Raw genomic sequence first — 57,671 nt, forward strand, 5'->3', positions numbered from 1 at the left:
AGGCATTTTGCCAGGCATAAAGCGTTAGACGATTCTATCAATAATTTAGCTGCGAGGCAAAAAATATCTGAATTAAATATCAAGTATGAGGCAGACAAAAAGTCGAAGGATATCAAATTGCTTGAGAATAAGCAGAAACTCCAGGAAGCAGTAATAGAACGCTCCAATACAATCCGCGATGTGATGATTGGGGGCGTTGTGGTGCTGTTGTTGCTGGCAACCCTGGCGTTTTGGGGCTTTAAAAGCAAGCAGAAAATTAACAGAAGACTGGAGTCTCAACAGGAAGCTATCAATACGCAGAATATCATTTTACAAAGGTTATTATACGAGAAGGATGGCCTGCTTGCAGATAAAGACGGGCTTTTGAAGGAGAAGGACTGGTTGTTGCGAGAAGTACACCACCGGGTAAAGAATAACCTCCAGATTATCATGAGCCTTTTAAGAGCGCAGGCCGGTTTTCTTCAAAACGCAGATGCTAAAGAGGCGATAGCCGAAAGCGAAAACAGGGTTAACGCTATCGCCCTTATTCATCAGAAACTTTATAACAATGACCAGATTGCCACTATCAATATGCCTGCATATGTATCAGATTTGGTTAATAATCTCTCTAATGGCCTTGGTGTTAAAAAATTAAATTTATACAGGCAATTGATTCGCTGCATATAGAGCTTTCCCAGGCGGTTCCAGTAGGGCTGATCTTGAATGAAGCTATTACTAATGCAGTTAAATATGCCTTTAATGGCGAAGCCGGGCAAATTACTATATCATTTGCTAAAGGTGAGCATGATCTTGTAAAACTTACTGTTGCCGATAACGGGCGGGGATTACCGGAAAACTTTGATGCTATGCAAAATAAATCACTTGGTTTGCAGATGATGAATGGGCTTACGCGACAGCTGAGAGGAGTTTTTGAAATATCGGGATTGGGAGGGGTAACTGTATCGCTACGCTTTAAACTACACGTTAATTAAAAATCAATTGCCTTTCAATTGATGAATCAACATAAAACTTTTTTTGGTTAAGTGAGGTAGGTGGATATTCCTGATTAGTAGACCAATACGTTTCGAAAATGGGTTCACGACGTTTCGTTAAACTTTTATCGTGTCATCTCCCTGAATCCGATATTTGTAATTTGATCTTCGTCGACGCGATTCGCAAGGCTAATAGGTACGCAACAACATGGTCAATAATGCCGAAAAATCCAAATGTTTTTAGTTAGACAATTTTAGATTGCTTAAAATGGTTCAAGCCCATTTGGGTGCACAAAACGACCATTAATATATTGCGAAGGTCGTTTTTAGTTTTACCATTTTGAAAGGTAATATTAGGAGTCCGAAGGAATTTGATCGACTCTTAAGTAGTTCATTATCAAAATAGATGATGTATGCTTTCGCTTTGCTCACTCAATGCTCACCAAGCTGTTATTATAAAGATTAGCTTAGGTGTTAAATAAGCAGATATATAAAATGTTGATTTATATAAGGATGGAGTAGGAAAGAGCGGGAATTGAACTCCGGTATTATTAGCTTTAAAATCAATGTTTTATGACGATGCGCTTTTCCTACTCAATGAATAGCTCACTATTAAATAAAACTGGCTTTAAAAATAATTTTGAGAAATAAAAACGTTGACACTGTATTTGCCTATTACCTTTCTAACATAATCGTCTAATAAACGATGTGATTTCGTCACTGGTTTACTCGTTTTGAGGGTATCGGCGCCGATTAGTTGGATGTGCATTCCTGCTGTTTTGCATGTGGCGTGGGCCAGACATTTGTAAGACGATATAGGGCACTTGCGTACAGAACATGATTACGGAATGCCATGCTTTTGCGTGTGGCGGTCTTTGTCAGCTTTAATATCACAGCGCTCTGCTTGGCATAATTGATAAATCGCTTAAGGATTTACCAAACAGCCGACAGTCTAAAGACCGAGGTGAAGTTTAAACTTGACCGTACCATGCTGAGGCATGAACATCTGTAACGACCCATCAAAACCACTTTACGTTACCCTGATGTGCTTATCAGCTTGTACATCCTGGCAGCTAGATCAAAATAAGATGCCAGGGTTAGAAACGGGCAGCTTTACAACGCAACAAATTCAAAAGCATTTGTAACATATACGAAAGTAATTTTTGGATGAGCTACGTTTCTTTGTGAAGAAATTGTACCGGCCTTACAATCTGTAGTGATCATATTGGCTGGTTTCAAAACAACATTCTTAACTTCAATGAAAAACCTAAAAACAACCTTAGCGATACCTCTTCTCATGCTATTAAGTTGTATGATATTTGTCGGATGCAACTATAGTAAAGGCGCAAAAAAGGACTTCCGCACCGGTTTATCTTTCAGCTACAATGGCTTTATCGTGCGCGATGTTTTATTGATTGACCCGGCCAATAAACGAATGACCGATAATAAAGTACAATTGAACACCCGAATAGCTATTGTAGCGCTTGGCCTAAACAATTATGGGCTTAAAGAAGGAAAGGTTTTCCCGGGGATGATGCTCTTGGTAACTGATAAAAAGGGAACCACGGTACTTAATGCTGCCGACCTGTTTGCAGGTGCTCAGGGCTATCCGCCGGCAAGCGCTACCGAACTGCGCGGTGATATCACCATTGCAAGACCGATGGAAGCAGGGGAGACCTATCACGTAAAAGTACACATTTGGGACAAGGTGAAAGCGGATAATGAATTAAATATTGAAGCAGACCTGGTTATACAGTAAATTATTATACACCGCAAAATTTGCTAACCAATTAAATTATTTACCATGGCCATTTTATTGCCGCGAAAACCGACCCTTATTTGCCTGACAGTGCTGGGCCCCATTTGCATTGTGGACGGCATTGTCAAAAAAACACACAGGAGATCCTGGCCATGTTGGCCGTATTCATATATGCTGTAGTAACCCTGATTATGGACAGCAGAAAAAAGAAAAAACTTATAGATAAAAATAACCGGGAACATAATAATCCCGTTAATCCGAACCGATGAACCTAAACAAACACCATTATGCCCGATTGGGAAACTTTTGGACCACCGTTTCAGCATCGCCTCATAAGCACAACTTCCATTGCCACCGAAGTTTTTTTGACTTGTACTTCTCCAATTCAGTTACGTATGATTCGGCAGACTCACCGCTTTTATAATAATCTACCTACAATATCAAATAATTTCCAGTCTACATCGTCCCAGGTTCCTGATGAACAGGTCATCAGTCTGTTAAAATGAGAACGCACACCGTCGCAAATTTTAGCCAGTATCATATTCAGCCGTTTAGATGCTCCCTGCATCGCCGGGCTTTTTTCCTGACCATGAGGCGCTGCTCCTACATTAGTAATCATCCATGAAATACGTTCATTAAAGGCTTCTCCCGGGAAGGCTCTTTTGTTGAAAATAGTATATTCACAGCCCCGCTACAAAGACGGGATCGATGCTTTTTTCTAAGCTTCTCTGCCTTCATTGCCGCTTTATTCATGTACAAAATTGTTCATCGGCACGCGCATGCATCTTTCAGGGATTAAAAACACCATGTAGGCCGGCTCGGTAAGCAGCTTCGTCGCCACAACGAGAAGGGAAGTTTCTTCACCTTCTATACGCACTGCATTAACATGTAATTCATTTGCGATTATCGTCATATCATGTTTAACCAATTTGGGATTGAATGGTTCGACTGAGTGACTGCCGGGGATATGGAAGCGAAAGAATGACCGGTGCCCGATACATTACATTCACTGTCTTCCGGGCGAAGAAAACCGCTGATACCGTGTAATAATCTATTAGTATAAAAGATATTTTTTCTCCCCTTTTATATTTTATGAGAATAAGCTTGACGGTCCAATATCCCCAGCGAATTTGTCATTCGGTGTTTCGAAAAAATAATGTAGGCGGTAGCCCCGTACCTCTTGCTTCGCCAAAAGCCTAGGCCGGCATAGTGCGGAAGTGCGCCACTTGCGTCAAAATGTAACGAAAACGCAAGTATCTGCAACATACTCGAAAGAGATTCTTAGCCTCACCGTGTTTATTTGTAAAACGGATTTCGCATAACTGCGGACTGTAAAATCATAAACTATCACTATAAATATTATTAAAACTAACACCTATGAAACAGTTCACTAAAACAGTAATATATATCCCAAACGGCGATACTGCATTCTGAAAGCTATACGTAATAAAGCACCTTGTCACTCATATATCAATTTAACTCATTAACCGGCATTTAACCGGTTGATGAGTTGAAGTTATCAACCTAACTGCAATGAAAAAATACCTGCTGTTAATGGCACTTATTTACAGTGGATGCTGCAGCCTTCACGCTCAAGATCTTGAAAATATCGCTCATCAAAAGCCTGTAACCTTATCAGGCACTATCCAGGCTCAGGGTATTTTTTATAATGCAACGGGTATCCAGGATCGCCGTGCACCTTTTACTTACTATTTTTCGGGTAATCCGACTATTAGTTTTTACGGTTTGGATGTACCGCTGTCTTTCAGTTTCAGCGAGTCTGATAAATCATTCAGGCAGCCATTTAACCAGTTGGGAATAAGTCCTGCTTATAAATGGGTTACCGTGCACCTCGGGTACCGGGATATTTCTTTTTCGCCTTATACCCTTGGCGGTCATACCATGCTTGGAGCGGGTTTTGAATTAACCCCCGGCAAGCTGAGGGTGGGTTTTATGTATGGCCGGCTTAACAGGGCAACCACTATCGATACTACCACGCAGGCCCTGGTACCTTTCTCTTTTTCACGAAAGGGATATGCCGCTAAACTGGGTTATGGAACCGATCGTAACTTTTTTGAATTGAGTTACCTAAGCGCCAAAGACGATACCATCAAGCCAAAAGGTGTTACCCCACAGCAAGACTATATAAGCCCGGCCAGAAATGATGTGATGGGTTATACCTCAAGGTTTAGCTTTTTTAAGTATTTTATGTTTGAAAGTGACGGCGCGTTAAGTTTGTATACCAATGATGTCAATTCGCCAATCTCGCTTGATAATGGAAGCAGTACTTTATTGAATAAACTCCGCACTACCTTTGGGCTAAATGGTACATCCGAATACTACACCGCTTTTTCGGCGGGGCTTGGTTATAAAAGCCGGAACTACGGACTCAAACTAAAATATAAGCGTCTCGACCCAGATTTTCAGACTATGGGTGCCTACTATTTCAGCTCGGATTATGAAAACTGGACGGTAAGCCCTTCTGCAAATCTTGCCAAAGGAAAAATAAGGTTTAACGGTAGCTTGGGCTTTCAGCACGATAATATAAAAGATCAGAAACGAGCGACCAATCACCGGGTTATTGGCGCGTTTAACGCGGGCGTTGATATTACCAAATCACTGTCGGTAGATGCGGTTTACACCAACTTCTCCGATAATCAAAAGGCCCAAACCGTTTTATTTGCCGATTCGCTTAAGATTGTACAAACCACCCAAACCATCACCATCATGCCCCGGTACATGATCATCAGCACCGATGTGATCCATATGATCTCCGGCTCATTTACCCGTAATAGTTTAAATGACTATAACACTTTTTATAGTACCGATGCGGTATCGCGCAGCATAAAAACAAACCAGTATATGCTGAGCTACAATATCAACTTCACTAAAAGGATGCTGAGCGCCTACGTCAATATTTCGGATACCAAATTGAGTGGGCAGGGCATGAGCAACAGCTTCCGGTCGGCAACGGCAGGGGCAAACAAGGTCTTTTTTCAAAAACTGCAAACCGGCCTTAGCAGCACTTTTACCAGCAGCAAGTCATTAGGCGGAGAGGATACATTTATCATTAACGCTACCGGTAACCTGGGTTACCGGGTGGCTAATAAACAATTAGTATCCTTTAATTTTTTCCTTACCAATAACAAAGTGAAAACGGCAGGGCCTCAACTGCAGCCAAATTTTACAGAAACCCGCGGGGAATTAAGTTATCTACTAAGCTTTTAAGAACATGAAAAAACTGTACCTCTTTTTACTCATTTGTATTGCCTGGTTGCCCTTAAAAGCACAAGTAAGCGTGTCGATACAGATCTTGCCGCCCTATCCGCGTAAGATCACCGATTATGCATCGCAGCCTCAATTAATGGTGATCGCGGTCACCAACGTATCAACCAAAAGGCAACGGATCCAGTTACGGGGAACTATTACCGGCGATAACGGTGTGATACTTGCTGTAAAGCCAAATTACAAAAGTCCTGTAGCTATTGAGCTTGATCCGGGCCAAACCCGCAGCCTTAACGGTAATGACCTCAGTAAATTTTTTGATTATACCCAGGTGAAGTACACCGGTATAACCCAAAGTGAATTCATCAACAAAAATGGCTTGCCCGAAGGCAGTTACCGTTTTTGTTTACAGGCGTTTGATTATGATACCAATGCCGTCATTAGTCCAGATGAACCGGTAGGATGTAGTAACACGTTTACCATAAGCAGCCTGGAGCCGCCAACCATTATATCACCTATGGAGGATGCACAGCTATCCACAACCGGCGGGCAAATTGTTTTGATGCAATGGACAACGCCTCCGGGCACATCTCCGCAAATCATGTCGTCAGTAAGGTATAAGCTTAGGATGGTGGAGGTACTTGGTGACAGAAACCCCAGTAATGCACTTATGTCGGCAACGCAGCCTTATTTTTTGAGAAGGAGGTTGTCGGCAACTCCTATGTCTATAATGCCGCCGATCCGCAGCTTACACCGGGGCGCAGGTATGCGCTTTTAGTAGAGGCCTTTGATCCCTTCAATAATACCCCATTCCGCAATAAAGGCAGAAGCGAGGTTCGGTCGTTTATTTATGGCGGGGCGCCAATTGTGAAGGTAGATACCAACTTAGTTAAAGAACAAGCCAAACAAAAAGCTCAATCGGTACAATACGCTACCAATACTATAAAAGGCAAGCTGGTATGGACTTTTAAGAAAACCGAAGCGCAGTACACTGGGTCAGCTGGTTTTGGCGGGGTATCGGCTGATATTCCTGCTCCGATAAATACGATAGTGAAGGCTACACCGCCGCCAATTGTATTAACAGGCGCACCTATACCAGGTCTCGCCTCAAGGCCGATATCTTCCATTTTAAAAACCTCTGTGTTTAATGCCCCTAATGTTTTAAATGATTCCAGGATAGCCGCAGCTGCGCAGGTAGATCCTACCTTGATACCTTATGTGCCTGTACAAACCACCGCCGGGTTGGGCGCAGGCGCTGTTATGACTACAACGGGCGGCACCAACCTCTCTTACAACGAGGACGCCATAGCTGTTGACAGTGCAACAGAGCGGTACGCACTGCCTAATGCAGATATCGTCATTAAAGGAGTTGTCGATCCAAACTGGAAAACGGATAACGGTTTTTCTACCACGACAGCGAGCACACAAGCCACAAATTACACGAGTGATTTTTCGTACCTGGGCATGTACTCATTTCCGGCAAGCAGTTTTGTAAACCCCATGTTCGATTTTAGTTTTGGTTTCCATTACAACTTAGATCCACCGCCGGTGGAGGAATTGATAGCTACCAGTAAAACCGATGGCGGAGGCAATTTCGCTATTGATTTTACACATCCCTCCTATATGGGGTTAGCTAAATACACCAAACTGATCATCAGTATAACGTCTGAAAATTTTGAGCAGAAAACCGTCGAGATCCCCATAAGTAAATTGGATTCAACGGGGATGCGTGATATAGGACAGATCCTTTTACTGGCCCGCACCCTGCGCTACACGCCAAAACTCACTTTAGACGACGTGGCCGATGCCAGCCCGGAAGATAAGATAGCTGTTGTACATATTTACCGGAATAAGATTGATTTTGAAAACGATCCTTACTTATACCAGGAAGGGAATATTCCTTTTGAATCTAAACATGCTGTAACTATAAACGGCCGTAGTGTGGTTGAAGTGTCGGTTGATAGTGTAAAAATGGGAACCGGTGGCGGAACACTAAAGTATGGTAAGCTGTTTTATGGCGGGCGTTTTTTAGTGGTTATTGAAAGCCATAACCAGCGTTTCAACGGTAAAACCACCGATCTGGAAGCGCATAACCTCAACCTTGCTTCTAATCTGGTACTTAATGTTAAAGCAGATTACCGGTTAACGGCCACGCCGGCATACGTATTTGGAGAGGTAAGAATGTCGCTGCCAACGGGTTTTGTACCGGTTACGGGTGCCATAGTTAAGATTGAATACAATACGAGCGATTTATTGAATCCCGGGCCACCACCGTTCACGGGTTCAGTAATTGATTATTTCAATAGGCAAGCATCAAGAACAGCTATCCTTCTTGGCGGCAATAATAACCAGCTGCCTGTTGTCAGTGGGGTTATCGCAAGGCCGTTAATACTAAACACGCTTTCACTTGGCGGTGCGCAATTTAACGGCCCGGCAACTATCCGCCCAATTCCTGCCATTGCAGGATTACCTACCGCACCCTCGCCTATATCGAACACTGTTGTAAGTAATGCGAATAAATCAACCATTTTAGCGGAGAGTGTTTTAAGCAAGATGGATGAACTGAACCTTGTAAAAGTTTTAACTGCTGACTACGGCCCCTATAGTGTGAAGACCGATTCGCTTGGCAGGTTCACGATCCCGAACTTGCCGCAGCTAAAAGATCGCGCGAGCTTTAAGGTAAAATTGATTAAAGTAAGCAGTGAATTTCAGGATCTCGAGGTAACACCCGATACAGTACAAACTTTCCAGGCGCTGGCCAACGGATCAAACAAGGAAGTGATATTCAGCATCAAACCGGATATTGTGAGTGTGGTTGGCCGGGCTATATCGTCAACAAAGCAAGCAATTCCAAACGCGCGTTTACACTTTGTTAACTCAACGGTTTATTTTAACTCGGGCGAGGACGGGCTTTTCCAGACAAGCTATTACCAGGGTAACCATAAGCTGATGATTGAAAAGGAGGGATACATTTCACAAACCATTGATGTAGTGATCCCTGCACCGTCAAAAGCAAATGCTAACCCTGCGCTTGGCAACGGCCTGGTGTTACAAAACCCGTCTAATGTGATCTCGACAGTCAACAGGGTAATTAATCCGGTAATTAACCCCGGCGATAATATCGCAAAGCTTAACCAGCTTAATGCTAATATTCTTACCGCCAATAGTATCCAGGCATCAATTAACAGGGGCTTTGTTTATAACACACGCATGTTTGGTTTTGCCGGGCCAACAGTGGCAAGTGCTACGTCACCGGCAATAGGCGATGTAAAGCTGATAACAAACGCGATAGTGCTTGACAATAGTACGCCTAAAATTGCATCGCCTATAGGTAATATGGTGGGCAATAACCCCGTACTAACCGGCCCTGTTACCGATCAGGCCTTTATCAATAGCCCGGCAATGAGGGCCTCGGCCATTCAGTTTGCCGACCTTTATTCAAAAAACCTCCATAATAATCCGCTGGTGCAGTCGGCGGTACGTACTATTGATCTAGGCGATTGCGGTAACCTGGTACGCCGGACAGGCAGGATAAGGTTTAGGATTTTAGACCCGAACGGTGCACTTGTAAATAATGCTACTATCACGCTGTTTGATACATCACACGTAGCTACAAACGGCGAATGGTATTACGAAGGCTTTGGAGGTAATGCCAAAGTAAGCGTAACGCCTCCAGGTGGTTCCGGACTGGTAGCTGTTGAAAATACAGTGATTGTTCAGGAAAACGGTATTGAAAGTCTCCAAAACATTACACTTGCTAAAGGTACCCTGGTTAGCGGTGTTGTTACCGCTGCCGGGAGCAATTTAGGCGGCGCTGTTGTTGAGGTTGAAGGTCAACCGTATCTTAATACCGTTACAGGGGTTGATGGACGGTATCAAATCAGTCTTCCGGCAGGAAAAACCTTCCTTAAAGCATCAAAATCTGGCTTTATATCTTTAACGCAAGAGGAAAACCTAACCTCCGAACCGGCTTCCGTTAATTTTACCCTTGGCGATGGCGGTGGTAAAAACATAAGCAAGTTACTGGGTTTTCCGGTGGCGCTGGATCAAATGACCCCCGATGGCCTTAATTCTTATCGCGTAACCGGTAAATTCAGTGATCTTACCCCGCTATTTTCAGTATTGAGCAGCCATGATAAAATTTCGTTGAAGTTTACTAACATAAAAGTTACGTTTGATGCATCAAATAATCCGATACCAGAGGGTAACAAGGTACAGACCGACGATACACAGCTCTCGCTTAAATTATTTAACTTTTTACCGCTGATACTTAAACCCGACGGAGAAACCCTGGTTGTTACAGGTACAACGGGTGGTAAAGGAGAGATAAAAGGCAAGCTGCAGTTAGATATGACCGGTGTAACCGACAGTCGGGGGTACCTGCTGGCCAAAAGTTATATACCGCAGTTAATACCTGACAACACCTCATCGCCCGAGGTCCCTGTTTTCAGCTCGGGCGGGGTGCCGTCGGCGCTTACCAAGCTGAAGTTTACGGGGGAGACACCGGCATGACCGATTGGGAGGCCGAAGTGTACGGTTTTAAAGCTAAAATAGCCTTCGCGGGCAGTTATGTTGATCAGCAGGGAATTCACATGCAAGGTTCGGTAAGCACACCTGATCTGGGCGTGATAAAAACTATCAACTTAAAAATTGAAGATTTTGTGCTGAACCCGCAATTGCAAATCAGTAAGTTGAAAATAGTGGCTACCGATCTGCCCAAACTATCCATCGGCAGTTGGGAAGCTTCACTGGCCTCACTGGTATTTACGGAAGACGGCTTCAATTTTGGCGGCAGCATTACGGTGCAGATCCCTAAATCCACACCATCTACCGTAAGCTTTTCAGACCTGCGCGTTGGTAAGGATATTTTTTATGGTGGCAGCTTTAAAATCCCCGATGAAGGCTTGAACCTCCTGAATGTAGTAAAACTGATGCCGGGCAGCACGCCGCTTAGCTTTGGTAAAGCACCGGGCTCATCAGCCTATAAACTGGCCGGATCGGGCAAGATCAAGTTTGATACTTTTATTACTAAAGAGATCAACCTGCCTGTTTTTGAAATACAAACCGACGGGCGGTTTATGATAGACGCGCCAACCGATTTCTCGGCCGATTTTGCATTTGCTAAATTTAAAGTGCAAAGCATCCAGTTTAACACTACCGATCAAATCCCTTTTATTGGTGTACAGGGCGAGTTTACGGTAGAAGTGCCGATGATTAAATTTACCGCGGGCGATATCCGCTTTAAAGCTAAAGTTGGCGGCGGCATTGAAGCTTCGGTAAGTAAGCTTGGTGCCACTATCGATATCCCGGTAATGAAATCAGAGATCGAGGTGGGGATCAAGGATAATGGTTTTGACGGCGCGGGGTCATTATCGATACCTGGTACGCCTATAAATGCCTCGGTTAACTTTCACTATTACAAGGTAACCGGAGGTATTGATGTAGGGGCAGCTTTCAGCGCCGGTACAGTAATTCCTGTGGGTATCATTACTATTGATCACGTAGGTGGTGGTTTCAACTACAACAGTGCCGAAAAGAAATTTAAAATAGATATTAACGGAGGATTATCATTTACCGGCACCAGTACATTGGTTAAGCTCGATCCTATAGGCCTAACGGTAGAGAGCGGCCCCGTTATAAAAGGTTATGCTACTGTACAAGTGGCCGATTACCTGAACCTGGCCCATGCCGATCTCGTGTTAGATATACCTAACCAATATTTTACGATAGGTATCATTTCAGATATTGAGCCGATAAAGGGCCTGGTAAAAGCGCATATCCAGGGCGATTTGGTGGTAAGCGGTAAAAGTACAGACAAGTATGTGTTTTTGGGATGCGGCATGGACCTTTCACTGTTAGGCCTGATCAACGCCCGGGCGGATTACGCCATGGCTATAGGCCTTAAAAACCCGCGAACCCGTACCGACAGGCTTTCGTATTATTTTGCCAATGCAGCGCCGGAGTATATCAATACGGAGTTTTCAGGGATCTACCTTAATAGTACCGCTTCGCTTGGCATCCCCGAAAATAGGGCTATTGGTTTTGATGTATACGTAGCCAGTGCCAGTGTATGGTTCTACACTGAATCGAAATCAACGCTGTTGCTCAATTTTGCCGAAAATAGTTACCTGCTTGGCTTATCAGGCAAATATGGCGGCGGAGCCAAAGCTTGCGCTATTGGTTTATGTGTAAGCGCCGGTTTCCAGGCTTGTTATAATATCCGGGGCGGTCGTAATGATACGGATGGCTGGTTCATTTCAGGATCTGCTGGTGGCCGGGCCGACTTTAGCATAGGCGGCTGTAGCCCGGGCTGTAACTCGATAGATACGTGCTGGGACTGGCCGCCGGCCGGGGCCAAAGTTTGCGCTACTGCGAATGTAGACCTCGGGTATACGCAGCACAGAGGACTTAATTTTGGTATCCACGTGGGCGGCGACCGTTCAGTATGCCCTTAATTTAAAAACAGTATGAAAAAATTTAATTTAATAATATTACTACTGATAGCGGCCACAGGTGTAAATGCGCAGCAAATACAAACCGGGGTAGTGGGCGGCCACCTGCTGCCGTCAGACAAGCAGGTGATCATTATGGTGAACGCACCGGATGCCGGTACCAAATCCCTTAATATTTTCAGAAAGTATAAAAGCTACGAGGTAAGCAAAGATCAAAGTGGAACAGGCAACTTTAAAAAACAGGCTGTGGTTACTTTTCCGGCTTCCTATTCCGAATTTAAAAAACGCACGGGATCATTGGTAGCTGATGAATTTAAGATCAAGGTAAAAGCCAGGGATGATGCCGAAGCCTGGGCCACCTTGCAAAGCGGCGATGTACAAAAAATTGGTTATTTTTTCCTTTCCAAAGAGTTTTTGGAAGGTATCGGGATGATGTGGACCGATACTGACATCAAAGGCAATTCGGCCGCTACGGTTTACCGAGTTTCGGGTATTGACGCTGCGGGGAAAACGGAGGTTATTTATACAGAAGCAGTTTCGGCGGTAAAGCGGGTGCCTTTCCCCAAGTTTAAATTGAACAGGGCTTTGGTTGCCGATAGTGTGGTTCAGTTTACCTGGTCGGTTCCGGCACCGGCTGCAAACCCTGCCGTTTTCGCATCGGTATATAAAAAATCTTCAATCTCAAAACGCTTCACTGTGGCCGCCGAACGTTTGATAGTTTATAACCGCGATGATAGTTTGCATGTTTATTTTACAGAAAAGATAAACCCCGGCGAATTGCTTACCTATTATATGCAACCTTATGATATGGCCGGCAACAAAGGTGCAAGTTCTGATCCCAGCAGCCATCTTAGCAAATCATTTAAAAGCATCGCAACCATTACCGGTCTTAAGGTTAAAGATACCACCAATGCGTTGTATTTAAGCTGGAACGCCTTGCCACGGCAGGCCGTTTACTCGGGGATCCAGATTCTTAAATCGCGCTCGGCGCAAAAGGAATTTGTTGTTGCAGATACGCTTGCACCAAACGCAGTTAATTACCTCGACCGCAAAGTGCTGCCCAATATGGTATATTACTACCAGGTGAGGCCTTTGCTGGTACCTTATCCGGGCTTTAAAATGCTGCCAACCGCTACCGCGAATGGCTCAATGCAGGTAAAAAATGAGAGGCCGTCAAAACCGGGCGGGCTAACCGCCAAACAGGATAGCACCCGGTTTATTGTACTTAGCTGGGATAAAAACCCTGAGCTTGATCTTTTTGCTTACTATGTGCTTCGTGGTACGTCTGCTAAAGATATGCAGGTTATTTCACCGCCAATCCGTGATACCGTTTACCGCGATTCGTTAAAATACCTGAACGGGGCAACACAATACATATATGCTGTGCAGGTAATGAACCTGGCGCAAAACATGAGCGATATATCCGCATCGGTAGGCATCCGTCCGTTAAAAGCCCAGTATGTAGCATCGCCTGCAGGAGTGCAAAGCCGCTGGGCCGATAGGGCTGTGAGCCTTAAATGGGAAAACACTGTTGCGGTGTATGACAATGTGATTGGCTATATCGTATTCCGAAGAGAAAAAGGGCAGCCTTTTTTTAAGATGATCTCAAAAGTGGAGCGCCTTCCGTTTTTCAGGGATACACTCGCTACGCCGGGCAAAACTTATGAATATGGTGTTACCTCCGTTGATGCTTTTGCTAACCAAAGTTTGCTGTCATCGCTTACTGAGCTAACAGTACCAACCTATGATTTTATCTCCCCGCCTTCGGATTTTTACCTGATCAACAAAACCGATGGCATTCAGCTTACCTGGCCTGGAAATGACAAGGGTAATGATTACGTAGTTTACCGTAAAGCTGTTACTGCGAAAAGCTTTAGCAAGGTATCTGACGTTAAAAATGCGGTTACCTACGTAGATAAAACCGTACAACCAGGAGTATTATACGTTTATAAAATAACAGCGATGCTTAATAAAGTGGAAAGTAACGCGGGGCAGGAAAAAGCCATCAGGCGGGCAAAGTAGTATAAAACTATTAATCGCAAAATATTAACAGATGATACCCTTTCTCTACGTCCCCTTTTTGGTGGGCGACTGTGATGATCTTCGTGATAACTATTTGTATTTATAGATATCTTTAATTATGCGGGTCTGCATTTGCATAGATCTTTAAATACAAAGTTCTACAACCTACGCATCGTGATGCTCCGAGATTATCTGAGTCGGAGTTGTTGTTTTTTCGATCAACAGATCACAGTGGTCAGTCATCTGGTCTAAGGGGCATTTAAATTCACCTATAATATATCTTATCCGAACGCCGGGACAAAAGGATCAGATGTTCGACTTGCTGATCCCTAATTTTTCCATCCGCGATTCAAGGGTGGTCGGCTTTAAGTTAAGTAGTTCTGCAGCCCCGTTCTTGCCTCTTATCCGGCCGTTGGCGATCTTAAGTATGGATAAGATATTTTCTCTTTCGGTCTGTTGCTGTAACCGCTTGATCTCTGAAAGTGTTTTAGGTAAGTGAAGTGTCGAAGGAGCCTCTATATGATCATTATTTTTAGTAGAGATCCTATCGGTCAACTGCCGTCCGAGCCCAAGCAAACTTTGACCATCATTGATGATCACAGCCTGCTCTATCACATTTTCTAACTCTCGTATGTTGCCGGGCCATTGACACTGCTGAAGTTCATCCATGGCCTTCTCGTCAATCCCGCGAAAAGGTTTACCGATCTTTTTACATAATTTCCAGGCGAAAAATACGGCAAGCAACAGGATATCATCTGTCCGTTCCCGAAGAGCAGGAAGCAGAATGGGAAACACGTTCAGGCGATAATAGAGATGAACATGTTTGATATTATTTGAATTTGATTAAAACAGGCATAGAACGCTCACTTTCATTCTTAAGCCTGTCTATCGCAGTAACAGCGTAGCGGTATGATTTTCCTTTGATTGTGCTTATATCTGTATAAGTAGTATTTGTGTTGTATTGAATATGGATAATTTTCTTAGGGTCTTCGATTTTTATCAATTTATCGCTTTCGTCAAAACGATAAATTACATAACCATATACAGGCTCATTATCAGTAGCGGGTAATGGTTGCTGCCAGGTAAGGGTTACTGCTCCGGCAGAGGAAGTAGCTGCAACCCCATTTGGCGGGTTCGGCGCTATAGAATCACGCCATAACATCACCGGCGGCAGCGCAGGGTAACGATAATAGTTATTTTTTAAAGAGTCGGTAAAGCCAAGCGGGTTTTTAATCAGTGAGTTTGAACTGAAATAAACACTGCCCTGCACCCGTGGATTTTTGCGCAGGTATTTAATCTGTTTGGGCAATTGAGATGGCTGTCTGAACCCGATAAGCTTATTTTCGATAATGCGGTAAGGCCCCTGCCCAATATATAAATGCCGTCCGTAGGTATTATTGCCCCACCAATCAACCAAAACATTAAAGGCAACCGAACGGTCGTTGAGCAAACGGTACAGCTGCGGGTTAATATAATCAACCCAACCTTCTTTTACCCATTTTTTGGAGTCGGCGTAAAGCTCGTAATAGGAGTCACCGCCACGTGTATCAGTACCTTCCGGGTTTTGATATTTATTGGCCCAGATACCCGAAGGGCTTGCGCCAAACTTTAACCTTGGATTATGCTGTTGAATGCTATCACTTAACATTTTAACCAGCCGGTTTACGTTATCACGCCGCCACTCCCTAATATCGGTAAATGCCGATCCGTATTTGGCAAATGTTTGCGAGTCATTGATTTGCTGCCCGGCTACATGGTAGGGATAAAAGTAATCATCGATATGGATGCCATCAACATCATAATTATCTACCACATCAAGTATAACCCGCACAATATATTCCCTTACCTCGGGGATTCCCGGATCAAACAACTTTTGGCCTGCATAGGTAAAAAACCATTCGGGTTTAATGTTGGTAATATGGTGCGGACTTAAAGCAGTATAATTACCATCCTTAGTTGCCCTGTACGGGTTAAACCAGGCATGTAGCTCCATATCGCGTTTGTGCGCCTGCTCAATAGCAAATTCAAGCGGACCGTATAAAGGCACTCACACCATTGTTTGAAAGCAACTGACTAACATTTACAATGGTCCGGTCTATTTTCTGTTCGGTATAAGGCTTTTGCCCGGTTCTGATCACAACCTCCTTTAAATCATTTTCGGCCATCTCCAATTTAATTTCGGATAGATTTATAGAGAGTTTTGTTGCATTGATAATCAGTTGCCCGATAGAAACTTCCTTGTAAACCCAATGTTTTATCTGCAGGGAATAAGTTCCGTTTTGCAGGTTTTTAAATTCAAAAACGCCGGACTGATCACTATGAACCACATTTTTATAAAGTGTGTCCTTTTGGCTTTTAAGGGTTATCCTTGTGCCTTCAATTGCTTGGCTATCCTTAGCGCTAACAATTTTTCCGCTGATGGTACCCCTCGCTGTTTCTGTTTTTCCACTACTTTGAGCCATTGAGTTTAGGCAAAGCAGTAGCAATAAGGCCGATAAAATCACCTTCATGGTATCTAATCAAATGTTTGGATTATTGCCGAAGCCTTATCAATCCTAAAATAAGGGTTGGGCTTAAATATTATTCTCCTGTGCCGTAAGCTACTATCGCATTGACAATTTTTTCGGCTATTTTATACTGGTTATCCGCTTTGGTGATATAATTAAGATCAGCAGTGTCTGTCATGTAGCCCAGCTCTAACAATACGGCCGGTGCTTTATTATGCCGTAAAATATACAGCGTATTATCGGGCGAGGTTTCGCTGATATCCATTTTTCGCCGGGTGTTTATACCGCTTAGCTGTTGTAAACTGGTTTTTAAATGGCCGGCCAATTTTTTATTTAAAGGATACAGTTCATTTTTATCTATGATCACCTCCATGCCATTGGTATGTTTGGTCCAGTAGCCGGGCGCGTTCAGGTGTATGGAAATAAATGCGTCCCCTTTATACACAACTCTGCCGCGCAGATCTAAGTAGCTGTCATCGGGCCGGGTTAAAATAGTGTGGATACCTTGTTTTTCGGCTACGGCTTTGATCTGATTGACAACCTCGAGGTTCAGATCTTTTTCAATATAACCTCCGGCACCAACCGTACCATACTGACTACCGCCATGGCCCGCATCCAGCACCAATACAAAATCTTTTTTCAACGCTTTGCCGTAAACCTTTTCAACCGAAATCCAATATCCATAAATGGCCAGTACAGGTACAATAGCCAGGTACCATAACTTTTTTAATGCATGCGAATGGGGCTTAAACAACATTACGATTCTACTTTTTGAACTGTAAGTGCTGAATTGGTTAACAAGGCCTGTAGATGACGAAGTAGATAATTTGAGGATTAATGAAGCATATTGTTTGGCGTTAAAAACATGCTTCATTAAATGGTCAACCTCAACTTCATGAACCTCGTTCAGGGCATTTGCAATGAGGTAAATGAAGGGGTTAAACCAGAAAAACGCTTTCACAAGCTCCATGTATAGGTTGTCCGCTGAGTGAAACAGGCGGGCATGTGTTTTTTCATGGGCCAATACCTGGGCTATTTCTGATGATGCTGTATTGCCCGGACTGATAAAAATGTAGTTAAAAAAAGATGCGTTATTTTTATACCTGTCCACCACCAGGTAATTTTCTCCGGATCTTACACCATGCTTTTTTACATGATTTATTATTTTCAATACGCTGAATGCCGTTTTAAAAATTATAGCAAAACAAATTGCGCTATACACGGCACCGGCAATTAATAGCCAGTTAATGGTGTTGTTTTGACGTGCAACGGGCTGTAAATATTCCTTTTCGGGTGCGGTGGTCTGAGTAACAATTACATTCTGAGTTGTTGGGCTAACAGGAAGGGGTTCCCTCACTTTAATGTGTATCGCTGGAATTATTAGACTTATTGTTACAGTGAACAATAAGTAAAACCGGGTTATTGAGAAAAACGTTAGATGCTTTAACACCAATGGATATAGCATATAACCTAAACCCATGCAGGCACTTGCGCCGATCAGATAGTTAAATACATCCATAGCTATTGTTTATCGATCATTTTCTGGATCTCTTCAATATCTTTTTCTGATAGGGTTTCTTCTTTCACCATAAACGATAGCAGCGATTGCGCCGAGCCGTCAAAATAATTAGTGATCAGCTTGGTAAAAGAGTGTTTTCCATATTGTGCTTTGGTAATAAGCGGAAAATATTCGTGGGTTTTTCCGTAAGCTTTGTGACCAATGTAATTTTTAGTTTCCAGGAGCCTCACCACAGACGATATCGTATTATATGGTGGTTTTGGATCATCAGGCAAATGTTCAATGATATCTTTCACAAATGCAGATTTCAAATCCCATAAAACCTGCATGATCCGTTCTTCGGTCCTGGTCAATTCTTCCATAATCAAATTTATAACTTATTTTTCAGTTATGTAACTTGTTTTTCAGTTTTAATGAAATTGTTGCTTAGTCAATATCGGAGTTACTTTTATGGTTATACGGCAATTATTTGTTCTGTTATTTTGTTATACTTCCTCTTCAATGCCATCATGCGATCTTTAAAGGTTTGCGCGGTAATGGGGATTTTCCGTTCGATCATTTCCCGATAAACTTCATATGCTTTTTGCTCAATTGTCTTCAGGTGGCTGTTGACAGATCGGGCATCATCAGTGTTTCCCATTACTTTTTGGGCGGCAGTAATCCTTTTATCAGGAGGGGCATTTCGCTTAGTTGCAATCTCAACTCGCTCACTATCAACAGTTATCCATAGATAAATAGGGGCGTTTCCATTGGGTAACGCCTTTGTTCGTTTCATCTGAAACAAAATGGCAAAAGATTTTGTCATTTTCAGGTCTCTAAAGGGTTAAAAAAATCAGTCCTTTAAACAGCGGATTTTAATGAGTTGATTTCATATAACAAATTGAAATACAATAAATTATAGAGTTTCCAGAGACCTAAGGTAAGAAACTTGTCGAGGTCTCCGAATAGGTCTCCAGAACGTTGCGCTATTTTGACATCTTTAGAGTTTGAATTCATAAAAAAAACGCTATAAAACCGAGTTTTATAGCGTTTTGATCTTCTTTAGACCTGTAAAAGTGGAGCCGGAGGGATTCGAACCCTCGTCCAAACATGGTATAAGGTAAGCTTTCTACATGCTTAGCTTCTGTTTAATTGTAGTGAAGGGGAAGGTCAGCCGCTTACCTGTACCGTCTTCCTTAGGTGCTTTATCTTACCCGCTTATCACACCCTAAGCAGGCCAGTTTCATCTTTCGATGCCCCGGTTGCCGATCCGATGAAACGGAAAACCGGCGGGACAAAAGCTATGCTAATTCTAAATTAGGCAGCTAAGGCGTAGTTATTTTCGCCATTTGTAAGTTTGAGCGTTCAGATTAAAGCGCTAATTCACCCAACGCGCTGCATGCTTACCTACTTATCTCCATCCTGTCAATTCCGGTCGACCCCATTTTTTAGTTTGTATTAGCCGGTAGGCAGTTGCAGTAAAGCGGTTACAAATATACGGAAATAGTTTGCAGTTTTAAGCAGTGGTTTTCCATTTATAAATTAAGCGACTGCCTGCTACAACCGCCTGTTACAAACTGCCAACTGATAATTGCTCACTGCTAACCGTCCTGCCCGGATAAACTTTCAATGCTTCATCCAAACAAATCATCGCTTTTTCAAGCTCGTTGTTATTTAAAACGTATGCCATACGCACTTCATTGAGTCCCGCGCCCGGTGTGCTGTAAAAGCCGGTGGCAGGGGCCATCATCACGGTTTCGTTGTTGAGGCTGAAGCCTTCAAGCATCCATTGGCAAAACTTGTCGGCATTGTCAATAGGCAGTTTGGCAACCACATAAAAAGCCCCGCCGGGATTAGGGCAATAAACGCCATCCATTTTGTTTAATGCACTAACAAGTGTGTTACGCCTGCTGGTATATTCTTTATTTACAGCTTCAAAATACCTATCCGGAGTATCAACGGCAGCTTCGCCTGCAATTTGTTCTACCATGCCTGCGCTTAAACGGGCCTGGGCAAATTTTAAAGCTGTGGCACGCAACTCTTTATTTTTAGTGATCAGGCATCCTAACCGGGCACCGCACGCGCTATAGCGTTTGCTTACTGTATCCAGTATTACAACGTTTTCTTCAAGCCCATCCATGTGCATCGGTGATATAAATGAACGGCCATCATAGCAAAACTCGCGGTAAGCTTCGTCCGAAAACAGGTACAGGTCATGCTTTAAAACCAATTGCTTCAATGCTTCCATCTCTTCTTTTGAGTATAAATACCCGGTAGGGTTGTTAGGATTGCATATGATGATGGCCCTGGTTTTATGCGTTATTAGCTTTTCAAATTCGCTGATAGGAGGGAGCGCGAAACCATTATCAATGTATGACAATATAGGCTTAACCACAACATCGCCCTGGCTTGCAAATCCATTATAATTGGCATAAAAAGGTTCAGGGATGATCACTTCATCGCCCGAATCAAGGCAGGCCATCATGGCAATAGTAATTGCTTCTGAGCCTCCAGTGGTAACAATAATATCCTCGGGAGTAATATTATAATCCAGCTTGTTATAATATTCAGTAAGCTTTTTGCGATAGCTTAATGTACCTTCGCTCGGGGTATAAGCCCAAACCTTAAAATCAATATTTTTAATGGCATTCAGCATGCCTTCGGGTGTAGCAATATCGGGTTGGCCGATGTTGAGATGATACACCTTTTTTCCATCCTGCTTAGCTTTATCAGCGTAAGGTGTTAATTTTCTTATCGGTGATGCGGGCATCCGTTGCCCTTTTTCAGATATTTTTGGCATCCTGCAAAATTACTAAAAATCAAAATACTGTTTTGTAAAACCTTTGTAAACGAAAAAAGACCCGAAACCGGGTCTTTTAAATATTATTTTTAAATATCCCGGTTGATATACGGGATATTTAAAGCATGTAATCAGTTATTTGCTCGCCGCGGGTTTAGCTACTACTTCACCAACAATGTTCAAATATTTTTCGGGTGTTACTGCGTTTGATTTAACTACGATAGTTTTGTTAAACGGAGCAGCAGCAGCAGCATTGTAAGTGATCTTGATCATGCCTTTATCACCGCTTTTTACCGGTGTTTTAGTGTAATCGGCGATGGTGCAGCCGCAGGTTGGCCTTACTTCTGTTAAAATAAGCGGTTCTTTACCAATGTTGGTAAATTCAAACACAGTAGTAACGGGAGTGCCTTGTGGTATTTTACCAAAATCATGCTTTTCTTCGTTAAATTTAAACTCAGCTTTTCCGCTATCTTGTGCTGATGCGGTGAAGGCAAAGCCTAATATTACAGCGCAAATCATTAATATCTTTTTCATACGTTATATTTGATTATTACAAATATAAAAGGTTTAATGTAATTACAAAACTATTACTCAAACTCGGGGTTTTATCTGTTAGTTTGCTTAATACAGAATAGAATTTTATACTTTTACCGTCTAAACAAAATTTTATATGCCTGAAACTACAACACGCGCTACCAGTAAATTTAATACTGCCGAGCTCAGTTTTGATGATTTCAAGAAGATTGTTATTGATGATTACCGCATTGGTTATGAGAGCCGTCAGGCCAGTTTAATAGGCCGCAGGGAAGTGCTAACGGGCAAGGCAAAGTTCGGTATTTTCGGCGACGGTAAAGAGGTTGCGCAACTGGCGATGGCCAAGGCTTTCCGCGCCGGCGACTGGCGCGCGGGCTACTACCGCGATCAAACTTTTATGTTTGCTACGGGCATGAGCAATATGAAAGAGTTTTTTGCCCAGTTATATGCTAACCCCGATATTGAAAAAGATCCAGCCTCTGGTGGCAGACAAATGAACTGCCACTACGCTACGCGTTTTGTAAATACTGATGGCAGTTGGGTTAACCAGGCCGAAACAATGAACAGTTCGTCGGATATCTCAACCACTGCCGGACAAATCCCTCGCTTATTAGGTTTAGCTTACGCGTCAAAGCTATATCGCCAAAATAAAGAACTGGATTACCTGAAACAATTTTCGGTTAATGGTAATGAAGTTGCTTTTGGCAGCGTTGGTAACGGCGCTACATCCGAAGGTTCGTTTTTTGAAACTTTTAATGCAGGGGGTACTGCAGGTACCTATGGCCATCTCTATTTGGGATGACGCTTATGCTATTTCGGTGCCAGCGAACCTGCAAACCACCAAAGAAGATATTTCTGAAATATTAAAAGGCTTTCAGCGCGAAAACGGAAGCAACGGTTACGAGATCTTTAAAGTGCGTGGCTGGGATTATATAGCCCTTTGTGAAACTTACGAGCGTGCCATTAATATTTGCCGTGAGGAACATGTGCCTGTACTGATCCATGTTACCGAAATGACCCAACCACAGGGGCACTCAACTTCGGGCTCACATGAGCGATATAAAAGTAGGGAACGCCTTACCTGGGAAGATGAGCACGATTGTTTGTTAAAAATGCGCGAGTGGATGATTACATCGGCTATCTCGACCGAAATAGAACTGGAAGAGCTTGAAGCTGAAGCGAAAAGGTATGTACGCGAATGCCAGCGTGAGGCCGCTAATGAATTGGCAGTCGTAATAAAAAGCGAAATAGAAGAAGCTGCAGCATTGATCGAAGCCTTTGCCGAAACAGTACCGGGTAAAAAAGAAGCAATATCAGCATTATCAGTTGGTGTGCGCTCCAGTATTGATGCCGGGCGTCGCGAAATCTTTTCAGCCATCCGCAAAACATTACGGTTAACTACTACCGAAAATAATGTTGAACGCCAGCTTTTAACAGAATGGTTAAAAGTTGAGAAAGCAAAAAATACGGAACGTTATAACTCAAAGCTTTTTACCGGAACTCCTGAATCGCCTCTGTATGTTCCTGTTGTGCCCGCTATTTATAACGATGATGCAAAGTTATTGGACGGAAGAGAAGTATTGAACGCAGCTTTCGACGCTAATTTTGCGCGCGATAAAAGCATCGTTGCATTTGGCGAAGATTTGGGTGCGATAGGCGATGTTAACCAGGGTTTCGCCGGTTTACAGGCAAAATATGGCGAAATCCGCATTACAGATACGGGCATTCGCGAAACAAGTATCATAGGGCAGGGTATGGGCCTTGCTATGCGCGGCCTAAGGCCAATCGCAGAGATCCAGTACCTTGACTACCTGATCTATGCCATAACCATCATCAGTGATGATATAGCAAGTTTAAGTTACCGTACTATGGGCGGGCAAAAAGCTCCGCTTATTATCCGTACCCGGGGCCATCGTTTAGAAGGGATCTGGCATTCAGGTTCGCCAATGAGTGTTATTCTAGGGTCGATGCGCGGCTTTCATATTTGTGTGCCCCGTAACATGACCCAGGCAGCAGGTATGTACAATACGCTGTTAAGGGGGATGAACCTGCGCTCGTAATAGAATGCCTGAACGGTTACCGCTTGAAGGAAAAGTTACCTGCCAATGTCGGCGAATTTACTGTACCGCTTGGTAAAGCCGAGGTTTTACGCGAAGGCAACGATATTACGGTTGTATCTTATGGTTCAACGCTGCGCATCGTGCAGGAAGCATCGGAAGAGCTTGCAGCAATGGGTATCAATATCGAAATTATCGATCCGCAAACTTTGTACCCTTTTGATACAGAGGGTATTTGTGCTGTTTCGTTAAAGAAAACCAGCAAGTTACTTGTAGTTGATGAGGATTTACCGGGAGCGGGTTCAGCTTATATCCTGCAAAAGATAATGGAAGGCCAAAATGGCTATTATGCACTTGATGCCCAGCCAAAAACGCTTACCGCAAAAGAACACAGACCGCCTTATGGTTCGGACGGTGATTATTTCAGCAAGCCTTCTGTTGATGATGTTGTTGAAACCGTTTACGCTATGATGAATGAGGCTAACCCTTCAAAATATCCCGCTATTTATTAATAACATAACTACAGGTTGTTGAAATCAGTGATTCATAATCCCGTTTTCAACAACTGCTTTTTATCTGTTTATGGACAATACTTTTTTAACAGTCGCCGAGAATATCAAAACCCGCCGTACCGTAAAACCAGCCATGATGAATGGTCATAAGGCTCCAAATGGTCATATCGCTGCACTTCTGGAACTTGCCGACTGGGCGCCGACACATGGTTTCACCGAACCCTGGCGCTTTATTGTTTATGAAAACCCCGATCAGTTTTGTGCCGAACATGCCGAAGTTTATAAACAGAGTGTATCTGCCGAAGAATTTAATGAGGCTGCATACAATAACCTGAAAACCCTTGGCAACAAAGTTTCGCATGTAATCATTACGATAATGCAGCGCGGCGATTTGCCTAAAATACCGCCGTTCGAGGAAGTTGCAGCTGTGTCGAGCGCTATTCAGAATATCCTTTTAGGTGCAACCGCCTTAAATATGGCCTCCTTCTGGAGTACCGGCGGTGCTATCTTGAAACCCACTTTTAAAGAATTTTTGAATTTGCGGGATGAAGATAATGTAATGGGCGTATTATATCTTGGTTATGCCGACCAGTATCCCGAAGGTAAACGCACTATTCCGCTTGAAAATAAAATTAAATGGGTTAAATAAATTTAATCTATAACCTTTCCTTTTTTCGCTCCGTATAAGAATTTAAAATATTGCTTATTTTTAAATTTATTTTCATTTTAGTAAATATATCATATTGCTAATTTGGATTTCAAGTTTTAAAGTATATTTTTGTATTAATCTGTTAATGGCAGGTTAACCTTTTATCCAAACCCTGTTACTATACCCTAATTAATTAAAATTAAATTAAACTCAGGCAAGCGTATGAGGAAACATTTTTTGTGGGTTACTATGGCGATCTTTTTCCTTTCGGCAACAATTTTAAGCTGGAGATCGGATGGTGCAAATAGATCAGTGAGTGTAAAGAAAAAAATGTAGCGTTTACAACAAAGGAACTATTTGAGCAATACGTTAATAATTTATACGAGGCAGCGCGCCTTAAGGAGGCCGGTTTAGCTTTCAACGTATTTGAAAAAGCGGTTACTGGTTATACCAATTTAAAGCTTTCACATTTAGTACCTCAAAGCAGTGAGGTGCTTACCGTGGTTGATTTCTCCAAATCAAGCCGTGAAAAGCGTATGTGGATTATAAATTTGTTAAACAAGCAGTTGGTGCTCAATACATGGGTTGCACATGGATCAGGCAGCGGTCAGGAAATGGCAAATCATTTTTCGGATGCTAACGATTCACATGAAAGTAGTCTCGGATTTTATGTAACTGATAAGGTTTATAATGGTAAACATGGCCGTTCACTATACCTTGACGGTATGGATGAAGGCTTTAACGGGAATGCCCGTATGCGCAGCATTGTTGTACATGGCGCTAATTATGTTGGGCCGGCTGCTATCAATGAGCAGGGATATATCGGCAGAAGCTTTGGTTGCCCTGCTGTATCGCCGAAAGTGGTTAATAAAGTTATCAATACCATTGCCGGCAAAACCGTTTTATTTATTAATGGAAACGATGAGTCGTACTATTCAAAATACCTGGATGAAACGGGGCCGCTTAACTTAATGGCGAGCACCGATACGTCATTCAATTTTACAAAGTTTTAAATCCAACCCAACTATAAACCAAATCATGAAGCCCGGCTTACCGAAAAGTTTGCCGGGCTTTTTTTATTTGGCCAAAAAACTTTGCAGATGTGCGTAAAGCACTATATCTAAACCATAAACATCCGGGCGGTATTGAATGGTGCCATTATCATCTGCCCAGCAGGTTACATAGGTGATGTAAATAGGCGTTTTCTTTGGCAAGCCGATATTGGTAGGGTTCGGTTTATCTTCAACCATATCTTTCGAAATGGTATCGAGGTCTGCACCTTCTCCAAATAGGTTTTGTGCCAGGCCAAGCGGATCACCTAATCGTACACAGCCGTGACTTACTGCACGCATAGCATGCCTGAATGCTTCTTTATTAGGTGTATCGTGCAGGTAAACGCTGCTGCGGTTTTTAAACAGAAACTTTATTTTACCCAGCGAGTTGTCTTCTCCGGGGCGTTGTTTAAACTCGTATTCCAGATTGTCGGGCGTAACCTGCGACCAGTCGATAGTTTCCGGATCCTCAATCTTTTTACCGTCCTTAAAAACATCTATGTTTTTATTTGAGAGATAGTAACGGTCGTCGGCAGCCTCAACAATGATCTCTTTTGTTGCAATACTGCGGGGAATATTCCAAATAGGATTTACCTCAACGCTATGGATCAGGCTGTTCAGTATTGGCGTTTCTCGCGGAAAAGGTTTATCGGCTCTCGCTGTATCATCAAAATGTTCAAGCGTGTTTTGGTTTTTCATGTTTCGTCCCTGGCCTACACAAACTTTCATATTTAAAACCGATTTGCCATCTTCGATAACGTCGAGCCTGAAATCGGGGATGTTTACTATCACGTATTTGGGTTCGAAAGGTTTATTTCTCCAACGCAGCCGCTCCAGGCTAACCAATAAGTAGCGTTTGCTCTCCTCGCGGGAAAGGCCTTCGATAGTTACACTGTCCCTGTATGCTTTTTGCAACGCTAAATATTGAGGGCTTTTGGGTTGGATACTGTCAAGTAATGTCTTAAAGTCTGCTCGGTTTAAAGTGGCAAGCATCGTTGTGCTATCGGGCCGGCGGGTGGCCATAAAATATCTCGAGTAGATCTTTTTAGGATTGATCACACCGTATTGCAGGGCATTGGAATATTTTATTAATGCGCCCGCTGTTAACACCTCAAGTTTGGCAACAGTTTCATAGGCTTCATCAATTGTTTTTATCGCCTTTTTGTCTTTAAGTTTGGCTACAAGTGCTTTGATCTCTGCCGATGGATACATAGTTGGATCGAGGCCGTGTTCATTGATCTTATCAAGATATTCTGGTAAAGCTTCGAGATCGCCATTGTTCAAGTGGTTTATAACTAAGAGCGGCTGGTATTCGTTCTTTTTGAAAAACGATTCGATAGCCAGCGGATTGGCAGTCTTAGACCGGTATTTTGTGAATACTCTTTTAAAAACAGGGATGTATCCTTCAGTATCGGCCTTTTTAAAAATTTCATTTTGTGTGATCCTGAACATATCTTCAGCAATCATTTCATGCTTTTTCTTGCAGCTTTGTAATACAGCAGGCAAAACCAAACACGTGGAAAGTATAATCGGGATAAAGTGTTTCCTAAAGGGAATAGGTATCATATAGACGAAAGATAGTTAAATATTGCTTATGAATAGCAATAGCCATACCATAAACGGCCGTGCTTTTTATTTATTTTTGAACAAAGCCTGTTATCTCCTTTAACCCGAATAGCCAGTTTAATTAAAATGAAAAAACTATTCCCGCTTACTTTAATCATATCATTGCCTTTCATGGCATTAGCACAAAGTTTTAAACCAGTAAATAAAGAAGCGTCGCCTGAGGTAAATAAATTGCTTAGCTTCCTTTATAGTATAAAAGGCAAACATATTTTATCGGGTCAACAAAATTATAACAGCGATCGTGACGTTTTTTCAGACAGTGCCAAGGCAATTACAGGACAATATCCTGCCGTTTGGGGCTCAGATTTCATGCTTTGGGGAGACAAAGACCTGGGGCAGGACCTTGTAAACGAAGCTAAGCAAAAATGGCAGGATGGCTATCTGGTAACACTCATGTGGCACCAGGGGCGCCCTTTAGATAACCCGCCATATGATTGGAAGCAAAGCATTCAGGGCAAAATAACTGATGCCCAATGGAAAGAGTTAATTACACCCAATACCGATCTGAATAAAAAATGGCTTGCCCAAATTGACGTGGTAGCCGGTTACCTGAAACAGCTCAGGGATGCCTATGTGCCTGTTTTGTGGCGGCCTTACCATGAAATGAACGGCGTATGGTTTTGGTGGGGAAACAAAAAGGGAACGACGGGATCATCAAGCTTTGGAAAATGATGTACGATCGGTATACCAATTATCATCATTTAAATAATCTGATTTGGGTATGGGGCCCAAACGGTTTGCGCGACCTTCCATTAGATGAAGCGTATGACTATAAAGACTTTTATCCGGGTGCCGATTACGTAGACATTTTAGGTGCTGATATCTATCATTTCGATTATGAACAACGGGATTATAACGATTTGCTAAAGGTTGCTAATGGCAAGATCATTGCGCTTACAGAAACCGGCGAACTTCCAAAACCCGAAATTCTGGCAGCCCAACCCGAATGGGCCTGGTTTATGGTTTGGACGAGCTGGCTTTGGACTGATAATACACATGAGCGCGTAAGAGCCATTTATGGTCTGCCTCAAACGTTGAATCATGAACAAGTGAAAACCATGTTAAATAAAAACTAATGTCTACTCAAAAATTACCTGAAGTTTGGCTTCGCGGGCCACTGGATGACATGTCGGCCCTGCTTCAGCCTGTTGCCCATGCTCTTTTGCAGGCAAGAGAGGAGCTTAATGAATTGATGGCCGATTTTCCGGAAAAGCTGCTGTGGCAAAAGCTTGCCGGCATGGCATCGCCGGGTTTTCATTTACAACACCTCACTGGGGTACTTAGCCGGCTTTTTACCTATGCAAAAAGAGAGGGGCTTAGCGCGGCACAACTGAATTATCTTGCAGCCGAAGGTAAACCTGGTGAACGTGAAATTACCGTTGTTGATTTGATAAAAGCGTTTAATATCCAGGTTGATAACGCTATCGATCAACTCAAAGCTACCGACGAGACCATATTAACCGAATGGCGAGGAGTAGGCCGGGGGCAATTACCATCTACAGTTATCGGCTTGTACACGCATTCGGCTGAGCATACCATGCGCCATCTTGGGCAGCTTTTGGTTACGGTAAAGGTGCTTAAGCAACAATAGCGGCCGCGTCTTTAAGATTTTGTGAGCGATAGGTTACCTGGGCGTTTGGATGTTTATTTTCGGGATCGTATAGAAAAGTATCGATACCCAATTCGCTTGCAGCTTTTATTTCAGATTCGGGATCGTCACCAATAATGAGTACGTCTCGCGTTTTATAATCGTATTTCTCTAATATTGACGCGAAAATATCTTTCTTGGTTAGGGGCGAAAGTTCAGGGTCAACAATGTGGATGGCTTCAAAATCTGCTTCAATGTTCAGCATTTTAACTTTGCTCCATTGCAGTTTGGTAAAACCTGTGGTAACCAAAAATTTGGTGACCTCTGCTTCGCGGATCTGTTTATAATCATCAAAAGGCTGCATCGGCCGGTTGTACTCGATGTTATTTAATAGTTCGAGCCCTTTGTTTTTAACGAGTTCGCTGAATTGATATTTGTCTGCCACCTTTTGATAGGGAATCCTCTTTAAATCCTCCTTTGCTTTATTGATATGCTCGATACCCTCGCCGGCAATATGCTGATCAAGAAAGTTGAACAGTTCATTAAACAAATGATCGGCAATGGAACTTACAGGGTATATGGTATTATCAAGATCTAATATGATGGCTTTTTTCATGATAGCAAATTAAGGTAAAACAGGCACACGTTTAGTGGTATGTATTGAACGTTTCATGATCAAATAGCCGAAGGCCACAATCAGGCAGACACCGCCAAGTAGCCACCACAAAAGCTCAAACCCTCCGTAGGCGATAACCTGGCTGCCCAAAAATGGAGCAATGATTTGTGCGCCGGCCCATGACATGCTGTATAATGCAGCATACTCACCTCGGTTGCGTACATTTGAACGGCTTATCCAAAACGTGTTCATAAATGGCATGGAAAGCATTTCACCCAAAGTTATCATGCAGACAATTAATATGGCTACCAAAGGCACATGCGGCATCAGATTAAGCAAAACAAAACCGGCTCCGGTAACCAGGATGCCCGAGATAATATAGGTTAGGGCATGGCGTTTGCCTTCAAGCCAGTTAATCAATATCATTTCAATCAAAACGATAAGTATCCCGTTTAAAGCCAGCAGGAAACCGATAAAACGCTCATTAAAATGCCATTGTATTTTATAAAATACAGGCTGCATAATAAAGAACTGGAAAAAACAAGTTGCGAACAGGGTAGCCAATAAGATAAACAGCAGGTAAACCCCGTCTTTATAAGCCGATGAAAATACTTCATCAAAACCGGCCACTGCTTCTTTAATGGTTTTGGCTACTTTTGAACGGGGCATCAAAGTAAGCAACAGTATGCCTGCTGCTATATTGGTACAACCATCTACCCAAAAAAGTAAATGATAATTTATAGCCGCCAATAATCCCCCTAACCCGCCGCCAAAGGCCCAGCCTAAGTTTGTAGCTAACCGGTTAAGCGAGTAGGAGCGCGTTTTGTTTTCTTCAGTACTGTAGTGCGCTATAGCAGTTGAGTTTGCGGGCCGGAACGATTCATTGCAGATGCTTAAAACTAACGTGAAGATAGCCATGCTGATGAAACTTGTTTGGTAACCCAGTACCAGGAAAAGCAAGCCACCGGTAAGTAATGCACCCACCTGTAAATCATAAAAGCCTATTTTATTGATCAGCTTACCGCCAATAAAGCCGCCGGATACAGCACCCACGCCAAAAATTGCCATGATATATCCAGACTGTTCAATGGTAAAATGCAGTTGCCTGATGGTATAAATGGTCATGAAAGGTACAACCATGGTACCGCTGCGGTTAATAAGCATTACGATGCTCAGGTACCAGCTGTTTTTTGAAAGTCCGCTATAGGCTTGTTTGTATAATTGGATAATTGAGGTAAGCATGGCTTTACAAAGGTAGGTTATTGGGCTGAAAGCTTAAAGCAGAAAGCCAAAAGCAAAAGAAGCTTGGTGAAAATAAAAGGCCGAAAACTCAAATGTTCTCAGTGGAACGCTTTAAGCTTTCGGCTTTTTGCTTTCGGCTAACTGAGCGCTTTTAGCTTAAACGGGCGTTTCTGTTCCTCAACCAATGATCGGCCAAAACGAGGGCTGCCATAGCTTCAACAATAGGTACGGCGCGCGGAACCACGCAAGGATCGTGACGGCCTTTGCCTGATATTTCGGCAGCATTTCCCTGGCTGTCGATAGTTGCCTGGTTTTTCATTATGGTGGCTACGGGTTTAAAGGCTACCTTAAATTCGATAGGCATGCCATTGCTGATGCCTCCCTGGATTCCGCCCGAAAAATTGGTAATGGTTTGTATATCACCCAGATGTGATTTTACAAAGATGTCGTTATGCTCAGACCCGCGCATTTCGCTACCTTCAAAGCCTGAACCAAACTCAAAACCGTGAACGGCGTTGATGCTTAGCATCGCTTTGCCTAAATCGGCATGCAATTTATCAAACACAGGGTCGCCAAGGCCAACCGGGCAGTTTTTTACATAGCAGCTGATTTTGCCACCAACTGTATCTCCATCTTTTCGCACACTATCAATAAATTCGATCATCTCTTCCGCAGTGGCCGGATCGGCACAGCGTACAATATTTTTTCGCGCTCTGCAATAAACTCAATCGGATCGTTTATAAATACATTTGGTGCATTGATCTTACCTACGCTGCTTACATGGGCAACAATTTCTATACCCAGTGTTTTAAGTAGCAGTTTAGCCAAAGCGCCGGCAGCAACACGGGCCGCAGTTTCACGGGCAGAGGAACGGCCACCACCGCGATGGTCGCGGATGCCATATTTAGCTTCGTAGGTATAGTCTGCATGCGATGGACGGAAAACATCCACATTGTGGCTATAATCTTTCGAACGCTGATCTTCATTGGGGATCAGCATAGCAATAGGGGTACCCGTAGTTTTATCTTCAAATACACCTGAAAGGATTCTTACCGTGTCGCTTTCTTTACGTTGGGTAGTGATCTTTGACTGGCCTGGTTTGCGTTTATCCAGTTCGCCCTGGATGTAATCAAGATCAACCTGTAAGCCGGCCGGGCATCCGTCAATAATTACACCGATGGCCTCGCCATGTGATTCGCCAAAAGTTGTTATCCTGAATAATTGCCCGAATGAATTGCCTGCCATAGTTTTAGATATGAGATGTTAGATATGAGATATGAGAAAATCTTATCCGGATATCTTTAATTGGTTGTTTTATAATCGTCATTTTGCAATCCAGACTTACGAAGTTTTAAAACTTCGTAAGTCTAACCTCGCCTGGGATTACTTCGTACCCCGTAGTGACGCGTTTTTTGTTTGTTTTTTGCTTTAGGCTTTTTGCCTTCAGCTTTAAGCTTCCTTCTCTACTACTTCAAACCCCTGTTTTTCCAGATCGTTCCAGAAAGCGGGATATGATTTTTCAACTACCGGTCCGTTCTCAAATTCCATTTGAGGAAGAATGAGAGCGAGCGGCGCAAAAGCCATTGCCATGCGGTGATCGTGATATGTGTTGATGAAGACAGTTTCGGGGATAAATTTCCCGCTGCAATCAAGCGTGTAAACTTCATCTTTTTCAATCAGCTTAACACCCATTTTGCCAAGTTCTGTTTGCAGGGCCAGGATGCGGTCGGTTTCTTTGATCTTTAAAGTTTCAAGGCCGGTAAAAGATGCTTCATGATTAAGCGCTGCGCAAACAACAATTACTGTTTGTGCCAGGTCGGGGCATTCTTTCAGGTCAAACTCACGGCGGGAGATAGGTTTGTTCTCTTTTTTAGATGAACGCCACCATCCCTGAACTGCGAAGTAATACCAAAGTTAGCCATGATCTCGGTGATCACGCTGTCGCCCTGTAAGCTATATGGTGTTAAACCAGTTAAAAATAGCTCGGCCTCATCAGCAAGTGCTGCAATAGCGTACCAATATGAGGCAGCGCTCCAGTCCGGTTCAACGTACAATGATGTTGTCGTGAATTCCTGATTTGAAATTGCAATAACATTACCTTCCCAAGTGTGCTTGATACCAGAAGTTTCAAGCATAGCCAGGGTCATTTCAACATAAGGACGTGAAGTTAACTTGCCTTCAATATGCAATTCCAGGCCCAAAGGCAGGGCTGGGGCAATAAGTAACAAAGCAGTAATGTACTGGCTGCTGATATTGCCTTTGATACTGATTTGACCGGTTTGTTGTTTAAAGCCGCCTTTTAATTTGATAGGAGGATAGCCATCATTCTCTTCATAATCAATATTGGCGCCCAGCTCGCGTAATGCATCAACCAGTATACCTATTGGCCGTTCCTTCATGCGTTTACTACCGGTTAAGATCACTTCATCTTCCTGTATAGCATAGTAAGCCGTCAAAAAACGCATAGCCGTACCCGCCGGACCGATGTCTACGATTTCGGATTTGCAATTTTCGATTTCGGAATTATCAGGAGAAGCGTTTCCTGCCAGAACCTCCTGGCTCTTGGCTCTTGACTCTTGGTTCTCCCTTAAAATACCTGCCAGTAAAACAGCGTCAGCGGCGTCAGATACGTTTTCAACTCTTACTTTACCTTTGCTTAACGCTTCGATGATCAGGGCGCGGTTACACTCACTTTTTGAACCGGTGAGGTTAACCGTGCCGTTAATGAACTTGTTGTTTCTTTTCAGAATGATGTTATGCATCATTTAAAATATTAGGCGTGTGTAAGTTTTTCTGCTGCCTGGCCCTGAGCGGCGTCGGCGTTCATTACTTCTGTTTGCCTGCGGATAGATTCGTTGTGAACTAATTCAAGCAATTTTTCAGTAAACTCGGCGCTTAATTTTAATGCTTTACCGTAAGTTGTACGTTTTTGAAGGATCTCATCCCAACGGCCAACCTGTAAAATAGTAATGTTATTATCTTTTTTGTACTGACCGATTTTTTCGGCAATCTGCATACGCTCAGCAATTTTCTGGATTACCAAGTCGTCTATCTTGTCGATTTGATTACGTAGTTCAGCCAGTTTATCGTTTACTTCAGAATTTCTAACTTCCGCTTTACGCAAAGTTAAGTGGTCAATGATATCGGCAAGAGCAGCTGGAGTAACCTGTTGTTTAGCATCTGTCCAGGCTACGCTTGGGTCGATATGTGATTCGATCATTAAGCCCTGCATATCAAGATCTAAAGCTTTTTGTGAAACATAACCGATTAGATCGCGATTACCTGAAATATGGCTCGGGTCATTAATAAGAGGCAGTTCAGGGGCCAGGGTTTTTAAGGCGATAGCAACATCCCACATCGGTTCATTACGGAAAGCTGATTTTTCATAAGATGAGAAACCACGATGAATGGCAGCCAATTTGGTGATACCTGCATTGTTGATCCGCTCTAATGCGCCAACCCATAATGAAAGATCAGGATTTACTGGGTTTTTAACCATTACAGGCACATCAACACCTTTTAAAGCATCAGCAATTTCCTGAACGGTGAAAGGGTTAGCTGTTGAACGTGCACCTACCCAAAGGATATCAACACCCGCTTTTAAAGCTTCTTCAACGTGTTTTGCAGTAGCAACCTCAACAGCAGTTGGCAAGCCTGTTTCTTCTTTGGCGCGTTTTAACCACTCCAAACCAATGCTGCCAATACCTTCAAACTCACCCGGACGGGTACGTGGTTTCCAAATACCTGCACGCAAAGCTGAGATTTTACCTGTTTGGGCTAATAAATGAGCTGTAGCTACTAATTGTTCTTCTGTTTCAGCGCTGCAAGGGCCTGAAATAACCAAAGGTTCCTTACCTGTTTTAATCCAGGTGTTAAGCGGCTGTATGTTTAAATTTAGTTTCATCGTTTTTTTGTTTGTCCGGTGGTAGCCGGGAGTGTTAGTTGATAATTTAAATTATTTAGTTTTTTGGGTTCTGTTTGCCGATTGTCTTTATTATACACTACGCCTGATATTGATATACTTGCGGATGCTCCGTTCGGCCCGGCGAGGTTTTGGGCTCACCGCATGCTCATCATCGTGCCTTTCGTACTCGCCAAGGATATTGAAGTTATGGGTGTACTTAAGGATCTGCCTTATGGAAGCGTCATATTGTTTTTGCTCCTCCCATTCTATATCTACATAAAAATTGTACTCGTTGCGCTTGCCCAAAATTGGCATCGACTGGATTTTGCTCATATTTACGCCTTCTTCGGCAAAAATATTAAGCACTTTAGCCAATGCACCAACTTTGTTACTTACCTGGAAGCATAAAGAAGCTTTGTTAGCCGGTTTCTTTTCGATATTATCATGATGGGTAAGGATCAGAAAACGAGTGAAGTTTCTTTTGTTCGATTCGATGCGACGCTCCAAAACATCCAGGCCGTAAAGTTTCGCGGCTAAGGAATTTGCAATAGCAACCGTATCTGTTAGTTGCTCATCTCTGATGCGTTTAGCACAGGCCGCGGTATCACTGCTCTCCACAATTTTGAGGTGTGGATATTCGTCAAAAAAATCAACACACTGGCGTAAGGCAATGGGGTGGGAGGTTACATATTTAATATCCTCGAATTTTACCCCGGGCAAAGCCATCAGGTGCAGCTGGATGGGCAGGTAAATTTCACCAACTACGGGAAAGCCATAATCAAGCAGCAAGGTATAGTTTGGCAGGATGCTGCCGGCAATGCTGTTTTCGATAGCCATTACCACATAATCGGCCTCACGGTTTTTTAAACTTTCAAACGTTTGTTTGAAAGAGTTGCATTCAATGGTCTCGGTGTTTTCGCCGAAGTATTTCAATGCAGCTTCTTCGTGAAAAGAGGCCCGGATACCCTGAATTGCAACTTTTGGTTGTTCTATTTTCATAAACCTGCTTAAAGCAAAAAGTCCCGGCTGGTAGGCCGGGACTTTTTAGTTTCTTTATATGTTTGTTTTGTACATATTAGTCCCGGCTCTCACTGGTAAAGTAAAAGTAGTAGCCAAAAAAATATGCACCTGTTAATTTCATTTGTTGTTTCTTTATTACGACGTAAATGTACGGTAAAAAAAGAGTTTGTCAATAGAAAATTTTATTTTTTGTAAAAAATAATAGGTCAACCAAATTAAATTCTGTTAAAATTGGATTTTGATTCACCGAAGAACCTCGTTTTTACGATAAAAGTAATTTTAACGCCTGATTTTTCCGGAAATTTCTGAAGAAGATCGGCATCGCTAATTAACATGGTGGGTTTTATAACCTCTCCGTTTTTAAATCTTATTTCTACATCAGCCGTATTACGACTTTGTTTATGAATTATCTCTTCAATGTCAGTCTTGTAATAAGTCATGATATGTTGTTCCAGAGCTTGTCCAAAAAAATCCTTTACCAGATTACAAGCTTCTTCAACATTAGGTGCATGATATTCATACAAGTGATTATCTATATCAAGATAATAAACACAAAACTTGCTGTTAAAGTAAAGTCCTAATTTTAGATAATTCAAATCATTATCCTGAATAGTTACTGATGGGCCGGTTAACTGAATATCAGTTAATGCACGCTCGGCATCCCAGGGGAAATCCTTAATGAGTTGGATGGTGTCATCGAGGTTGCGATATTCTTCATCTGAGTACTCGCCTTTTTTGTAAGTATTATGCTGTAGTTTGGATATTAATTGTAACATGGTTTAGTGCGACACAAAAGTGTCACGCCAAATATAATGCACTGTTGTCCGGTAAAGATTTTTTAGGGAAAAAGGAAGGGATAGCCGAAAGACTACCCCTTTGTGTTGATATTTGAGTTACCACACTTAAATACACAACATGAGCAAAAGTACTTTTTTACCGGACAGCCGGTCCTGAATCAGTTATTAGGTTTAATAGATCGTAATAATGTTCGATCATTAGCAAGACGTGGGGATCACGATCTCTACTACCGTTACTTTGATACCTATACACATCTTGTAACGATGCTTTACTGCGTTTTTAACAGATGCACCAGCAGCAGAGAAGTAATCAGCGGCATGAAAGCAAGCCTGCATAAGCTTCATCATATCGGTATAAGTAAATGTCCGGCCAGAAGCACCTTATGTGATGCTAATGCCCAGCGTAGCTTTGAAGTATTCGCCCGTATTTATGATAACCTGTATAGGCGACACAAGCAGCTTTTACCGGACAGCCGATTAAAGATCGACCCTAAGCTATTCATTGCCGATTCTTCAACAATTACCTTATTTCAGCAAATATTGAAAGCCCCAAGCCCGGGAAAGGCCAACGGTAAGAGAAAAGGCGGGATCAAAGTTCATACGCTCATTAAGGCAGCAGATGATGTACCGCTGAAAATTAGCTTCACGGCAGCCAGCGCTAACGATATGCCCTTCCTTAAAGAGATCAAACTCGAACCAGGTTCCTTTATCGTTTTCGATAAAGGTTACGTAGACTATTCTGAATATCAAAGAATGACAAATGAAGGCGTATTCTTTGTCACCAGGCAGAAAAAAGATGCCAAATACTCAACAATGTGGCTGAATGAGCTTAGCGAACAAAGCAAGGCACACGGTGTCATCGAAGATAAACTACTCCTCCAGGGCACACGTACTCAAAAAGAGGGTATCCAGTTGGAGATTCGCCTGGTTACTTTCTTTGACAAAGAAACCGAAAGGACATTTGAGTTTTTAACCAATAATTTCTCGTTACCACCTGAAGCTATTGCCGATCTTTATAAGAAACGATGGCTTATTGAAATACTATTTAAGCGGGTAAAGCAAAATTTCCCGCTTAAATACTTCCTGGGGGATAATGAGAATGCAATCAAAATACAGATATGGTGCGCTTTTATTGCCGATCTTCTAATCAAAATTGTCCAGGTACAACTCAAAAGACAATGGTCTTTCTCTAATCTGAGTTCTATTATAAGACTCCATCTGATGAGTTATATCCACCTATTTAACTTTCTGAACGATCCGGAGAAACTGTCCGTCATGTCAACAAATCACTCACGGCAACTAAAATTGGGGGGCTTGGACATCCGCTTTAAAACCTAAATCCTTCTTTTTATATCATAATGCAGTCTTTTTATAACAATAACAAACTTTACCGGACAACAGTGAATATAATGTTGTTATGCGGCAGTTTCGTGTTTTTTATGAGCCTCTTCCATTTCCTTATATTCCCGTTGCAGCACACGCGCAGTTTGGGTACTGCCGTTATGGCTCCAGCCCGGCGGGTGAATAAAGTACCCTATTTTTGATTTGAGATCCGGGGCATTTCTGGCATCATGCAATAAAGCCTTCCATTCATGGAATAAAATATTCACGGGCCCCATATCTTGAGGTTGTTTAGTTAAGCCATATTTAACCGGCTCCGGTAAATCCTCATCGCGGAAAGTGCCAAATATTCTGTCCCAGATAATCAATACCATGCCCATGTTTTTGTCAAGATAAGGGATGTTTGACGCATGATGAACACGGTGATGCGCAGGCGTTACAAAAATCCACCCATACCATTTTGGCAAGGGGATTTTGTACTGAGTATGCACCAGATTGCCATAAAGCTGGGTAATAAGGTATGCATACAGGATATCTAAAGCGGTAAAGCCCATTAAAGCCAGCGGGAGGTAAAAGAATACCCGGTAAAGTGGTTCAAATACTGTTGACCGAAAGCCCGTGGTGAAGTTAAAATGCTCGGACGAGTGATGGGTAACGTGCATGGCCCAAAACATACGGCAGTAATGCCCGGTATAATGAAGCACCCAATATAAAAAGTCCTGTACAACAACCAATATAAACCAGTACCAAAAAATATTCTGAATTTGAAAAAGCCTGTAATGCTGGTAGGTATAATCAAGTATAAAAAAGGTAAATACCTTAACGCAGAGATTAATAACAACAGCCAGCGAAGTAAGATAAATATTGGTTAGTGTATCGCGGGTTTCATAGTACTTGCGATCTTCCCAATAGCTCAGAGCCATTTCAACAAGTGTTAAAACAACTAATAAGCCCATTAAAACAAGGGCTGCCTGATTTCGCGGATCCAAATGTTGCAGCATGTTACAGGTTAATGTAATATCTCAAACTTTCACAAAGTTCGTCGGCAGTACACACATTATCAATACTAAACTCACCTATATGTGTTAACAGGGTGCAATTAATTTCGTCTCCAACGTTCTTTTTGTCCTTTTTCATGTTCAGTAACAACTCATCAAAACTGTTTTCGTCGATGGTATATCTCGGATAAAGAGCGGTTAATACTGTTACAATTTCATGAAGTTCGCCTGAAGACAATCCCGCTTTTTTGTGGGCGAGGTATGATTCGCAGATCATGCCGATAGCCACTGCTTCACCGTGCGAAAGGCTGTCTTCGTCATGTAATAGAGAGTATGTTTCAACCGCATGCCCGATAGTATGCCCAAAGTTTAACGCCTTGCGAATGCCTTTCTCGTGCGGGTCCTCAATAGTGATTTTATTCTTGATTTCTACGGAGCGGTGAACAAGTTCAACCGAAGGATTTTTCAGGTCGCTGTTTTTAAGTTGATTCCAATAATTGGCATCAACAATTAAACCATGTTTAAGCATTTCGGCCAAACCCGAAAGGATCTGGCGAGGCGGAAGGCTTTGTAAAAACTCGTGCGCTATAAACACAGCTTTAGGCATAGTAAATGTCCCGATAATATTTTTTATGCCGTCAACATCGATACCTGTTTTGCCGCCCACAGAGGCATCAACCTGTGAAAGGAGGGTAGTTGGCACCTGTACAAAATCTATCCCTCTTTTATAGGTAGAAGCGGCAAAGCCTCCCATATCTGTAATAACACCGCCACCTAAGTTAATCATAAGGCTTTTACGATCGGCACCAAAGTCAATCAGCATTTTCCAAACCCCAACACAAAAATCAATGTTTTTGCTTTCCTCGCCCGATGAAACCTCGATCAGGTCGTAATTATTAAAATCTGTAAGTTTGCTGGTAAGTAAGGGCAGGCAGTGTTCGCCTGTATTTTCGTCGGTTAAAATAAAGAATTTTGAATAGTTGCCTTTTTTAACAAAATCAACTAATTCATCAAGGCTATTATCAAAATAAACCGAGTAATTATCGCTTAAAATAGTGTTCATTATTATATGACTATAATTTTATTTCCGTCGAACTCAACTGCGTCACCTCTTTTTACTTTGAGGCGTTTTCTGTAGTCAACTACGCCGTTGTACTTCACGAGGCCTTCAGTTACAACTATTTGCGCCTCGCCGCCGGTTTGCACTAAGTTCGCAGCCTTGAGTAGCTGGATCATGGGGATAAAGTCCCCTTCTAACTTAAATTCGATCATGGGATGGCAAAAATAAACTATTCATGCAATTATGAGTTATCATTTTATAATTTTGCAGATGACCTCTTTTGAAACTAACAATAATCAAGGACGAAATACGCCCTCGTTCGAAAATACAGAAATAGCTTTTCGCCATTCATCCAATACCGATCTTAACCGGGCCTACTGGCTGTTCAGGATGATCAATATTAACTTTTTGGTAAAGATAGGCCCGCCAGTTACCAATTTTGCCATGAAAATTGGTTTGCCGATAAAGAATATTATCAAAGCTACCATATTTAAACATTTTTGCGGCGGTGAAACCATTGCCGAATGTGATAATACCATTAAAAATCTTTACAGCGGCAGGGTAGGTACTATCTTGGATTATTCAGTAGAGGGAGAGGATGAAGAAACCGTATTTGATAATACCCGCGATGAGATTATCCGAACCATTGAGCGTGCAGCGAAAGATAAAGCCATCCCCCTTACCGTATTTAAAGTAACTGGTGTAGGCCGCTTTGGCCTGCTTGAAAAATTGGATGCCCGTCTTAAATTAAACGATACTGAAGAAGAGGAGTGGAGAAGGGTACAAAACCGCGTGCTGGCCATTTGTGATAAAGCGTTCAAAAACAACGTACCGGTAATGATAGATGCCGAAGAAAGCTGGATCCAGGATACCATTGATCTTTTGGCGCTTACCATGATGACTCAATTTAACAAGCAAAGGCCGATAGTTTATAATACCTATCAAATGTACAGGCATGATAAACTGGCTTCGATGTTAAATGATCATGCAATTGCTCAAAGCGAAGGCTTTATATTGGGAGCAAAAATAGTACGCGGTGCTTACATGGAAAAAGAACGTAAACGTGCTGAAGAAAAGGGCTACCCATCGCCAATTCAGCCCGATAAAAAATCTGCTGATCTTGATTATGATTCGGCGCTTGATTATTGTACCAGTCATATCAATGAAATAGCTTTTATTGCAGGTACACACAATGAAGAAAGCTGCCGTTTGCTGGCCGAATTACTGGACAATAAAGGTATTGATCATAAACATCCACATGTTTATTTTTCGCAATTGCTTGGCATGAGCGATAACTTGAGCTTTAACCTCGCCCATGCCGATTATAATGTGGCTAAATATGTGCCTTATGGACCGGTAAAGGCTGTACTGCCATATTTATTTCGCCGTGCACAGGAAAATACGGCTATAGCCGGGCAAATGAGCCGCGAGTTAAGTTTAATAACAAAAGAAAGAAAGCGCCGAAGCGCTAACTTATAAAACTACCATACAAAGAGGGCATTTATTAAATTAATTGCTCTCTTTTTGCAAAGGACTGTATTGTATCTGGAGCTGTCATTAGAAAGGTTTGGATACCCAACTTTTTTGCGGCCTCCAAATGCTGCGGACTATCGTCAATAAATAAGGTTTCTTCGGATATTAAATTATTTTCCTTAAGTACCTGTTCAAAAATGGCAGGCTCTGGCTTGCGTTTGCCTGTAAGGTGCGAGTAATATGTTTTTTCGAACAGGTGATCGTTTCCGTCAAAACCGAAATCGGTTTTAAGATAGTTCATGATATAATCGTAATGGATAGCGTTAATATTACTAAGCAAAAAAGTACGGTATTTGTCTTTCAGCTTTAACAGTAATTCGTGATTTCCTTCGGCAATTCCGACCAGGATACTGTTCCATGCGGCATCAATCTGATCATCCGTAAGGGATAGGTTGTTTGTTTTTTCCCTTACGTAATCCCTGAATTGTGTTGCAGTAACCTCGCCGCGATCAAATTTATCAAAAATTTCATCCTGAGTTTTGTGGCCAAAAAACGCTTCGGGGTTACTTATACCTAATTGATTCCATGATTGTTGAACCCGGAGAAAGTCGATACTGAAAATAACGTTACCATAATCAAAGATGATATTTTTAATATTTTCCATAAAAAGAGTTTGAGATATGGCCGCAAATATGTAAAATTGCACCCGCAAACAAAAACAAAATAACCGCGCCTATAGCTCAGTCGGTTAGAGTAGAAGACTCATAATCTTTTGGTCCCTGGTTCGAGCCCAGGTGGGCGCACTGAGTAGACAATCTCTACACCTACAAACCCCTTAAATCGCTGATTTAAGGGGTTTTTTCATTAATTATACCCTTACCAACCCTTTGTAAAGCCAAGGTTCTCGTTACCTATCCGACTACCTGTTTTTAATTTTTAACTTAGGTAACACAAACCGCTTCAATGAATTGAAATACAGTTTATTACGCGTTAAAAGTTGATTATTTTAGTCAATTTATATTGTGTTTGTGTTACCTGTTGTGTTACCTAAAAACGGGATGTATTAATAAACATTTAAAACTTAAAAATTAGATTTTATGCAAACATCACAGTCGTTCGGTATTCATTTTACCACCCGTCCTGACAAAGCGAAAGACGGAAAAGAACCTATTTATGCCTGCGTGACGGTAAACCGTCAACGCGCTTATATTGCTTTAAAGCAAAATGTTGATCCCAAAAATTGGGATGGCGGCAAAGGTGCCGCTAAAGGAAATAAGGAAGAGGTTAAGTCCATTAATAACTACCTGGAGGAAGTAAGGCTTGCCATTGGCAATAGCTACAAAGAACTTCAGATCAAAAGGAAAATGTTATCGGCGAAAGCAGTAAAAGACCTTTACCTTGGAGAGGAAGCTCAGGTTTATTCTCTGAGCCGTCTTATAACGTACCATAACGAAACTTCTACCGAAGATTTAAAGTGGAGTACACTCAAACATTATTATGTCACCCAGCGCTATTTAGTGAAGTTTCTGGAAACTCAATTTAATGCAACAGATATTTACTTACATCAGTTAGATTATAAGTTTGTAAAAGACTTCGAGGTTTATCTCCGCAACCATAAACCTAAAGATCACCAACAACCACTAAATAATAACGGTGTGATGAAGCATATTATCAGGCTGAAAAAAATGACTAATCTGGCTTTAAATTTACAATGGATAACAAACGATCCATTTGCTACCTACAAGTTAAAGATCCAAAAGGTAAACCGTGAACAATTATCTGAAAAGGAATTGGCGGATATGGAAGAGAAAAAGTTGTCGATTGCCAGGCTGGATATGGTACGGGATATGTTTGTTTTTTGCTGTTATACCGGATTGTCTTATGTGGACATGATCAATTTAACTCCGGCACACATCATTGCCAGTAGCGACGGTGAAAGATGGATCAGGACTTGCCGTGAAAAAACATTAATACCGGTTAATGTACCGCTACTTCCACCAGCATTAAAAATTTTAGATAAATACGAGGACAATATAAGATCACTTTCGGATGGCCGGGTATTTCCAACAGTATCGAATCAAAAGGTCAATAGTTATTTAAAGGAGATAGCCGACTTATGCGGGATAACAAAAAAAGTAACGTTTCATATTGCCAGGCATACTTTTGCTACAACTGTAACTTTATCTAATGGGGTTCCTATTGAAACTGTTAGCAAAATCTTAGGTCATACAAAAATTACCACAACACAGATTTATGCTAGAGTGGTTGAACGTAAACTTAAAGAAGATATGAGAAATTTAAAATCCCGCCTGAATATGGATTGATAAATATTAAGCCTGCATTAAATAACTTTCAATTTTAATGCGGGCTTACAAAAACAATGATAAAATGCTCGTTAACATTTATTGGTATAATCAGCATCTTTTACCTAGAAGCCATATTGAGTTTACAAACCCAGCATATAAATAGTTATCCATTGTTGAATAATCTAAACAAATTGGCGGGATCATTTCGGGGCGTATTTGCGTTTTGTCATATGCTTATCGCAAATGTTCGGTTTAGCGACGCCTTCCGTCTACTTAGCACAACAGATATGATGATAAAACGAGCTGGTTTAACCTGTGGGAAGATGCCGAATGAGATGCGAAAAAGCTTCTGGAGCTGTTGTCTTCATTAACCTGACGACGTTTTATCGAAACCACGCCATAAGTTTAATTTGTCTTCAACGGCTTAGCGCGTTATACAAAGCCTAAAATATTAACTTAGCAAACAACTTTATCATATTTACTTGAACCATCATGAAGCTGGATATATTAACTCAAAACCTGGTCGAAAATGCTGCGAACCTTATTGACCAAGAAGGAATTCCGAAAGACCATGTTTGGAGCCAGCATTATTTCATCGTAAATGAAAAAGAATATCCTTTTAAATACCTCGCCTATCGTGCATTGAGGATAATCGGCAGGACAGACATCAAGTTTGAGTCAAACGATCCCTACCGGAATTATTTTAAAGAAGCGCTGGGCTATAAAATGACCTATTACGAAGGAGGCTATAATTTTTTTACGCTGGAAGAATTGCAATATTACAATTCGGTCTTTAATAAGCCATATCGTAAAGATGAGCCCGCCCATCAGGTCTACCCTAATAAATTATATCCTCTGATTGCCAAAGTAAACTATTGGGCTGCACAGGTAGCAACTGATGGTTACAAACTAAAAAAGGATTCCAACTGGCTGACTGCTTTTTCTGCGAATATCGCGCCGTATATGTGGCCGCGTGTCTTTAAGGAAGAGGACAAGGACATTTTCTTTAATGTGGAGGTTAACGCGCCTAATCAGTTCATTGGTTATAAACTGGATGGTTATATCAAAACCAAGAAAGAGTTAAATGATGAGCAGAAAGGAATTTTATGGGATTTCAAAAATGAAATAGACTGGCAATGGATAAAAATCAAATTTTCGGATGTTCCCAACTATACCTGGGAACGCTTAATTGCCGAGACCAAGGCCTATATCAAAGCCTACGATCAGCATTATGACCATTTAAGAAAAAGACTTTACAAAGAAAAAAGACTAGCCAGGATCACATGGAATACCAATGGTTGGATCAAACCATCCGGTCGGGCGGGTAAAGCACTCAGCAAGAGCCATGAAAACGACCATGGGTTCGGTCACGAAGAATGGTTGTTCGATACTGATCAAATCATCGAAAAGCTTAAGTATGGCTTCCTGGAACCTATCCATAAATTCAAATCCAAGTATACAGGCAAAGTCTTCGACCTTTCCCTGTTCACCCGCAACTCTTTAAACGTTACCCAATACTGGGTAACCACATTAAAAAACGTGGAAGTGATCTCCCCGGAAGAAGCTGCTGCCGTGCTACAGGATTATAGAGACAATGGGTGGTTTGACCAGATGAAACAGGATCTTAAAGCGGTTGACCTTGATGGAACCATGCTTGATCAATGGGTAAAGACTGATCCGACAGCGCTTATTAATATTAAATTTAACGCGGCACAATTAACAGATTTGCCCTTGCAACTTATCGAAGTAGATAACCCGGATGATATCCCGGCCGATCATTATGTGCTTTATCATGTCGATGAAAAGCTAACCGGCAAATACGAAGCGAAGATTAAGCAGCCTTTCTCCTTTGGTTCCGGCAGCATGGAAGCTGATCTAAAAAGAGAGGTAAGCGAAAAAGTTATACGACAGAGCGGGAAATGGAATTTCGTCATAACGACCTTCAAGAAAAACTCCTACTGTTCTTGCAAGATCAATATAAAAGTAAAGAAGATGTGAAGCGCGAATGCACAGCCTACGGTGGCTGCCGAATAGATATTACCAGAAAAACTGATACGGGCTATATCTTTTATGAAATTAAGACTTACAACAATTTATTGACCTCTATTCGTTTAGGTATCGGTCAATTACTGGAATACAATCTTTTCCCTCAAGCCCAACAAGCAGAGCAAATGATATTGGTTTCAGACCAGGCAGCTACCCAGGAAATACGAGATTATATCCTGCATTTAAAATCCTTTATCAAGCTGAATTTCTCTTATATGCACTTCGATCCAAAGCTTTGTAAGATCATTAGCGAAATTTGACGTTAACAATAATCAAATAACTTTACAATGGTTTAAACTCTATCAGGTCGCCTGTATTAGAAAAGCGATAATCGAAATGGCCAAGACGCAATACCACATCACCTGTTCCATTGCCGCTAATGACCTGATAACGCCCATAATTAATTTCCTGAAATGCCAATCGGGTTATTGGATGCCCATAATGACAAACTCGGATCATATGGAGGTTAACCAAACCGCCATCATAGGTATGCAAAGGAATAAATTCATTGCCAAAAGCGTTAGGAATTGCCGACCAGGCCTCGGATTGAATATTGATTTCCTTTTGCGCACCAAAATCGTCTCCCGACCGGTACTTATAAGCGGCACGAGCCAGAATATCATAAACTGTTTTGTTGACTTGTTTTAATTCTTTAGCCCCGGTGCTAAACCCGTCGTCGTATAGAAAATTACTCAGTAATCCATTGGTAAAATACAGGTAAGTTTTGATCCGTGATGCATAGAACATCCCGTTTCTGGACACATTAGTCAATTTCAGAACACTCGCTAGATAATCTACAGTTAGTGATTCATTTTCAATGCCAGATTCCAGGATGTTCTTGATCTCACCACTCGTATAATACTTTGTGACGGAAAATCCTGTTAGCGCTTTTTTCAAGTCACGATCCGAAATGAAGGTGATCTTCTTATCTGTACGAATAAAGACAATATTCCGGGTGAAAATCTCAAATGCTATATTAGTTATTTTGTCACTCTGGCTGCTATATAAAATCATGACCTGATCCCTGTGATAACCTAAAAACGTCATACAATCATTAAAGGATAAGCCGGACATTTCAAGCGGTGCCTGCTGAAAGCCGTTGCCATCAGGAATAAAAATATCGGTCGCAGGTTTGTTAAAATAAGACATATTAAGCTGAGATCTTTTTGGGAATGTTCGTCACTTTCTTGTTAATAAATTCGTGAATGCGCTTTAATTCAGCATTGCTAAAACTAACCCCGAAGAGCCTTTCAAAATGCTTCAATTGTTGGTTGATATTGGTACTATTTTGAAAAAGTTCCCATATATTGGTCAAACCCTTGAACCGGTTAATCACTTTACGGTCCTTAAACCAATCCATAGAATGAGTTAAGACCTTGCCGGCTATCTTGGCAAAATTTATTTCTTTCAGACCATCCTTCAAATCATGCGATTTCAGGAAAGTATTTGCGCTTTTGTCAAGGTCTGCATTCTGAAAAACATCCAAGTGATTATGAAGCAGACGATGACTGGGGTCAACATATTTTTTAACAAAGGTCGTCCAAAAAGTATTGAAAGCTTTGCGTGCGTCCAGTTGTTCCCGAATGGTTGGCGATTCTTGAATTTGCCGTTCCAACAGTATAAAGTGCTCCCTTAGTTCCTGAAAGTCAGCACGCAGTTGAGCCAATTTAGCTGGTATTTGGTCGATTTTATCCAGTTGAGCAAGTAGTATCGTTGTAAATGGCGGTATGGGTAAATAATGATAGCCCAAACTTTCTAACAAGTCTTCAAGCTGAACTTGATGTAATTTTGCTAATTTCTCCAGTGCTTCTATCGAGTATGGTGTTCTTGCAATTTCGTTGACCTGCTGACCGTACAATCCGATAGGAAGTGTAGTTTGAATCGTGGAGGTATTCGATACACTGATCAGATTGCTGATCAAATCATGAGAACTTGTTTGGACTTCGGTAACAATAAATTCATCGTTGTCATTAAATGCCCCCGTTACCAGCGGAAGCTTGGTTGCCGGTTTAGATACATCGCTTTGTATGAAATAATCTGTTTTTAACTTTCGACCATACTCGGTAATGAACTCTTGTTCGGCTTCCTTTTTGCTCTTCCCGTCACGGTTACCCCTATAGATTACCCGGCCAGGTGTTTCCAACACCCCACTTACGAACTTTAAGCCGGTCTCACGCACAAGCATATTGAGTATGGGCCGGCCTGTAGGAAAAATTGCAGGTGCCGTCAAACTTAAATGATTCAATTCATCCAGTGATGTGTAAAATTCTGAACAGCCAATAAAAGATTCTACAAATGTGTTCAGCGAAAAGATAAACTCAGGTGTCGGCTTGCCGTAGCCTCCTAGGCAATAATCCAGCTCATCTAACAGGCTAAGACTGATGTAGGCGCTATTGTAGTTAACAGTATCTTGGATAAGGTCTTCCATTTTCAAAAATAAGGTTTCGTATGAACCAACTATCAATCAATCCTCAGTACTGACTAAACAGAAGCTGAAGCAGAAGCACGGGCTACAATTTCTAAGTTTACCGGAACAAGCGCACTGTATTTTGCACGGATTTTACTGTACAAATCCACACTGGATTTGGGAGATATTACTGTCAAAACTAAAGCATACTTTATTTTTGCTGAGTTATATCTTCTTCCTCTTTCCAGCGCATGTAAGTGAAACATAGGGTTTCTAATATTGTCTGCCCTTTTGTTTTTTCTTCTTGACTCCAAACTATCCCACTTATAATCAGCGCGTAGTTCGTTTTCAGCCTGATACGGAGTTTGTCCTGATTCACTAACTGGAAATTGTGCCTCCCGTACCCATCCATCTGCTTCTAATTGCGCTACTCTATTCGGCTCAGCCGCGATATCTACCTGTGTTGTTTTGCCAGCCCGTTTGAAAATATATTTTGAGGTGTTAGGATAAAACGAAGTAACAATGGATGAGGTAGAATAATCATCAGGGCTTTGTGGGTCAACATTGGTAAGCACAGCAGCTGTCCACCTAAAATTAATATTTCCGGTGGTGATGTCCTCAGACCACGGAATAGGTAATTCAATAAATTTACCTGGTTCTATTTCGCCGTTATATATCAACGTGTACGATTTATCAGGACAAGTAGCAAACTGCTGGATGTCATCCGGCAAGACTCCGTGTCCTATTTCATAGTTATGGCCTGTTCCTGTTTCTGATACCCCATGAATTACTAGGGCACGTGCAATCAATATATTTATTGCATCATCACTATAGCCCACTAATTGGCCAGTTGTGGCGCTGGCTATTGGACTAGAAAAACTGGTTCCCGCATTCATTATCCTGGAGCCACCCACGTGATTCATCAAATGGATTGGAGTTTGAGAGCATCCGCCGAATGCAGAGAGGTCAGGTTTTAGTTTATTGCCTTCCCGACCTGGCCCAATACAACTGTAAGGCGCTCTAAATATGTTGCTATCCACCTTTGAATAAGCACCAATAGCTAAACCATTAACCATATCGGAAGGCGCCTGAATTCTGTTATAACCATCTATGTCGCCATCATTTCCTACTGCTGTGCAAAATAAAATATCATGCTTTTGAATAAGCATGTCACAGGCAAACGTAAACCGACAAATATGGTCATCTAATATTTGACCGTTAGGGCCTAAACTTAGATTGTAAACCTTTATATGATTATTGGCCGGAACGATTCCTTCTATAGCATCAATAACCTCATATAGATCAGGATCGCTTGTGTCTACCGATAATACACGGAAGTTTTTTACAGATACTGATGGTTCTGGCAGCTGATCAGAATTCCTAAACCTGTTCAGAGCGCCGTACAATACGGCACTGGTTACTTGGGTTCCATGATCGCAGTAAGCGTCCGCAGGTGCGCCGGTAACCCATTCTTCATACTCTACGTAAGGATCTAAAGCGGGATTTCCCGCAGTATAACCGCCATCGATAACTCCTACTGTGACCGTTGGCTTAATGGTGAACTCCGGAGGTCTTGGTGCGCCAGTTTGTATAGACCCGCGATTTATTTTTGAAAAATCCCTGATATTTAAAGGGTGTAGTGTTCTTAAAGGGTTGTAGCCAGCAAGTATTGATAATACGTCACGATTACCAATTAAACTTATGAAAGTTATTCCTTCTTCATATTGCTTATAGCGAACCTGATCCAAATCCACACCAGCTATACTTACAAGATTAAAAAATTGATTTAAAGCGGCTTCTTGATCGATATCGAAAGGGTGAAGTACGGCCTCTAGCCGGCCGCTTTCCCAATCATCAGGAATACCAACGATTTGTTCATTTTCTGAAAGCAAATCAACGCTCACTAATTTTCTAACATCTTCGGTAAAGCTTTTAGTTAAGCTCAACTCTGGTTTATTCAATTGCGCTTTGAACCTAACTAAGCTATTTTCCGTTCCTCTCACAAAAAACAACTTGCCTTGCGATAAAGGATCATTTCCTCCTTTTTCAGCATAATCGGCCGCCCGCCAAACCCTGGAGCCTATTTCCTGTAAGCCAAATCGCTCGGTAGTCCCGTCAAATATGGAATCAGGATAATAGCTTTTAGCCGAAAAATCAGGGTGCATTCTCATACACAAAACAACCTCATTCGGAAGTTTAGAGTTATTAGGCATCTGACGTAAAATCCCGGTTGCTGCGTCTATATCACCAATAATCTTCTCCTTGGCCTCGTCAAAGGTTGCCGGTAAAGGTTTGCCGCCGCCAGATGATCGTTTGGTAACTGACTTACTGTATAGCTCTCCTTTGTAAAGGATGGGTCTTCTTTTGTTACTCATGAGATTTTGATTTAGCTAAGTGATGTTGTACGCCTGCGGGGCTAAGTCCAGTTATGTCTGCTAATTTTCTGACCGTCATATCTTTTCCGAGCATCTTCTTCGCGAGGACGCAAAATTTTCCCCTGATTTTTTTGTCGGAACAAAAATTTTCTAATTCGTTAAGGGTCGCTGTAGCAAAAGCTTCATTTTTTATAACAACCCGTTTCTTTACATTATTTGAAAATTTGCAGATATCAGCAGCACTCTTTTCTGCCAGCATTTCAGAAATTAAGGGTATTGGCATAATTTGAAGATCCTGCGAGAAATACTTATCTAAGTTTTGTTTAAGTAATTCGTTTCTTTCTTCAAGATCAGGAATAGGTATCTCAATTATATGATCGAAACGCCGCCATATCGCCCTGTCTAAAAGTTCAGGGTGGTTACTTGTCGCAATAACCATTGATGATATCGGCCAATCCTCTAGTTCCATCAAAAGAACATTAACAACTCGCTTAATTTCGCCTAAATCGCTATTGTCATCGCGCTTCTTTGCTATGGCATCAAATTCATCAAGTAAAAGTACCGAACCGGTTGATTTGGCAAAATTCAATACTTTTTTTATGTTCGTTCCTGTTTTACCCATTAAGTTGGAGATACTGGCAGAAAGATCCATGATGACTAAATTTTTATCAAGTCTTTTAGCAATAAAATGAGCTAACATGGTTTTACCGGTTCCTGGTTGCCCAATAAGCAATAAGCTTGAAGAAGGCTTAATTCCTTCTTCCAATAAAACTTTAAGATTGTTTCTCTCCTCTAAAATATCTTCGATCTGATTCCGTAATACCAGATTAAATACCGGAACATCACCTTCAATCAATGTTGGACTTTTTACCTGTGCCATTTCCAAGTGTGTTTCTGTGTCCGTTGGTATTGGCGTAAGCCCCGCGCCGGATGATCTGATTGCATTCAGTCCGCCCGTTGACCTTGTACTAATGATAGCCTGAATTTCTTTAGAAATTTCAGGATCTGTTTGCTTAATAGACCTGGCCAAGCTTAGAGCAACCGCTTCCACTTTCCTTACATCGCCCAATAAGCCAGCGGAAACCAAGTCGGTTAAATATTTTAAAGATTGATTTTTGTTTGGTTCTTTGCTCATGTATAATAATAACAGTACAACAAAAGTACGTTAAATAAGCATTTATCAAAGTAACTTGTTCAGTTTATTTTTTATTAATAAAAAAACCATACAATAATTATTGCCAGTTAGAAGTTCAAGGCAAGAAATTATCAAGCAAAAACGGACAACAAAATTTTAAGTTGCGCCAATAAGTTGATACTTGAAGCAATTAACCAATCTAACTGTTGCCGGATTATTTACAAACGAATCGACATCTCAAAGTTCCCGTCGAGATAATTTGAAATTCCTGTAATTCAGTAAGAATTAGCTATTTTTCGTCTGGAGTTCCCTTGTCTTGAGCATTATTGTTACGTCGAAACTCTTCCAAATATTCAGGAATAATAAATTCCGGATCGCTCATATTGAAAGCAATATTTTTTGGTATATCAGGACCGTTGTCAATACGCGTTTGTGGGTTTTTAGGGTCTTGAAATTTTTTAAGTAATTCAAATATTTCGTCCACTTTGGAATTGTAAGATATCTTGGACGTTATAGGATTATACGAGTATGAATAAAAGGAAGCCATTACTTGATCTGCTGTTGGTTCTTGAGACATTGGATCATGTTCAATATACTCATCAAGAATAAACCTAGTTTCTGCAGACACAAAAAAATATTTCTGCAAAAAAACATCATTTCTTAAAGCAATGTTATCGCCAAATCCTTTCCTCTGTACAGACGGATAAATTATTGCTTCGACATCATCTTTTGAGCGGATAGGATAGAATAATTGTTCGGAACTAATGACTGCACTAAATAGATAATCTCTAGGCCTACTTCTGTCTACTTTTAATGTAAATACATCTACGAAAAACTCCCTAATCAAGGAATAAACTAATCGTAGTGGATCTGAAAAATTTTCAGCTGAAAATGGTTCAGGAATAATTACGGAGCATGTGGATTCAGCACCATTTTTCAGTACAAACCGAGTAACTGTTATTATATCCCCATATTTAGGCTTAGTCTCCCAAAATGCAGAGGCTTCATCAAGAGAGCAATAAAGCACTCTTTGCCTCTCAATATTGCATCTGTTAATTTTGACTAAATGTGATGGTGGGGCGAGGATATCTTCTATACTTGTAAAATAACTTACCGGTTTCGACCTGCCAGAAAAAATATTTGTGTTATGGGATATTCTGACCAGATGCCTTGGCAAACTAACAGCTTTTACAACTGATTTTAAATTGAAAAATGTTGCTACATTTTTTTAGCAATTCATACTGCTCTTCCGGTAAATCATGAACCTTGCCGAAGAGTGATCGGTACCAGTTTAATTTATCAATTATTTTATGTATTGGCTGAACATTTAATCTTTCTGTATTAAACTTGTTATTAGCGACTTTGGCAATTCTTCCGTTTTCATCAATTAAATCTTCTGCCATTAGAGCTTATTAAAGTGAATATATAAGTTAGGTATTGTGCATTATAGTATTAAGAAAATATCATTATTATGAAAGGCCATTACAATCGCTTAATCTATTAAATTACTTTTCGGAAATATTTATCTTAAAAACATAGCTCATTTTCAAATAATAACAAACAAATTGAATGATTTAATTTCTACCGTATCAATGTTTATACACATCAATATATTTGGATAGCGATTATTTTTAGATTGCGAAGTTTAGAGACAATTGACTAATCTACATCCCAATCATCTTTTGTATTTTCCTTATAATGCTTTAGATACTTGCCCTGTCGTGCCACAAACAAATCAGAACTATCGTCATCGAGAGAAATAATAAATTCAACCTTGAAATATTTGGCACAAACACTATGGATGCTGTTCATTTCATTGAAATGTGATTTTGCAGTTATCAACTGTTCGTCTGTAAAAGCGTGAATATTAAAGTTGTTTCCGGTTTTGGATTTATCGGTATGCGCAAATGTCTTATCCCGTAACATTCTCAAATGTTTATAGAAATCCGAATTTATTAGTTTGTCAATCCGCTCTCCATTAGATTCAAAATCTTTCTGATAAGATTTACCCTTTAGATAAGCAACTTTTCTGTTTAGTTTGTGTAATCCAGCATAATTACTATTACCCTTATTTGATTCTAAGAGCTTACAATATTCCATAGTAAAAGTATATAAAAGGCTAACGTTATACTTTTTGAAAATGAAATTATTTAGAAAATCTAATTCTTCTTTTTTCCGGTGTGGCTTAGAGATAATCAATATCTCTCCAAGTGCTACAGAAAGAAAAAACAGACTTCTGTGAGTGTAGCCGAAATTGTCTGGAAGTTCTTCATCGGATACGCCTTCGTATTGTGACATACAATAAATTAATGTGAATCAATTTTACAATAATTATATCATCTAATATAATAGGGCAATCATTTAATTGCATTGACATTTAAACAGGCTGCATGCAAAATATTGTCATTGCAGTTATTCATCCTAATAACTGTCATTTATAAGAATCACAATAAAAAACACCTACCTCGTACATGAGGTGTGAAAAATATATTTTGCCCTTCCTCACATTTGCTGTGCTAAATTTTTAAGCTATGGCAAATTATAATGAAACTTCAAATGACTTTCCCAAAGTTCACCGTGATCAGTTGATCACGGTGCAGGACTTGATCGATTTTAAGCAACAGCTGATTGTTGACATCAAAAAGCTATTAAAAGAACAGACCGGCCATCCGGGACACCAATGGCTTAAAGCGTTCGAGATCAAAAAGATGCTGCGCCTTTCAGAAAGCAAGCTTCAATACCTTCGCGACAAAGGCCTGATCCCTTTTAAAAAGTTGGGTGGTATAACTTATTACAACCTTGAAGACATCCAGGCGCTGATGAACTCCGGTAAGTTGAACGATCAAATGAAAATGGCATGAAGCGTAAAGCAAAGCGGATCGTTCCGAACGTCCATAAATCACCCAGGAACAGCGTAAAGATTGTTCCACTAAGTGATGAAGGATTAGGCACTTCCGTGCCGCCATCATTGGCCAGTATTGAAATTTATTTTGATCAAAAGGGAGTGTTATTGGCTGCCCGGGATTTTTATGAAGAACATGAGCTAAGGGCATGGAAAACCTCAACAGGTTACCCGGTTAACAACTGGAAGGTCTGTGCAGCTGAATGGATCTTTAATTACCGGCAGGAGTTAAAACGGAAATTCAGAATGTCTCCATTTTACAGCGAGTCTTCGTGAGTAAGTCATTGAAAGTTTGATGACAAATTGGCGGTTGGTGAGTGGCGTGTGAATTCGTTTGCTGAAAGCTTCGGATTTATTCAATGGTCCTAAACGAAGTATTTGTCACCATCAATCTAAAGCTATCAAAACAGGAAGTTTTTGAGAACTATTGGATTATTAAGGCAATCGTACAAGGAGCTCATTGGAACTGGACGAGAACAAAACAGATAACTGTTTCCGGTACCCATTATAGATTCGGTATTTACAGAAATATGCATTTATGGAATTATGCAGCTACAGAAAAGTGTAATTATTGAAATACAGAATTACAGATATATGCAATTACAGATGTCTGCAATTAGAGAAATATGTATCTGAAGATTTACAGCATTATGCAATTACATCATAATGTATTTATTAAAATATAGAATTACATAACATGGGAAAGATCATCACCGTAGCCCACCAAAAGGGGGTGTAGGAAAAAGCACACTCGCTATGAATTTAGCCGTGTGTTTTCAGGATCAATTAAAGGTTGCTTTAGTTGATACGGATTTGCAAGGCAGCCTTATTCAGATCAAAGAGGAACTGCCTGACCTCGCAGTATTAAGTAACGACGAATTGCAGGAAATTAAAAGTTTAGACTACGATCTCATTATCGTCGATACGCCGCCTTACCTGTCGAACAAGCTGCCGGAATTATTTGGACTATCCGACTTTATATTAATACCGACGAAGGCCGGATTTTTTGATGTGATGGCTATCCGTTCGACCATCGCACTGTTAAAAGATGCGCAGGTAACGAAACCGGATATACAGGCCGGCATTGTTATAAATATGATCAAGCCGCGCTCTGGTATTACCAAGGAAGTGAGCGGACTTTTAGCAAGCATGGAAACCCCCGTTTTAGATACAATGATATATGACCGCGTGAGCATCGCAAGGTCATCTATTACCGCTGGGGTTTTGCAAGGAAGCGATACCAAAGCGATAACAGAGATAACAGCTTTAGCGGAAGAGATCGTTAACCGCATCAGTGCATAATTACATAAATACAAAATTATGTAATCGCCAAAATCCGTGGTCTATTCAGGTAATTAAAGGAAAGTTTACAATGACAGATTATAAAGATAAGCTGGGTGGGTTAGCGGACAGGCTTAAAAAGGATACGCCGAAAACTCCGATACAGGAGGTGCAGCCGATCAGGCAGACTGCGGCAGTGAAAGAAGACGAGGCGCAATTAAATGTATGGATTCCAAAGGCACTTTTGAAGCGTGTGAAAACCTATGGGGTGGAATTCGATGCTTCTTTAAAGGATATCAGTATTGATGCTTTAAAGTATTTCTTAGAATCCAAATTGAAGAAGCCAACAGGTTGAAGGTCCTAACGGAATGCAGGCAGATTGAAGAAGTCTTAAAGGAGGAGATTGCCTCTTAACAGCAATCAGCAAGATAAACGTTTGTCGGACAAACGGATCTTGCCCCTGCCTTCCAAAGTCAGTCGGGGTATTGTAAAAATCCTCCAAGGTCGGATTTTTAAAGATTACAGGAATGGAAAATCAAGAAGAAAATCGGGAACGTAAAGTAACCACACGGTTCAAACCCAATGAATTTAAAGTGCTCGATACCCGGTTTAAGAAAACCCGCTTTTTAAAAATGAGCGAATATATCCGGTGCGTGCTGCTTGAAAAACCAGTCACAGTAAACTACCGTGATAAGTCGATGGATGAAATGCTGGAAGAATTGGCTCTACTCCGAAAGGAGTTAAACGCAATTGGCAATAATCTTAACCAGGCGGTTCGCCAAATCAATAGTGCTCACGGAAATGCGGATAACAGGTTATGGTTAAATCTGCTTTCCATTATCGGCAGCAAGGTTGATCCGGCAATCGGACAGATTAAAGAACGTATGCAAAGTTTCTCAGAATTATGGTCGCAAAAATTAAAACCGGGAGAAGTATCAGCGGCGCAATAAATTACAATGAACACAAAGTGAGGCTGGGGAAAGCAGAGCTGATTTTGGCACAAGGCTACCTCAAAGAACCGGCTGACTTAACGTTCACTGATAAGCTGCAAAGGTTGACCGATTTAACTCAACGCAATGAGCGGACGCTCGTCAATACGCTGCATGTATCGCTGAATTTTGCGGTGAGCGAACACCTCGAAAAAGACCTGCTTCAGCAGATCGCCGATGATTACATGGATGGTTTAGGTTTCGGTAAACAGCCCTATTTGGTCTATCAGCATCACGATGCCGGGCACCCTCATTTGCATATAGTCACTACTAATATCGAGCCGGACGGTAAACGGATCAGCTTTCATTTACTTGCCAACAAGGCTTCCGAAAGTGCCAGAAAACAGGTTGAATTAACTTACAATTTGGTGAAGGCAGAAGACCAGGGCAAGCAGCAAAACGTCATCGGTAAGCCGTTGGAAATGGTAGACTATGGTAAGTCCGAATTGAAAAGATCAATCACCAATGTGGTTAGCGAAGTGATTAGAGCCTATAAATTTACGAGCATACCTGAACTAAATGCGGTC

General features: G+C 41.5%; 53 protein-coding genes, 1 tRNA gene, 1 other RNA gene and 2 pseudogenes (2 of these 57 cut by a window edge). 26 read left to right on the plus strand and 31 right to left on the minus strand.

Going from position 1 to position 57,671, the window contains the following annotated elements:
- From ACQ86K_RS11915 to ACQ86K_RS11925, 3 genes are all read left to right on the plus strand, one after another.
- On the plus strand, positions 1-666 hold the 3' portion of the coding sequence (locus tag ACQ86K_RS11915; RefSeq protein WP_431200433.1) for a tetratricopeptide repeat-containing sensor histidine kinase. It extends 1,563 nt beyond the left edge of the window; the window shows 666 of its 2,229 coding nt (coding positions 1,564-2,229); the start codon falls outside the window, past its left edge; its stop codon occupies positions 664-666.
- Positions 663-971 carry a sensor histidine kinase gene (locus tag ACQ86K_RS11920; RefSeq protein ID WP_431200843.1) on the plus strand — a complete coding sequence of 103 codons (309 nt, stop codon included), beginning with the start codon at positions 663-665 and terminating at the stop codon, positions 969-971. The genes ACQ86K_RS11915 and ACQ86K_RS11920 overlap by 4 nt, the downstream gene beginning before the upstream one ends.
- A gap of 1,258 nt (positions 972-2,229) precedes the next feature.
- On the plus strand, positions 2,230-2,730 hold the full coding sequence (locus ACQ86K_RS11925) for a hypothetical protein (RefSeq protein ID WP_146750428.1): 501 nt from the start codon (positions 2,230-2,232) through the stop codon (positions 2,728-2,730).
- Positions 2,731-3,148: 418 nt separating this feature from the next.
- Here ACQ86K_RS11925 and ACQ86K_RS11930 read toward each other — a convergent pair whose 3' ends face one another.
- Positions 3,149-3,349: a hypothetical protein gene (locus ACQ86K_RS11930; protein WP_091176276.1), complete on the minus strand. Its 201-nt coding sequence runs from the start codon at positions 3,347-3,349 to the stop codon at positions 3,149-3,151.
- A gap of 290 nt (positions 3,350-3,639) precedes the next feature.
- Positions 3,640-3,798 carry a 1-deoxy-D-xylulose-5-phosphate synthase N-terminal domain-containing protein gene (locus ACQ86K_RS11935; RefSeq protein ID WP_143020910.1) on the minus strand — a complete coding sequence of 53 codons (159 nt, stop codon included), beginning with the start codon at positions 3,796-3,798 and terminating at the stop codon, positions 3,640-3,642.
- Between the two features lie 465 nt (positions 3,799-4,263).
- On the opposite strand from ACQ86K_RS11935, the gene ACQ86K_RS11940 reads away from it, so the two are divergent.
- From ACQ86K_RS11940 to ACQ86K_RS11960, 5 genes are all read left to right on the plus strand, one after another.
- On the plus strand, positions 4,264-5,958 hold the full coding sequence (locus tag ACQ86K_RS11940) for a hypothetical protein (RefSeq protein ID WP_091176274.1): 1,695 nt from the start codon (positions 4,264-4,266) through the stop codon (positions 5,956-5,958).
- A gap of 4 nt (positions 5,959-5,962) precedes the next feature.
- Positions 5,963-6,733 (plus strand): hypothetical protein, encoded by a 771-nt coding sequence (locus ACQ86K_RS11945; protein ID WP_431200434.1) that lies wholly within the window; start codon positions 5,963-5,965, stop codon positions 6,731-6,733.
- Between the two features lie 89 nt (positions 6,734-6,822).
- The gene (locus ACQ86K_RS11950; RefSeq protein WP_431200435.1) at positions 6,823-10,467 is read left to right on the plus strand and encodes a carboxypeptidase-like regulatory domain-containing protein; all 3,645 of its coding nucleotides are present in this window, start codon (positions 6,823-6,825) and stop codon (positions 10,465-10,467) included.
- Positions 10,464-12,410: a hypothetical protein gene (locus ACQ86K_RS11955; RefSeq protein ID WP_431200436.1), complete on the plus strand. Its 1,947-nt coding sequence runs from the start codon at positions 10,464-10,466 to the stop codon at positions 12,408-12,410. Before ACQ86K_RS11950 ends, ACQ86K_RS11955 begins: the two co-directional genes overlap by 4 nt.
- Before the next feature lie 12 nt (positions 12,411-12,422).
- On the plus strand, positions 12,423-14,429 hold the full coding sequence (locus ACQ86K_RS11960; RefSeq protein WP_091176269.1) for a fibronectin type III domain-containing protein: 2,007 nt from the start codon (positions 12,423-12,425) through the stop codon (positions 14,427-14,429).
- 306 nt (positions 14,430-14,735) lie between these two features.
- Here ACQ86K_RS11960 and ACQ86K_RS11965 read toward each other — a convergent pair whose 3' ends face one another.
- The 9 genes from ACQ86K_RS11965 to ACQ86K_RS12005 all read right to left on the minus strand — a co-directional run bounded on the left by ACQ86K_RS11965 (position 14,736) and on the right by ACQ86K_RS12005 (position 21,768).
- Positions 14,736-15,224 (minus strand): hypothetical protein, encoded by a 489-nt coding sequence (locus ACQ86K_RS11965; protein ID WP_091176266.1) that lies wholly within the window; start codon positions 15,222-15,224, stop codon positions 14,736-14,738.
- A 34-nt stretch (positions 15,225-15,258) separates the two neighbouring features.
- Complete coding sequence (locus ACQ86K_RS11970) at positions 15,259-16,476, minus strand: glycoside hydrolase family 10 protein (RefSeq protein WP_256337582.1); 1,218 nt, start codon at positions 16,474-16,476, stop codon at positions 15,259-15,261.
- A complete protein-coding gene (locus ACQ86K_RS11975) occupies positions 16,454-16,891 on the minus strand; it encodes a carboxypeptidase regulatory-like domain-containing protein (RefSeq protein WP_176844607.1) in 438 nt (145 codons plus the stop codon). The genes ACQ86K_RS11970 and ACQ86K_RS11975 overlap by 23 nt, the downstream gene beginning before the upstream one ends.
- A gap of 118 nt (positions 16,892-17,009) precedes the next feature.
- A complete protein-coding gene (locus tag ACQ86K_RS11980) occupies positions 17,010-18,293 on the minus strand; it encodes an N-acetylmuramoyl-L-alanine amidase (protein ID WP_256337581.1) in 1,284 nt (427 codons plus the stop codon).
- A 164-nt stretch (positions 18,294-18,457) separates the two neighbouring features.
- The gene (locus ACQ86K_RS11985) at positions 18,458-18,817 is read right to left on the minus strand and encodes a BlaI/MecI/CopY family transcriptional regulator (RefSeq protein ID WP_176844606.1); all 360 of its coding nucleotides are present in this window, start codon (positions 18,815-18,817) and stop codon (positions 18,458-18,460) included.
- A gap of 92 nt (positions 18,818-18,909) precedes the next feature.
- Positions 18,910-19,230 (minus strand): Arm DNA-binding domain-containing protein, encoded by a 321-nt coding sequence (locus tag ACQ86K_RS11990; protein ID WP_218134525.1) that lies wholly within the window; start codon positions 19,228-19,230, stop codon positions 18,910-18,912.
- A gap of 278 nt (positions 19,231-19,508) precedes the next feature.
- Positions 19,509-19,877: a transfer-messenger RNA gene (gene ssrA / locus ACQ86K_RS11995) on the minus strand.
- A gap of 127 nt (positions 19,878-20,004) precedes the next feature.
- Positions 20,005-21,234: a pyridoxal phosphate-dependent aminotransferase gene (locus tag ACQ86K_RS12000; protein ID WP_091168391.1), complete on the minus strand. Its 1,230-nt coding sequence runs from the start codon at positions 21,232-21,234 to the stop codon at positions 20,005-20,007.
- 135 nt (positions 21,235-21,369) lie between these two features.
- Entirely contained in the window at positions 21,370-21,768 is a 399-nt protein-coding gene (locus ACQ86K_RS12005; RefSeq protein ID WP_091168388.1) for a DUF1573 domain-containing protein, read from the minus strand.
- 136 nt (positions 21,769-21,904) lie between these two features.
- Here ACQ86K_RS12005 and ACQ86K_RS12010 point away from each other — a divergent pair.
- The 3 genes and pseudogenes from ACQ86K_RS12010 to ACQ86K_RS12020 all read left to right on the plus strand — a co-directional run bounded on the left by ACQ86K_RS12010 (position 21,905) and on the right by ACQ86K_RS12020 (position 25,999).
- A pseudogene (locus tag ACQ86K_RS12010) lies at positions 21,905-24,337 on the plus strand (alpha-ketoacid dehydrogenase subunit alpha/beta).
- 70 nt (positions 24,338-24,407) lie between these two features.
- Complete coding sequence (locus tag ACQ86K_RS12015; RefSeq protein WP_091168381.1) at positions 24,408-24,986, plus strand: nitroreductase family protein; 579 nt, start codon at positions 24,408-24,410, stop codon at positions 24,984-24,986.
- Positions 24,987-25,294: 308 nt separating this feature from the next.
- A complete protein-coding gene (locus tag ACQ86K_RS12020) occupies positions 25,295-25,999 on the plus strand; it encodes a murein L,D-transpeptidase catalytic domain family protein (RefSeq protein ID WP_431200844.1) in 705 nt (234 codons plus the stop codon).
- 63 nt (positions 26,000-26,062) lie between these two features.
- On the opposite strand, the gene ACQ86K_RS12025 is transcribed toward ACQ86K_RS12020, so the two are convergent.
- On the minus strand, positions 26,063-27,505 hold the full coding sequence (locus tag ACQ86K_RS12025) for a L,D-transpeptidase family protein (protein ID WP_431200437.1): 1,443 nt from the start codon (positions 27,503-27,505) through the stop codon (positions 26,063-26,065).
- Between the two features lie 225 nt (positions 27,506-27,730).
- Here ACQ86K_RS12025 and ACQ86K_RS12030 point away from each other — a divergent pair, with 225 nt between their 5' ends.
- Genes ACQ86K_RS12030 through ACQ86K_RS12040 form a run of 3 tightly spaced genes read left to right on the plus strand, consistent with a single transcriptional unit; the run spans position 27,731 to position 29,255 of the window.
- Positions 27,731-28,336: a glycosyl hydrolase gene (locus ACQ86K_RS12030; RefSeq protein ID WP_431200438.1), complete on the plus strand. Its 606-nt coding sequence runs from the start codon at positions 27,731-27,733 to the stop codon at positions 28,334-28,336.
- Complete coding sequence (locus tag ACQ86K_RS12035; RefSeq protein ID WP_431200439.1) at positions 28,333-28,740, plus strand: glycosyl hydrolase; 408 nt, start codon at positions 28,333-28,335, stop codon at positions 28,738-28,740. Before ACQ86K_RS12030 ends, ACQ86K_RS12035 begins: the two co-directional genes overlap by 4 nt.
- Complete coding sequence (locus ACQ86K_RS12040) at positions 28,740-29,255, plus strand: DinB family protein (protein ID WP_091168371.1); 516 nt, start codon at positions 28,740-28,742, stop codon at positions 29,253-29,255. Before ACQ86K_RS12035 ends, ACQ86K_RS12040 begins: the two co-directional genes overlap by 1 nt.
- Here the strand turns inward: ACQ86K_RS12040 and ACQ86K_RS12045 are convergent.
- The 8 genes and pseudogenes from ACQ86K_RS12045 to ACQ86K_RS12080 form a co-directional block, all read right to left on the minus strand.
- Entirely contained in the window at positions 29,242-29,868 is a 627-nt protein-coding gene (locus ACQ86K_RS12045) for an HAD family hydrolase (protein WP_091168367.1), read from the minus strand. The two genes, ACQ86K_RS12040 and ACQ86K_RS12045, sit on opposite strands and share 14 nt — an antisense overlap.
- A 9-nt stretch (positions 29,869-29,877) precedes the next feature.
- Positions 29,878-31,110 (minus strand): MFS transporter, encoded by a 1,233-nt coding sequence (locus ACQ86K_RS12050; protein WP_091168364.1) that lies wholly within the window; start codon positions 31,108-31,110, stop codon positions 29,878-29,880.
- Positions 31,111-31,261: 151 nt separating this feature from the next.
- Positions 31,262-32,355, minus strand: a pseudogene (aroC, locus tag ACQ86K_RS12055) (chorismate synthase).
- Between the two features lie 204 nt (positions 32,356-32,559).
- On the minus strand, positions 32,560-32,964 hold the full coding sequence (locus tag ACQ86K_RS12060; protein WP_431200845.1) for a hypothetical protein: 405 nt from the start codon (positions 32,962-32,964) through the stop codon (positions 32,560-32,562).
- The gene (locus ACQ86K_RS12065; RefSeq protein ID WP_431200440.1) at positions 32,940-33,875 is read right to left on the minus strand and encodes a 3-phosphoshikimate 1-carboxyvinyltransferase; all 936 of its coding nucleotides are present in this window, start codon (positions 33,873-33,875) and stop codon (positions 32,940-32,942) included. The genes ACQ86K_RS12060 and ACQ86K_RS12065 overlap by 25 nt, the downstream gene beginning before the upstream one ends.
- A gap of 8 nt (positions 33,876-33,883) precedes the next feature.
- On the minus strand, positions 33,884-35,014 hold the full coding sequence (locus ACQ86K_RS12070; RefSeq protein ID WP_090525833.1) for a chorismate mutase: 1,131 nt from the start codon (positions 35,012-35,014) through the stop codon (positions 33,884-33,886).
- Positions 35,015-35,104: 90 nt separating this feature from the next.
- Positions 35,105-36,013 (minus strand): prephenate dehydratase, encoded by a 909-nt coding sequence (locus ACQ86K_RS12075; protein WP_091168353.1) that lies wholly within the window; start codon positions 36,011-36,013, stop codon positions 35,105-35,107.
- Positions 36,014-36,249: 236 nt separating this feature from the next.
- On the minus strand, positions 36,250-36,810 hold the full coding sequence (locus tag ACQ86K_RS12080; RefSeq protein ID WP_091168350.1) for a hypothetical protein: 561 nt from the start codon (positions 36,808-36,810) through the stop codon (positions 36,250-36,252).
- Positions 36,811-36,912: 102 nt separating this feature from the next.
- Here ACQ86K_RS12080 and ACQ86K_RS12085 point away from each other — a divergent pair, with 102 nt between their 5' ends.
- Positions 36,913-38,169: an IS4 family transposase gene (locus ACQ86K_RS12085; RefSeq protein ID WP_431199200.1), complete on the plus strand. Its 1,257-nt coding sequence runs from the start codon at positions 36,913-36,915 to the stop codon at positions 38,167-38,169.
- A 77-nt stretch (positions 38,170-38,246) separates the two neighbouring features.
- Here ACQ86K_RS12085 and ACQ86K_RS12090 read toward each other — a convergent pair whose 3' ends face one another.
- Genes ACQ86K_RS12090 through ACQ86K_RS12100 form a run of 3 tightly spaced genes read right to left on the minus strand, consistent with a single transcriptional unit; the run spans position 38,247 to position 40,442 of the window.
- On the minus strand, positions 38,247-39,173 hold the full coding sequence (locus ACQ86K_RS12090) for a sterol desaturase family protein (protein ID WP_091176603.1): 927 nt from the start codon (positions 39,171-39,173) through the stop codon (positions 38,247-38,249).
- A gap of 1 nt (position 39,174) precedes the next feature.
- Positions 39,175-40,233: a 3-dehydroquinate synthase gene (aroB, locus tag ACQ86K_RS12095; RefSeq protein ID WP_091176601.1), complete on the minus strand. Its 1,059-nt coding sequence runs from the start codon at positions 40,231-40,233 to the stop codon at positions 39,175-39,177.
- A gap of 2 nt (positions 40,234-40,235) precedes the next feature.
- Positions 40,236-40,442, minus strand: a complete 207-nt coding sequence (locus ACQ86K_RS12100) for an RNA-binding S4 domain-containing protein (RefSeq protein WP_091176598.1) — start codon at positions 40,440-40,442, stop codon at positions 40,236-40,238.
- A 58-nt stretch (positions 40,443-40,500) separates the two neighbouring features.
- On the opposite strand from ACQ86K_RS12100, the gene ACQ86K_RS12105 reads away from it, so the two are divergent.
- The gene (locus ACQ86K_RS12105; protein WP_091176595.1) at positions 40,501-41,709 is read left to right on the plus strand and encodes a proline dehydrogenase family protein; all 1,209 of its coding nucleotides are present in this window, start codon (positions 40,501-40,503) and stop codon (positions 41,707-41,709) included.
- Between the two features lie 25 nt (positions 41,710-41,734).
- Here ACQ86K_RS12105 and ACQ86K_RS12110 read toward each other — a convergent pair whose 3' ends face one another.
- Positions 41,735-42,367, minus strand: a complete 633-nt coding sequence (locus tag ACQ86K_RS12110; RefSeq protein WP_176844616.1) for an HAD family hydrolase — start codon at positions 42,365-42,367, stop codon at positions 41,735-41,737.
- 65 nt (positions 42,368-42,432) lie between these two features.
- Between ACQ86K_RS12110 and ACQ86K_RS12115 the strand changes: the two genes are divergently transcribed.
- The 4 genes from ACQ86K_RS12115 (at position 42,433) to ACQ86K_RS12130 (ending at position 46,315) form a co-directional block, all read left to right on the plus strand.
- Positions 42,433-42,506 (plus strand) — tRNA-Ile (locus ACQ86K_RS12115).
- Between the two features lie 294 nt (positions 42,507-42,800).
- A complete protein-coding gene (locus tag ACQ86K_RS12120; RefSeq protein WP_157526489.1) occupies positions 42,801-44,027 on the plus strand; it encodes a site-specific integrase in 1,227 nt (408 codons plus the stop codon).
- A gap of 474 nt (positions 44,028-44,501) precedes the next feature.
- Complete coding sequence (locus ACQ86K_RS12125) at positions 44,502-46,007, plus strand: hypothetical protein (protein WP_431200441.1); 1,506 nt, start codon at positions 44,502-44,504, stop codon at positions 46,005-46,007.
- On the plus strand, positions 45,974-46,315 hold the full coding sequence (locus ACQ86K_RS12130) for a hypothetical protein (protein WP_431200442.1): 342 nt from the start codon (positions 45,974-45,976) through the stop codon (positions 46,313-46,315). Before ACQ86K_RS12125 ends, ACQ86K_RS12130 begins: the two co-directional genes overlap by 34 nt.
- A 22-nt stretch (positions 46,316-46,337) precedes the next feature.
- Here the strand turns inward: ACQ86K_RS12130 and ACQ86K_RS12135 are convergent, their stop codons facing one another.
- The 7 genes from ACQ86K_RS12135 to ACQ86K_RS12165 all read right to left on the minus strand — a co-directional run bounded on the left by ACQ86K_RS12135 (position 46,338) and on the right by ACQ86K_RS12165 (position 54,270).
- Entirely contained in the window at positions 46,338-47,204 is an 867-nt protein-coding gene (locus ACQ86K_RS12135; protein WP_157526487.1) for a hypothetical protein, read from the minus strand.
- Position 47,205: 1 nt separating this feature from the next.
- On the minus strand, positions 47,206-48,483 hold the full coding sequence (locus ACQ86K_RS12140; RefSeq protein ID WP_157526486.1) for a hypothetical protein: 1,278 nt from the start codon (positions 48,481-48,483) through the stop codon (positions 47,206-47,208).
- A 53-nt stretch (positions 48,484-48,536) separates the two neighbouring features.
- Positions 48,537-50,837 (minus strand): S8 family peptidase, encoded by a 2,301-nt coding sequence (locus ACQ86K_RS12145; RefSeq protein WP_157526485.1) that lies wholly within the window; start codon positions 50,835-50,837, stop codon positions 48,537-48,539.
- Entirely contained in the window at positions 50,830-51,972 is a 1,143-nt protein-coding gene (locus tag ACQ86K_RS12150; protein WP_157526484.1) for an AAA family ATPase, read from the minus strand. Before ACQ86K_RS12150 ends, ACQ86K_RS12145 begins: the two co-directional genes overlap by 8 nt.
- A gap of 289 nt (positions 51,973-52,261) precedes the next feature.
- The gene (locus ACQ86K_RS12155; RefSeq protein WP_431200443.1) at positions 52,262-53,149 is read right to left on the minus strand and encodes an RES family NAD+ phosphorylase; all 888 of its coding nucleotides are present in this window, start codon (positions 53,147-53,149) and stop codon (positions 52,262-52,264) included.
- Between the two features lies 1 nt (position 53,150).
- A complete protein-coding gene (locus tag ACQ86K_RS12160; protein ID WP_431200444.1) occupies positions 53,151-53,375 on the minus strand; it encodes a hypothetical protein in 225 nt (74 codons plus the stop codon).
- Between the two features lie 256 nt (positions 53,376-53,631).
- Complete coding sequence (locus ACQ86K_RS12165) at positions 53,632-54,270, minus strand: hypothetical protein (RefSeq protein WP_157526482.1); 639 nt, start codon at positions 54,268-54,270, stop codon at positions 53,632-53,634.
- 233 nt (positions 54,271-54,503) lie between these two features.
- Here ACQ86K_RS12165 and ACQ86K_RS12170 point away from each other — a divergent pair, with 233 nt between their 5' ends.
- The 6 genes from ACQ86K_RS12170 to ACQ86K_RS12195 form a co-directional block, all read left to right on the plus strand.
- Entirely contained in the window at positions 54,504-54,833 is a 330-nt protein-coding gene (locus ACQ86K_RS12170) for a helix-turn-helix domain-containing protein (RefSeq protein WP_157526481.1), read from the plus strand.
- Positions 54,830-55,150, plus strand: a complete 321-nt coding sequence (locus ACQ86K_RS12175; RefSeq protein ID WP_157526480.1) for a hypothetical protein — start codon at positions 54,830-54,832, stop codon at positions 55,148-55,150. Before ACQ86K_RS12170 ends, ACQ86K_RS12175 begins: the two co-directional genes overlap by 4 nt.
- Positions 55,151-55,630: 480 nt before the next feature.
- Entirely contained in the window at positions 55,631-56,176 is a 546-nt protein-coding gene (locus ACQ86K_RS12180; RefSeq protein WP_431200445.1) for an AAA family ATPase, read from the plus strand.
- A 70-nt stretch (positions 56,177-56,246) separates the two neighbouring features.
- On the plus strand, positions 56,247-56,510 hold the full coding sequence (locus ACQ86K_RS12185) for a hypothetical protein (protein WP_157526478.1): 264 nt from the start codon (positions 56,247-56,249) through the stop codon (positions 56,508-56,510).
- A 172-nt stretch (positions 56,511-56,682) separates the two neighbouring features.
- The gene (locus tag ACQ86K_RS12190) at positions 56,683-57,105 is read left to right on the plus strand and encodes a plasmid mobilization protein (protein ID WP_157526477.1); all 423 of its coding nucleotides are present in this window, start codon (positions 56,683-56,685) and stop codon (positions 57,103-57,105) included.
- A protein-coding gene (locus ACQ86K_RS12195; RefSeq protein ID WP_157526476.1) for a relaxase/mobilization nuclease domain-containing protein crosses the window boundary here: on the plus strand, positions 57,060-57,671 show its 5' end (the start). It continues 645 nt past the right edge of the window; 612 of the gene's 1,257 nt are visible here — the first part of the coding sequence; its start codon is at positions 57,060-57,062; the stop codon falls past the right edge of the window. The genes ACQ86K_RS12190 and ACQ86K_RS12195 overlap by 46 nt, the downstream gene beginning before the upstream one ends.

The sequence above is a fragment of the Mucilaginibacter sp. P19 genome, assembly GCF_050632265.1.
Classification (GTDB): Bacteria; Bacteroidota; Bacteroidia; order Sphingobacteriales; family Sphingobacteriaceae; genus Mucilaginibacter; species Mucilaginibacter gossypii.

What these genes read in the sequence shown, in the direction of transcription:
- ACQ86K_RS11925 (WP_146750428.1), top strand. Translation starts at nt 2,230, where the DNA reads ATGAAAAACCTAAAAACAACCTTAGCGATACCTCTTCTCATGCTATTA.
- ACQ86K_RS11930 (WP_091176276.1), bottom strand. Translation starts at nt 3,349, where the DNA reads ATGATTACTAATGTAGGAGCAGCGCCTCATGGTCAGGAAAAAAGCCCG.
- ACQ86K_RS11940 (WP_091176274.1), top strand. Translation starts at nt 4,264, where the DNA reads ATGAAAAAATACCTGCTGTTAATGGCACTTATTTACAGTGGATGCTGC.
- ACQ86K_RS11945 (WP_431200434.1), top strand. Translation starts at nt 5,963, where the DNA reads ATGAAAAAACTGTACCTCTTTTTACTCATTTGTATTGCCTGGTTGCCC.
- ACQ86K_RS11955 (WP_431200436.1), top strand. Translation starts at nt 10,464, where the DNA reads ATGACCGATTGGGAGGCCGAAGTGTACGGTTTTAAAGCTAAAATAGCC.
- ACQ86K_RS11960 (WP_091176269.1), top strand. Translation starts at nt 12,423, where the DNA reads ATGAAAAAATTTAATTTAATAATATTACTACTGATAGCGGCCACAGGT.
- ACQ86K_RS11975 (WP_176844607.1), bottom strand. Translation starts at nt 16,891, where the DNA reads ATGGCTCAAAGTAGTGGAAAAACAGAAACAGCGAGGGGTACCATCAGC.
- ACQ86K_RS11985 (WP_176844606.1), bottom strand. Translation starts at nt 18,817, where the DNA reads ATGGAAGAATTGACCAGGACCGAAGAACGGATCATGCAGGTTTTATGG.
- ACQ86K_RS11990 (WP_218134525.1), bottom strand. Translation starts at nt 19,230, where the DNA reads ATGAAACGAACAAAGGCGTTACCCAATGGAAACGCCCCTATTTATCTA.
- ACQ86K_RS12000 (WP_091168391.1), bottom strand. Translation starts at nt 21,234, where the DNA reads ATGCCAAAAATATCTGAAAAAGGGCAACGGATGCCCGCATCACCGATA.
- ACQ86K_RS12005 (WP_091168388.1), bottom strand. Translation starts at nt 21,768, where the DNA reads ATGAAAAAGATATTAATGATTTGCGCTGTAATATTAGGCTTTGCCTTC.
- ACQ86K_RS12015 (WP_091168381.1), top strand. Translation starts at nt 24,408, where the DNA reads ATGGACAATACTTTTTTAACAGTCGCCGAGAATATCAAAACCCGCCGT.
- ACQ86K_RS12025 (WP_431200437.1), bottom strand. Translation starts at nt 27,505, where the DNA reads ATGATTGCTGAAGATATGTTCAGGATCACACAAAATGAAATTTTTAAA.
- ACQ86K_RS12030 (WP_431200438.1), top strand. Translation starts at nt 27,731, where the DNA reads ATGAAAAAACTATTCCCGCTTACTTTAATCATATCATTGCCTTTCATG.
- ACQ86K_RS12035 (WP_431200439.1), top strand. Translation starts at nt 28,333, where the DNA reads ATGATGTACGATCGGTATACCAATTATCATCATTTAAATAATCTGATT.
- ACQ86K_RS12040 (WP_091168371.1), top strand. Translation starts at nt 28,740, where the DNA reads ATGTCTACTCAAAAATTACCTGAAGTTTGGCTTCGCGGGCCACTGGAT.
- ACQ86K_RS12045 (WP_091168367.1), bottom strand. Translation starts at nt 29,868, where the DNA reads ATGAAAAAAGCCATCATATTAGATCTTGATAATACCATATACCCTGTA.
- ACQ86K_RS12050 (WP_091168364.1), bottom strand. Translation starts at nt 31,110, where the DNA reads ATGCTTACCTCAATTATCCAATTATACAAACAAGCCTATAGCGGACTT.
- ACQ86K_RS12065 (WP_431200440.1), bottom strand. Translation starts at nt 33,875, where the DNA reads ATGATGCATAACATCATTCTGAAAAGAAACAACAAGTTCATTAACGGC.
- ACQ86K_RS12070 (WP_090525833.1), bottom strand. Translation starts at nt 35,014, where the DNA reads ATGAAACTAAATTTAAACATACAGCCGCTTAACACCTGGATTAAAACA.
- ACQ86K_RS12075 (WP_091168353.1), bottom strand. Translation starts at nt 36,013, where the DNA reads ATGAAAATAGAACAACCAAAAGTTGCAATTCAGGGTATCCGGGCCTCT.
- ACQ86K_RS12080 (WP_091168350.1), bottom strand. Translation starts at nt 36,810, where the DNA reads ATGTTACAATTAATATCCAAACTACAGCATAATACTTACAAAAAAGGC.
- ACQ86K_RS12090 (WP_091176603.1), bottom strand. Translation starts at nt 39,173, where the DNA reads ATGCTGCAACATTTGGATCCGCGAAATCAGGCAGCCCTTGTTTTAATG.
- aroB (WP_091176601.1), bottom strand. Translation starts at nt 40,233, where the DNA reads ATGAACACTATTTTAAGCGATAATTACTCGGTTTATTTTGATAATAGC.
- ACQ86K_RS12100 (WP_091176598.1), bottom strand. Translation starts at nt 40,442, where the DNA reads ATGATCGAATTTAAGTTAGAAGGGGACTTTATCCCCATGATCCAGCTA.
- ACQ86K_RS12105 (WP_091176595.1), top strand. Translation starts at nt 40,501, where the DNA reads ATGACCTCTTTTGAAACTAACAATAATCAAGGACGAAATACGCCCTCG.
- ACQ86K_RS12110 (WP_176844616.1), bottom strand. Translation starts at nt 42,367, where the DNA reads ATGGAAAATATTAAAAATATCATCTTTGATTATGGTAACGTTATTTTC.
- ACQ86K_RS12120 (WP_157526489.1), top strand. Translation starts at nt 42,801, where the DNA reads ATGCAAACATCACAGTCGTTCGGTATTCATTTTACCACCCGTCCTGAC.
- ACQ86K_RS12125 (WP_431200441.1), top strand. Translation starts at nt 44,502, where the DNA reads ATGAAGCTGGATATATTAACTCAAAACCTGGTCGAAAATGCTGCGAAC.
- ACQ86K_RS12135 (WP_157526487.1), bottom strand. Translation starts at nt 47,204, where the DNA reads ATGTCTTATTTTAACAAACCTGCGACCGATATTTTTATTCCTGATGGC.
- ACQ86K_RS12140 (WP_157526486.1), bottom strand. Translation starts at nt 48,483, where the DNA reads ATGGAAGACCTTATCCAAGATACTGTTAACTACAATAGCGCCTACATC.
- ACQ86K_RS12145 (WP_157526485.1), bottom strand. Translation starts at nt 50,837, where the DNA reads ATGAGTAACAAAAGAAGACCCATCCTTTACAAAGGAGAGCTATACAGT.
- ACQ86K_RS12150 (WP_157526484.1), bottom strand. Translation starts at nt 51,972, where the DNA reads ATGAGCAAAGAACCAAACAAAAATCAATCTTTAAAATATTTAACCGAC.
- ACQ86K_RS12160 (WP_431200444.1), bottom strand. Translation starts at nt 53,375, where the DNA reads ATGGCAGAAGATTTAATTGATGAAAACGGAAGAATTGCCAAAGTCGCT.
- ACQ86K_RS12165 (WP_157526482.1), bottom strand. Translation starts at nt 54,270, where the DNA reads ATGTCACAATACGAAGGCGTATCCGATGAAGAACTTCCAGACAATTTC.
- ACQ86K_RS12170 (WP_157526481.1), top strand. Translation starts at nt 54,504, where the DNA reads ATGGCAAATTATAATGAAACTTCAAATGACTTTCCCAAAGTTCACCGT.
- ACQ86K_RS12175 (WP_157526480.1), top strand. Translation starts at nt 54,830, where the DNA reads ATGAAGCGTAAAGCAAAGCGGATCGTTCCGAACGTCCATAAATCACCC.
- ACQ86K_RS12180 (WP_431200445.1), top strand. Translation starts at nt 55,631, where the DNA reads ATGAATTTAGCCGTGTGTTTTCAGGATCAATTAAAGGTTGCTTTAGTT.
- ACQ86K_RS12185 (WP_157526478.1), top strand. Translation starts at nt 56,247, where the DNA reads ATGACAGATTATAAAGATAAGCTGGGTGGGTTAGCGGACAGGCTTAAA.
- ACQ86K_RS12190 (WP_157526477.1), top strand. Translation starts at nt 56,683, where the DNA reads ATGGAAAATCAAGAAGAAAATCGGGAACGTAAAGTAACCACACGGTTC.